Origin of the sequence: Streptomyces montanus (assembly GCF_005786655.1) — a bacterium.
GTDB lineage: Bacteria > Actinomycetota > Actinomycetes > Streptomycetales > Streptomycetaceae > Streptomyces > Streptomyces sporangiiformans.
On record NZ_VBZC01000017.1, the window covers coordinates 55,698 to 108,663 of the forward strand.

Annotated in this window: 74 protein-coding genes, 1 tRNA gene and 1 pseudogene (2 of these 76 only partly in view); 16 read left to right on the top strand and 60 right to left on the bottom strand. The window is 67.7% G+C overall.

Translation table 11 applies throughout. The annotated features are described in order from the left end of the window. From FE633_RS17310 to FE633_RS17440, 29 genes are all read right to left on the bottom strand, one after another. Positions 1–276 carry the 5' portion of a hypothetical protein gene (locus tag FE633_RS17310; RefSeq protein WP_138046064.1) on the bottom strand. Its footprint begins 240 nt before the window's first position, so the window shows 276 of its 516 coding nt (coding positions 1–276); it begins with the start codon at positions 274–276; the stop codon falls past the left edge of the window. Positions 277–596: 320 nt separating this feature from the next. Then, positions 597–1,184, bottom strand: a complete 588-nt coding sequence (locus FE633_RS17315) for a hypothetical protein (protein ID WP_138046065.1) — start codon at positions 1,182–1,184, stop codon at positions 597–599. Positions 1,185–1,269: 85 nt separating this feature from the next. After that, positions 1,270–1,488, bottom strand: a complete 219-nt coding sequence (locus FE633_RS17320) for a DUF3039 domain-containing protein (protein WP_212747230.1) — start codon at positions 1,486–1,488, stop codon at positions 1,270–1,272. Between the two features lie 67 nt (positions 1,489–1,555). Continuing rightward, positions 1,556–2,710 carry a hypothetical protein gene (locus FE633_RS17325; protein ID WP_138046066.1) on the bottom strand — a complete coding sequence of 385 codons (1,155 nt, stop codon included), beginning with the start codon at positions 2,708–2,710 and terminating at the stop codon, positions 1,556–1,558. 126 nt (positions 2,711–2,836) lie between these two features. Further along, positions 2,837–3,592: a hypothetical protein gene (locus FE633_RS17330; protein ID WP_138046067.1), complete on the bottom strand. Its 756-nt coding sequence runs from the start codon at positions 3,590–3,592 to the stop codon at positions 2,837–2,839. Positions 3,593–3,728: 136 nt separating this feature from the next. Then, on the bottom strand, positions 3,729–3,956 hold the full coding sequence (locus tag FE633_RS17335; protein WP_138046068.1) for a hypothetical protein: 228 nt from the start codon (positions 3,954–3,956) through the stop codon (positions 3,729–3,731). Positions 3,957–4,085: 129 nt separating this feature from the next. After that, positions 4,086–4,358 (bottom strand): hypothetical protein, encoded by a 273-nt coding sequence (locus FE633_RS17340; protein WP_138046069.1) that lies wholly within the window; start codon positions 4,356–4,358, stop codon positions 4,086–4,088. 167 nt (positions 4,359–4,525) lie between these two features. Further along, on the bottom strand, positions 4,526–5,014 hold the full coding sequence (locus tag FE633_RS17345; RefSeq protein WP_138046070.1) for a hypothetical protein: 489 nt from the start codon (positions 5,012–5,014) through the stop codon (positions 4,526–4,528). Between the two features lie 12 nt (positions 5,015–5,026). Continuing rightward, positions 5,027–5,152: a hypothetical protein gene (locus FE633_RS49250; protein WP_281291207.1), complete on the bottom strand. Its 126-nt coding sequence runs from the start codon at positions 5,150–5,152 to the stop codon at positions 5,027–5,029. Between the two features lie 352 nt (positions 5,153–5,504). Then, on the bottom strand, positions 5,505–6,029 hold the full coding sequence (locus FE633_RS17350) for a hypothetical protein (protein WP_138046071.1): 525 nt from the start codon (positions 6,027–6,029) through the stop codon (positions 5,505–5,507). Positions 6,030–6,084: 55 nt separating this feature from the next. After that, positions 6,085–6,342, bottom strand: a complete 258-nt coding sequence (locus FE633_RS17355) for a hypothetical protein (protein WP_138046072.1) — start codon at positions 6,340–6,342, stop codon at positions 6,085–6,087. A gap of 149 nt (positions 6,343–6,491) precedes the next feature. Continuing rightward, positions 6,492–6,755, bottom strand: coding sequence for a hypothetical protein (locus tag FE633_RS17360; RefSeq protein WP_138046073.1), 264 nt, complete (start codon positions 6,753–6,755; stop codon positions 6,492–6,494). A 38-nt stretch (positions 6,756–6,793) separates the two neighbouring features. After that, the gene (locus FE633_RS17365) at positions 6,794–7,198 is read right to left on the bottom strand and encodes a hypothetical protein (RefSeq protein ID WP_212747231.1); all 405 of its coding nucleotides are present in this window, start codon (positions 7,196–7,198) and stop codon (positions 6,794–6,796) included. 5 nt (positions 7,199–7,203) lie between these two features. Further along, positions 7,204–7,422 (bottom strand): AAA family ATPase, encoded by a 219-nt coding sequence (locus tag FE633_RS17370; protein WP_212747232.1) that lies wholly within the window; start codon positions 7,420–7,422, stop codon positions 7,204–7,206. A gap of 21 nt (positions 7,423–7,443) precedes the next feature. Beyond that, complete coding sequence (locus tag FE633_RS17375; RefSeq protein ID WP_138046075.1) at positions 7,444–7,881, bottom strand: hypothetical protein; 438 nt, start codon at positions 7,879–7,881, stop codon at positions 7,444–7,446. 84 nt (positions 7,882–7,965) lie between these two features. Then, complete coding sequence (locus tag FE633_RS17380; RefSeq protein ID WP_138046076.1) at positions 7,966–8,523, bottom strand: hypothetical protein; 558 nt, start codon at positions 8,521–8,523, stop codon at positions 7,966–7,968. Positions 8,524–9,502: 979 nt separating this feature from the next. Next, on the bottom strand, positions 9,503–9,745 hold the full coding sequence (locus tag FE633_RS17385) for a hypothetical protein (protein ID WP_138046077.1): 243 nt from the start codon (positions 9,743–9,745) through the stop codon (positions 9,503–9,505). Between the two features lie 353 nt (positions 9,746–10,098). Continuing rightward, entirely contained in the window at positions 10,099–10,284 is a 186-nt protein-coding gene (locus FE633_RS17390; RefSeq protein ID WP_138046078.1) for a hypothetical protein, read from the bottom strand. 382 nt (positions 10,285–10,666) lie between these two features. After that, complete coding sequence (locus FE633_RS47265; RefSeq protein ID WP_171059993.1) at positions 10,667–10,807, bottom strand: hypothetical protein; 141 nt, start codon at positions 10,805–10,807, stop codon at positions 10,667–10,669. Next, positions 10,804–11,046: a hypothetical protein gene (locus tag FE633_RS17395; RefSeq protein WP_138046079.1), complete on the bottom strand. Its 243-nt coding sequence runs from the start codon at positions 11,044–11,046 to the stop codon at positions 10,804–10,806. Before FE633_RS17395 ends, FE633_RS47265 begins: the two co-directional genes overlap by 4 nt. After that, the gene (locus FE633_RS17400; RefSeq protein WP_138046080.1) at positions 11,043–11,459 is read right to left on the bottom strand and encodes a hypothetical protein; all 417 of its coding nucleotides are present in this window, start codon (positions 11,457–11,459) and stop codon (positions 11,043–11,045) included. Before FE633_RS17400 ends, FE633_RS17395 begins: the two co-directional genes overlap by 4 nt. Before the next feature lie 300 nt (positions 11,460–11,759). Beyond that, complete coding sequence (locus FE633_RS17410) at positions 11,760–12,263, bottom strand: single-stranded DNA-binding protein (RefSeq protein ID WP_138046082.1); 504 nt, start codon at positions 12,261–12,263, stop codon at positions 11,760–11,762. A 441-nt stretch (positions 12,264–12,704) separates the two neighbouring features. Beyond that, the gene (locus FE633_RS17415) at positions 12,705–13,019 is read right to left on the bottom strand and encodes a hypothetical protein (protein WP_138046083.1); all 315 of its coding nucleotides are present in this window, start codon (positions 13,017–13,019) and stop codon (positions 12,705–12,707) included. Between the two features lie 142 nt (positions 13,020–13,161). After that, on the bottom strand, positions 13,162–13,419 hold the full coding sequence (locus tag FE633_RS17420; protein ID WP_138046084.1) for a hypothetical protein: 258 nt from the start codon (positions 13,417–13,419) through the stop codon (positions 13,162–13,164). A 115-nt stretch (positions 13,420–13,534) separates the two neighbouring features. After that, positions 13,535–14,461, bottom strand: a complete 927-nt coding sequence (locus tag FE633_RS17425; protein ID WP_138046085.1) for a hypothetical protein — start codon at positions 14,459–14,461, stop codon at positions 13,535–13,537. A 14-nt stretch (positions 14,462–14,475) separates the two neighbouring features. Further along, a complete protein-coding gene (locus FE633_RS17430; protein WP_342791188.1) occupies positions 14,476–14,964 on the bottom strand; it encodes a transposase in 489 nt (162 codons plus the stop codon). Between the two features lie 248 nt (positions 14,965–15,212). Beyond that, complete coding sequence (locus FE633_RS47270; protein ID WP_171059994.1) at positions 15,213–15,377, bottom strand: hypothetical protein; 165 nt, start codon at positions 15,375–15,377, stop codon at positions 15,213–15,215. Further along, positions 15,374–15,934 carry a hypothetical protein gene (locus FE633_RS17435; RefSeq protein WP_138046086.1) on the bottom strand — a complete coding sequence of 187 codons (561 nt, stop codon included), beginning with the start codon at positions 15,932–15,934 and terminating at the stop codon, positions 15,374–15,376. The genes FE633_RS47270 and FE633_RS17435 overlap by 4 nt, the downstream gene beginning before the upstream one ends. Before the next feature lie 2 nt (positions 15,935–15,936). Beyond that, positions 15,937–16,239 (bottom strand): hypothetical protein, encoded by a 303-nt coding sequence (locus FE633_RS17440; protein WP_138046087.1) that lies wholly within the window; start codon positions 16,237–16,239, stop codon positions 15,937–15,939. A gap of 140 nt (positions 16,240–16,379) precedes the next feature. Here FE633_RS17440 and FE633_RS17445 point away from each other — a divergent pair, with 140 nt between their 5' ends. After that, positions 16,380–16,604, top strand: coding sequence for a hypothetical protein (locus tag FE633_RS17445; protein WP_138046088.1), 225 nt, complete (start codon positions 16,380–16,382; stop codon positions 16,602–16,604). A gap of 295 nt (positions 16,605–16,899) precedes the next feature. On the opposite strand, the gene FE633_RS17450 is transcribed toward FE633_RS17445, so the two are convergent. The 3 genes from FE633_RS17450 to FE633_RS17455 are packed head-to-tail and all read right to left on the bottom strand — an operon-like array spanning position 16,900 to position 17,652. Then, complete coding sequence (locus FE633_RS17450) at positions 16,900–17,208, bottom strand: hypothetical protein (RefSeq protein WP_138046089.1); 309 nt, start codon at positions 17,206–17,208, stop codon at positions 16,900–16,902. Next, positions 17,205–17,363: a hypothetical protein gene (locus FE633_RS47275; RefSeq protein WP_171059995.1), complete on the bottom strand. Its 159-nt coding sequence runs from the start codon at positions 17,361–17,363 to the stop codon at positions 17,205–17,207. The genes FE633_RS17450 and FE633_RS47275 overlap by 4 nt, the downstream gene beginning before the upstream one ends. Positions 17,364–17,373: 10 nt before the next feature. Further along, on the bottom strand, positions 17,374–17,652 hold the full coding sequence (locus FE633_RS17455; RefSeq protein ID WP_138046090.1) for a hypothetical protein: 279 nt from the start codon (positions 17,650–17,652) through the stop codon (positions 17,374–17,376). A gap of 228 nt (positions 17,653–17,880) precedes the next feature. Here FE633_RS17455 and FE633_RS17460 point away from each other — a divergent pair, with 228 nt between their 5' ends. The 3 genes from FE633_RS17460 to FE633_RS17470 are packed head-to-tail and all read left to right on the top strand — an operon-like array spanning position 17,881 to position 19,322. Next, the gene (locus FE633_RS17460) at positions 17,881–18,204 is read left to right on the top strand and encodes a hypothetical protein (RefSeq protein WP_138046091.1); all 324 of its coding nucleotides are present in this window, start codon (positions 17,881–17,883) and stop codon (positions 18,202–18,204) included. Between the two features lie 9 nt (positions 18,205–18,213). After that, on the top strand, positions 18,214–19,122 hold the full coding sequence (locus tag FE633_RS17465) for a hypothetical protein (RefSeq protein ID WP_138046092.1): 909 nt from the start codon (positions 18,214–18,216) through the stop codon (positions 19,120–19,122). Then, a complete protein-coding gene (locus FE633_RS17470; protein ID WP_138046093.1) occupies positions 19,119–19,322 on the top strand; it encodes a hypothetical protein in 204 nt (67 codons plus the stop codon). Before FE633_RS17465 ends, FE633_RS17470 begins: the two co-directional genes overlap by 4 nt. 80 nt (positions 19,323–19,402) lie before the next feature. Here FE633_RS17470 and FE633_RS17475 read toward each other — a convergent pair whose 3' ends face one another. From FE633_RS17475 to FE633_RS17500, 6 genes are read right to left on the bottom strand one after another with little or no spacing between them, the layout of a single operon-like run. Next, complete coding sequence (locus FE633_RS17475) at positions 19,403–20,257, bottom strand: hypothetical protein (protein WP_138046094.1); 855 nt, start codon at positions 20,255–20,257, stop codon at positions 19,403–19,405. Continuing rightward, a complete protein-coding gene (locus FE633_RS17480; protein WP_138046095.1) occupies positions 20,244–20,597 on the bottom strand; it encodes a hypothetical protein in 354 nt (117 codons plus the stop codon). Before FE633_RS17480 ends, FE633_RS17475 begins: the two co-directional genes overlap by 14 nt. 46 nt (positions 20,598–20,643) lie before the next feature. Further along, entirely contained in the window at positions 20,644–21,651 is a 1,008-nt protein-coding gene (locus FE633_RS17485; RefSeq protein ID WP_138046096.1) for an NAD(P)H-dependent glycerol-3-phosphate dehydrogenase, read from the bottom strand. Further along, complete coding sequence (locus tag FE633_RS17490; protein WP_246113672.1) at positions 21,648–22,532, bottom strand: class I SAM-dependent methyltransferase; 885 nt, start codon at positions 22,530–22,532, stop codon at positions 21,648–21,650. The genes FE633_RS17485 and FE633_RS17490 overlap by 4 nt, the downstream gene beginning before the upstream one ends. After that, complete coding sequence (locus tag FE633_RS17495; protein WP_246113673.1) at positions 22,529–23,677, bottom strand: YcaO-like family protein; 1,149 nt, start codon at positions 23,675–23,677, stop codon at positions 22,529–22,531. Before FE633_RS17495 ends, FE633_RS17490 begins: the two co-directional genes overlap by 4 nt. Further along, complete coding sequence (locus FE633_RS17500; protein ID WP_138046097.1) at positions 23,667–24,923, bottom strand: TfuA-like protein; 1,257 nt, start codon at positions 24,921–24,923, stop codon at positions 23,667–23,669. Before FE633_RS17500 ends, FE633_RS17495 begins: the two co-directional genes overlap by 11 nt. 374 nt (positions 24,924–25,297) lie before the next feature. Here FE633_RS17500 and FE633_RS17505 point away from each other — a divergent pair, with 374 nt between their 5' ends. Further along, entirely contained in the window at positions 25,298–26,638 is a 1,341-nt protein-coding gene (locus FE633_RS17505) for an NsdA family TPR-like regulatory protein (protein ID WP_246113674.1), read from the top strand. 185 nt (positions 26,639–26,823) lie between these two features. Here the strand turns inward: FE633_RS17505 and FE633_RS48425 are convergent. The 21 genes and pseudogenes from FE633_RS48425 to FE633_RS17600 form a co-directional block, all read right to left on the bottom strand. Continuing rightward, positions 26,824–27,493: pseudogene (locus FE633_RS48425) on the bottom strand (DUF6420 family protein). Positions 27,494–27,505: 12 nt separating this feature from the next. Next, positions 27,506–28,711, bottom strand: a complete 1,206-nt coding sequence (locus tag FE633_RS17515; protein ID WP_138046099.1) for a hypothetical protein — start codon at positions 28,709–28,711, stop codon at positions 27,506–27,508. 9 nt (positions 28,712–28,720) lie between these two features. Continuing rightward, positions 28,721–29,845, bottom strand: a complete 1,125-nt coding sequence (locus tag FE633_RS17520; RefSeq protein ID WP_138046100.1) for a hypothetical protein — start codon at positions 29,843–29,845, stop codon at positions 28,721–28,723. 112 nt (positions 29,846–29,957) lie between these two features. After that, a complete protein-coding gene (locus FE633_RS17525; RefSeq protein ID WP_138046101.1) occupies positions 29,958–30,167 on the bottom strand; it encodes a hypothetical protein in 210 nt (69 codons plus the stop codon). Positions 30,168–30,302: 135 nt separating this feature from the next. Then, positions 30,303–31,040, bottom strand: a complete 738-nt coding sequence (locus FE633_RS17530) for a hypothetical protein (protein ID WP_138046102.1) — start codon at positions 31,038–31,040, stop codon at positions 30,303–30,305. Between the two features lie 37 nt (positions 31,041–31,077). Then, the gene (locus FE633_RS47285) at positions 31,078–31,245 is read right to left on the bottom strand and encodes a hypothetical protein (RefSeq protein WP_171059997.1); all 168 of its coding nucleotides are present in this window, start codon (positions 31,243–31,245) and stop codon (positions 31,078–31,080) included. Positions 31,246–32,289: 1,044 nt separating this feature from the next. Next, positions 32,290–32,550: a hypothetical protein gene (locus tag FE633_RS17535; protein ID WP_138046103.1), complete on the bottom strand. Its 261-nt coding sequence runs from the start codon at positions 32,548–32,550 to the stop codon at positions 32,290–32,292. Between the two features lie 306 nt (positions 32,551–32,856). After that, entirely contained in the window at positions 32,857–34,413 is a 1,557-nt protein-coding gene (locus FE633_RS47780; RefSeq protein WP_212747233.1) for a hypothetical protein, read from the bottom strand. Next, positions 34,410–35,090 carry a hypothetical protein gene (locus tag FE633_RS17545; RefSeq protein WP_138046104.1) on the bottom strand — a complete coding sequence of 227 codons (681 nt, stop codon included), beginning with the start codon at positions 35,088–35,090 and terminating at the stop codon, positions 34,410–34,412. Before FE633_RS17545 ends, FE633_RS47780 begins: the two co-directional genes overlap by 4 nt. Further along, positions 35,087–35,362, bottom strand: a complete 276-nt coding sequence (locus FE633_RS17550) for a hypothetical protein (protein WP_138046105.1) — start codon at positions 35,360–35,362, stop codon at positions 35,087–35,089. The genes FE633_RS17545 and FE633_RS17550 overlap by 4 nt, the downstream gene beginning before the upstream one ends. Beyond that, complete coding sequence (locus FE633_RS17555) at positions 35,359–35,787, bottom strand: hypothetical protein (protein ID WP_138046106.1); 429 nt, start codon at positions 35,785–35,787, stop codon at positions 35,359–35,361. Before FE633_RS17555 ends, FE633_RS17550 begins: the two co-directional genes overlap by 4 nt. Further along, complete coding sequence (locus FE633_RS17560) at positions 35,784–36,449, bottom strand: hypothetical protein (RefSeq protein ID WP_138046107.1); 666 nt, start codon at positions 36,447–36,449, stop codon at positions 35,784–35,786. The genes FE633_RS17555 and FE633_RS17560 overlap by 4 nt, the downstream gene beginning before the upstream one ends. Next, complete coding sequence (locus tag FE633_RS17565; RefSeq protein ID WP_138046108.1) at positions 36,430–36,789, bottom strand: hypothetical protein; 360 nt, start codon at positions 36,787–36,789, stop codon at positions 36,430–36,432. The genes FE633_RS17560 and FE633_RS17565 overlap by 20 nt, the downstream gene beginning before the upstream one ends. 35 nt (positions 36,790–36,824) lie before the next feature. Continuing rightward, positions 36,825–36,896, bottom strand: a tRNA-OTHER gene (locus FE633_RS47290). 521 nt (positions 36,897–37,417) lie between these two features. Beyond that, a complete protein-coding gene (locus FE633_RS17575; RefSeq protein ID WP_138046110.1) occupies positions 37,418–38,107 on the bottom strand; it encodes a hypothetical protein in 690 nt (229 codons plus the stop codon). A 2-nt stretch (positions 38,108–38,109) separates the two neighbouring features. Beyond that, on the bottom strand, positions 38,110–38,553 hold the full coding sequence (locus FE633_RS17580; protein ID WP_138046111.1) for a hypothetical protein: 444 nt from the start codon (positions 38,551–38,553) through the stop codon (positions 38,110–38,112). 304 nt (positions 38,554–38,857) lie between these two features. After that, on the bottom strand, positions 38,858–39,109 hold the full coding sequence (locus tag FE633_RS17585; protein ID WP_171059998.1) for a hypothetical protein: 252 nt from the start codon (positions 39,107–39,109) through the stop codon (positions 38,858–38,860). Positions 39,110–39,411: 302 nt separating this feature from the next. Beyond that, the gene (locus tag FE633_RS47295) at positions 39,412–39,582 is read right to left on the bottom strand and encodes a hypothetical protein (RefSeq protein WP_171059999.1); all 171 of its coding nucleotides are present in this window, start codon (positions 39,580–39,582) and stop codon (positions 39,412–39,414) included. Next, the gene (locus FE633_RS17590) at positions 39,542–39,943 is read right to left on the bottom strand and encodes a hypothetical protein (RefSeq protein WP_138046113.1); all 402 of its coding nucleotides are present in this window, start codon (positions 39,941–39,943) and stop codon (positions 39,542–39,544) included. The genes FE633_RS47295 and FE633_RS17590 overlap by 41 nt, the downstream gene beginning before the upstream one ends. 1,022 nt (positions 39,944–40,965) lie before the next feature. Then, positions 40,966–41,415 carry a homing endonuclease associated repeat-containing protein gene (locus FE633_RS17595; protein ID WP_138046114.1) on the bottom strand — a complete coding sequence of 150 codons (450 nt, stop codon included), beginning with the start codon at positions 41,413–41,415 and terminating at the stop codon, positions 40,966–40,968. A gap of 38 nt (positions 41,416–41,453) precedes the next feature. Beyond that, on the bottom strand, positions 41,454–41,732 hold the full coding sequence (locus tag FE633_RS17600) for a hypothetical protein (protein ID WP_138046115.1): 279 nt from the start codon (positions 41,730–41,732) through the stop codon (positions 41,454–41,456). 444 nt (positions 41,733–42,176) lie between these two features. Here FE633_RS17600 and FE633_RS17605 point away from each other — a divergent pair, with 444 nt between their 5' ends. The 7 genes from FE633_RS17605 to FE633_RS17635 all read left to right on the top strand — a co-directional run bounded on the left by FE633_RS17605 (position 42,177) and on the right by FE633_RS17635 (position 48,597). Continuing rightward, positions 42,177–42,878, top strand: a complete 702-nt coding sequence (locus tag FE633_RS17605) for a hypothetical protein (RefSeq protein ID WP_246113675.1) — start codon at positions 42,177–42,179, stop codon at positions 42,876–42,878. Positions 42,879–43,171: 293 nt separating this feature from the next. Next, positions 43,172–43,579, top strand: coding sequence for a hypothetical protein (locus FE633_RS17610; RefSeq protein WP_138046116.1), 408 nt, complete (start codon positions 43,172–43,174; stop codon positions 43,577–43,579). Then, complete coding sequence (locus tag FE633_RS17615) at positions 43,576–44,748, top strand: hypothetical protein (RefSeq protein WP_138046117.1); 1,173 nt, start codon at positions 43,576–43,578, stop codon at positions 44,746–44,748. The genes FE633_RS17610 and FE633_RS17615 overlap by 4 nt, the downstream gene beginning before the upstream one ends. Before the next feature lie 125 nt (positions 44,749–44,873). Further along, a complete protein-coding gene (locus tag FE633_RS17620) occupies positions 44,874–45,215 on the top strand; it encodes a hypothetical protein (protein ID WP_138046118.1) in 342 nt (113 codons plus the stop codon). A gap of 107 nt (positions 45,216–45,322) precedes the next feature. After that, a complete protein-coding gene (locus FE633_RS17625) occupies positions 45,323–47,698 on the top strand; it encodes a DNA topoisomerase (RefSeq protein ID WP_138046119.1) in 2,376 nt (791 codons plus the stop codon). A 98-nt stretch (positions 47,699–47,796) separates the two neighbouring features. Beyond that, the gene (locus FE633_RS47300) at positions 47,797–47,943 is read left to right on the top strand and encodes a hypothetical protein (RefSeq protein WP_171060000.1); all 147 of its coding nucleotides are present in this window, start codon (positions 47,797–47,799) and stop codon (positions 47,941–47,943) included. Between the two features lie 450 nt (positions 47,944–48,393). Further along, positions 48,394–48,597: a hypothetical protein gene (locus tag FE633_RS17635; protein WP_138046121.1), complete on the top strand. Its 204-nt coding sequence runs from the start codon at positions 48,394–48,396 to the stop codon at positions 48,595–48,597. A gap of 87 nt (positions 48,598–48,684) precedes the next feature. Here FE633_RS17635 and FE633_RS48430 read toward each other — a convergent pair whose 3' ends face one another. Then, positions 48,685–48,783: a DUF397 domain-containing protein gene (locus tag FE633_RS48430; protein ID WP_246113676.1), complete on the bottom strand. Its 99-nt coding sequence runs from the start codon at positions 48,781–48,783 to the stop codon at positions 48,685–48,687. 17 nt (positions 48,784–48,800) lie between these two features. Between FE633_RS48430 and FE633_RS17645 the strand changes: the two genes are divergently transcribed. From FE633_RS17645 to FE633_RS17660, 4 genes are all read left to right on the top strand, one after another. Then, positions 48,801–49,118, top strand: a complete 318-nt coding sequence (locus FE633_RS17645) for a hypothetical protein (RefSeq protein ID WP_171059983.1) — start codon at positions 48,801–48,803, stop codon at positions 49,116–49,118. 223 nt (positions 49,119–49,341) lie between these two features. After that, positions 49,342–50,241: a hypothetical protein gene (locus FE633_RS17650; protein ID WP_138046124.1), complete on the top strand. Its 900-nt coding sequence runs from the start codon at positions 49,342–49,344 to the stop codon at positions 50,239–50,241. A 55-nt stretch (positions 50,242–50,296) separates the two neighbouring features. After that, complete coding sequence (locus FE633_RS17655; RefSeq protein WP_246113677.1) at positions 50,297–52,591, top strand: hypothetical protein; 2,295 nt, start codon at positions 50,297–50,299, stop codon at positions 52,589–52,591. 44 nt (positions 52,592–52,635) lie between these two features. Next, on the top strand, positions 52,636–52,966 hold the start of the coding sequence (locus FE633_RS17660) for a hypothetical protein (RefSeq protein ID WP_246113678.1). The gene runs 3,062 nt beyond the window's last position; 331 of the gene's 3,393 nt are visible here — the first part of the coding sequence; its start codon is at positions 52,636–52,638; its stop codon lies beyond the right edge, outside the window.

A 52,966-nucleotide genomic window follows, 5' to 3' on the forward strand; every position in this document is an offset into this window, starting at 1 on the left:
CGGGGTGGGGTTGTCTGCGGCTGCAAGGTCTTCTGTACGGCGCTCCAGCTCGGCGCGGAGGCGGCGGACCTCGGCTACGAGTGGCTGCGTCGCGGCGTGCATGGCGACGAAGTACACGCCGAGCCGGTCGTCCCACAGATCGGCGAGCAGGTTGCCGTGTGAGCCGCGAAGCTCCGCACGGGAGTCGTCGACGGTCCACGGTCCGGCGGGGATGTTCTTCGCAAAGGTCTCCAGCTCGTCGAGCTGCTGGCCGGTGAGCGGGGTCGGGCTGGTCATGGTTCCTCCAGTGGATGCGGGCCAGGACGGTGTGGCCGTGGCTGTAACCGAGGGTCAGACGGCGGGCAGGGCGGTCACTCGCTCCAGCCGATGAGGCGGAAGTCGACGCCCTCGTCCTCCATCTCGTGCTTGGAGGAGCACACTTCGGACGCCCAGACGAGGCGGAGGATCGCGTCTCCATGCGGCGACGGGCTGGTCTGGTACTCGCCCCAGATCTGGCTGTAGCTGTCGAGAAGGATCGAGTCGTGCTTGTCGGTGGGACGGTCGGCGAGCGGGGCGGGGGGACCGGCCGCCAGTGGAAGGGGCGGCAGGTCGCGGGTTCAGCGGGTCTCGGCGGCGAGGTCGGCCACGCGCCGCTGGTAGGCGCCCCAGACGCTTGCGGTGTCCAGGCTGGGGCCGGTGGTGTAGCCGGTGGGGGAGGATGCGTGCGCCCACGTGCCGTGTGCGGTGACGACTTCCCGGTATTCGGTGCGGCTGGCCGGGTGGGATGCAATGGTGACCCACTGCGCGCCGGTCAGGGACGGATAGGCCGCCAGGTGGGCGGCGACGGCCGATGCTATGGCGTCGGCGGCGGCGGCCGGGTCGGTGATGTCGGCGGGCGCCTCGGTGAAGTCGCAGTGCACGTGACGGGTGTTGAAATCGTCGGTGATCACAGCACTGACGCCGAACAGTCCGGCCAGGGGCACGTCATAGCCGGACACGGAGCGGGGGCCGGTGTGGGAGTGCGCCTCGATCCACACGCCCGGCTGGCCCGGCGCGGTGGTCACCAGGGAGGCGCCGGGCAGGGAACGCCAGGGCTTGACCACGCGGAAGGTGACGCCGTGCGCGGTCAGCGCGGCCTTGAGGATCGCGCCGGTACGCTCGGCGGCGGGGGCTGTCTTGCTCAGGTCGTGGGGCCAGGAAGTCATGGTGTACCTCTCACATCGCTGCGGTGTGGGTGGGGCTGAGTGCGTGCGGCCCGGTTCGACCGGGCAACCGGGCGGCGCGGGTGGATCAGAAGAGAGGTGCGTCCTGGTCCGTGCGGAGGGGCGGGGACCAGACCGGCGCTGATCGCCATACGGCAGACCGGGTACTTTCCGGGTTCTTCGACGGGGTCCGCTTCTTGCCGCAGAGGGCGAAGACGGGCTCGCCCGTCATGGAGGAGCGGACGATGTCCTCCTTGCTGACGTAGTGGCTCAGGCGGTCGTGGTCACCAGCGCCGTCGTCCTTCACCCGCTCCTCGTTCTCGACGATCGAGTCGAAGAGGACGTCGGTGTCCGTGTTGGTGCCGCGCTGCGTCTCAGTAGCGCTTGCCGGCCGTCGCGCGGGCCTGCGCTTCGGCGTCGCGGGCAGGGATGGTGGCGAGGAGTTCGCCGGGGCTCGCGGCCCTGGCGAGGGACTTGGTACGGGCCGGGTCGGCGTACAGGGTCCACACGTCGCCGCCCATCCGGGGCCGGTAGGAGAGCTGCCAGAACCGGCGGTTGGCGTAGCAGATCTGCCAGGAACGCGGGCCGGACGGGTGTGCGCTCACACCGGCCGGAAGGTCCGGCAGTTCCGGCACGGGACCGTACGCGCGGTCTATGTAGGCGAGGTGTTCGGCCGTCGCCGTGATGGCGACGCGCACCGTGTGCGGCCACCGGTGCCCCTCGGGCAGCATCGGCGCCCACTCCTTCCACTGCGCCTCGCTGCTCGCGCTGCCGGTGTACGGCGCCCAGGCCGCGCCGCGCGCGTAGTTGAAGCCGAGCCGCATCAGGTGCCACCCGGCGGCGATCTTCAACCCCTCCGTGTTCGCGCCGTCGGTGATGGCGTCCAGGTAGATCCCGGCGGGGTCATTCTCCCGACCGGCCGCGCCCCGCTCCGTGAGCGGGATCATGTGGCGTTCGGTCGTGCTGCCCTCGGCGGTCATCAGCCGCAGCGTCGCGCCCCCACCGGCGAGCGGGTACGTCATCCGAATTTCCGCGACGGTCGGCAGGCCGGCGAGTTGACCCGCACGCATCCGCTCTAGCCGCTCGGTCATGGTGGCCGACACCTGGGAACGCTCGCCGCCCTCGGCGGCCGTACGCCCCGCGGCACCCCGCGCACGGGTGCCCTGGTCGCAAGTTGCCGGCGCGTCCGTCTCGGGCGCGGCAGCGGCCTTCTCCCGCTCGTGGGCAACCGCGCCGACCGCCAGCGCGAGCGCGCCCTTACGGGTGGTGCTGTGGCTGCCGACCTGCCGCCGCTCGCCACCGACTTCGCGCACCATCCAAACCAACTCTGCGTTCCTGGTCACCTGGTACGCCGCATAGGTGCGCTGCAGGAACCGGCGGCCGTTGAGCGTCTCGCCGGGAAGGTTGAACAGCCAGCCGTCTACGCCGTATTCGGTGCCCTCCGGCGCACGGCCGTTGGTCGGGGTGTACCGGCGATAGGAGCGGGTGACGATCTCCCGAACGATGCTGCGGGCCGTGGTGGTGGACATGGTTTGGGGTTCCTTCCCGAGTGCTGCCGTGGTCTCCGCGCGCCGGTCGGCGTGCGGTCAGTGCCCCTGCCCCGCCTCGAACGGGGAGGGACCGGCCAAAGGCCCGGATCCGGGGGCGTCGTGGGGTTAGAACGGAGGGCAGCAGAGGTGATCGGCGCACACGTGCGCGGCGGCCTCGGCCTCTTCGGCGGCGCGCTTGCGCTCGTACTCGGCCGCGCGCTTCTCGGCTCGCGCCACACACGGCGCGTTGTCGCACGTGGTGTGCCCCTTCAGGGAGTCGAAGGAGTCGTCGAAGACCTCGATCAGCCCGTAGTCCTCGCACCAGCCGCACAGCGGCTCCGGGGCGTGCAGGCTCTCGCCGTCCACGCACTCGATCCAGTTGGACGAGTCGTACCAGGCGCCTTGCCCGTCGTCCTCGATCCACTCGATACCGCGTCCGCAGTGCACACAGACCCGCTCCGGCTCGGGCAGCGTCAGCCCGAAGTGTTCGGCGACCGCGGCAGCACACTGCCCGGCCTGCATGCCCGCGCTCGCCGTGGGCTTGTGCTCGTCGCCGAACCCGTTGTAGACGAACTGGGTTCCCTCGTCGTCGGTGACCGTGGCGGCCACGGCCCGCAGTGCGACCGCGGGCAGGTCGTAGTGATCGGCGAACTGGCGACCCTCCGGGGTGCGGGCGGATGGGTCGGCCACACAGTGGATCCACACCCGCGCACGCCCCGGCACGCTGCACACCAGGTACTCCGTGGGCAGCCCGCGCCAGGGCTGGTCCACGTGGTGCACGATCCCGAGTGCTTCGAGCGCGTCACGGAGCATGGCGCCGGTGTGGCAGTCGTACGCGGAGTGCGTCTTGGTGAGGCTGGGGCGTGCGGTGAGCGTGGACATGCGGGTTTCTCCTCGGGTTGGTTCGGGTTCCGTGGCTGTGGACGTCCCGCCCACGTGCTGGGCGCCGTAGGGGGTTGGAGTGTCAGGCGCCCTGGCCGGTCAGGCCGCGCGCGGTGCGGTAGGCGGGGATCAGGTCTCAGGTGGAGCCGAGCCGGTACCACCAGAAGAGTTCGTCACGGTCGCGGCCGGTCGTGGTCTTGCGGGTGCCGCCATCGGTGTAGTGGTCGGCGATAACCAGGGCGGCGGCGGTGTGCTCGGCGTGGGACAAGCCGGGGCCGGTCACGTGCCGTTCGGCGGCGATGCGGTCCAGGCGAGCAAGGATTTCGGGGGCGGGGGTGATCTCGGGGGCGGCGTGCTGTCCCATGTCGGGGAGTTCCTCTCGCGTATGGAGGGCGGGGTTTGTGCTGAGTGCGACCGGCCCGATTCGAAAGGGGGCTGTCTGGGGATTCAGGGCTGCGGGGGGGGTGATCAGATGCCGTCGAGCCGTAGCAGGTCACGCAGTACGGCCGGGCCGTCGTCCCCCGCCGGTCGGCGCCGCGCCGGACGCCGTGCGGGAGTCTTGGAGCCCTGCGGCGAACGCGGGTCGGGACGCTGCGGCGTCCTGCGTCGCCTGCGTGCGCGCCGTGGAGGCCGTCTCCTGCGCCTGGGTGGCTTCAGCCTCGATCGGCGCGGCCTCGATGACTCCGCGCGAGCCATGGCCGATCCCGTAGGCGCCCGGCGCGGAAGCCTCGACGGCCGTTCCCGTGATCTCCTCCATGGCGGCCACACGCGCTGCCTTGCCACCGCACGGGTCCTCATACCCTGAAGATCAGACCGGATCAGCTCCGCTGATCAGGCAGAAGAAGAGAGACCCCCGCCCGGCGAGCATGATGCTCAGCCGACGGGGGCTCCGCGGAATTCACCTGCCGACGCCCAGAGGTGAGCCCCAGTCGGCTACGGCTGGATGCTGCCGTCCGGCACGAGGATCGTGATCCGGTCCTGGCACAGCTGCTGGCCGTCGTTCGGGAAGAGGCTACTCAAGCTTCCTGCGTCCGTGCCTTCCTGGTCGGGCCCGATCTTCAGCCGACTCCTGTCGTGCGGGTCGCCGGTGTAGCTCGGCTGCGATGCATCGATGGGCTCGACCGTGCAGCGCAGCCGCTCGACGCGCGGCGTCTGGTCTGCTTCATGTGGATGGATGACTCGGACCGTGATGTCGTTGGTGAACGTCGAGTGGCGACACAGGAACGACGGCTGAGCTCTGCACTCCTCCTCTATCGACACGCTTCTGGGCACGACGACGTCGTGGTCTTCGATGGTCGTGTAGTCGTAGGTGCCCGTGTACGGAGTCTCCGCCTCGGGGGTCGCCTTGTAGTAGGAGCCGTCAGTGCGCTTGACGAGATTCTGCACGGGATCCGGGACGTAGACGATCTTCGTGTTCGCCATGGCAGCGCGCTCCTAGGCATCTTGCTCCTTGATGTGGTTGAGCCCGAGGAACACGCCTGCGACCAGGGCGGCAACTAACGCGATCGAGATCGCCCAGTCACGCAGGCGTTGGTATTGGCGTAAGTGGGTGTTGTACATGGTGCTGGGTCTCTCTCATTCTGGGCGTGGTCAGGTGGTTTCGACGTCGCTGCGCGCGCGCAGCCGTTTGGCGAAGAAGCCGGCCTGGACGGTGAAGTAGCCCTGATGCAGCTTGTAGAGCTCAGGGCAGACGGGCCCGGAGGCCCAGGCCTGGATCCCTTTCGGGAAGAGGGCTCTGCCCTCTCAGGCGAGGTGCCAGGCTTGGCAGTAGTAGACGAGCTTCTGGAGCGTCATCGCGGTCATCGCTGGCCGGTCGGGCTCGGCCGCGGCGTGCTACTGCAGGATGTACTCGGCGACGTCGAAGACGGATGTCTGAGACTGAGCGATGGTTCCAACCTTCATTCCGCTTCGATCACCACCAGTGCCGGAACAGGTAGTCGCCGCGCGGCAGTTCGCCACGGCGGATCAGATCGGCCAGGACCAACCGCAGCGACGGCGAGAAGGCGCGATCAGCGAAGAACCGGTCCTCGAACACGGCGTTCTCAAGGTCTTGCGTCGCCGGCGGGTTCGCCTCGACGGTGGCTGGTGTGTTTTCGTCGGCGACGCGGATGCTCAGCCAGTAGTTCAGCTCCGTCATACCGGTCTTGAAGGCGCTCTCGCCGGTGCGGGAGTCCCAGCCCAGGTAGATCTTGGCGTCGTCGAGGTCGCCGAGTGCCTGCAGGTAGTCCCCGTCGGAGGAGAGCTCGTAGAGCTTCACGCTGTCATTGCCGATGTGCTCGTCGTCCCGCTGGCATCCGCGCAGCGAGCTGTACGGCTTGTCGTAGACGCGCTCGGCGATGGCCTCGATCGCGATGTATCCGTTCTCGGCGGTCACAAGATCAGCGTGCGGTTCCAGCATGTAGACGCTGCGGGGCGTGTATTCGGGTGCATCGGGCATGACGGGGCCTCCTATGTGTGGTTCGGTGATGGTTGCGGGGACGAGCCAGTGCGGCTCAGTGCTCGCCTCGCAGGAGGTCCGCCAAGGCCTGAGCATGGGCGTTCTTCGCTTGTTCGACGGCGGCCTGCTCCTGGAGGGAGTGGATCTTCTCCCCCGCCTGGATGCGCTTGTCGACGGCGTCCATGGCGAGAATGACGGCAGCGAGTTCGAGCCGGGCGTCCGCCACGCGGCGCTTCAGTTCGGGGTGCCGCTCGGACATCACGCCCAACCGGTGGACGGCGTCGAGCTTCTGCTCTTCACTGACGGTGGACATAGCGGAACTCGCTTTCTGCTGGGTGGTGTTGAGGGGAGCAGCGTCAGGGAACAGAGCGCAGCGCCACGAGAACGAGGAGCCCCCGCAAGGTGTGATCCCTGCGGGGGCTGATGGGGCGGGTGCGCTGCGGGGACTGATGTGTTCGGGCTTCAGCCGACGCGGAACTCCTTCACCGTCCCCCAGTGGCCGCAGCCGCCCCGGCGCTCGAAGCACTGGATCGGGTTGTCGTCGCCGAATCCGTCGTCGTCGGGGATGGCGCGGCCCGGGAAGTGATCGTTCTCGGGCTGCCGGCAGCCCATGAAAGCGATCCCGTCGTCGTGCATGACGACGTTCATCGTGATCTGGACGACGAAGGCCTCCTCGCTGAAGCATTCCGGGCAGCGGATGCCTTTCAGGTTCTCGGTGTTGGCCATACTTGCTCCTAGATGCGTGGCGGTGACGGAGCGACGGCTCAGGACTGCGCCAGGGTCCCAGCGAGGTCGACCTTCCGGCCTCGGGCGATCTCGGCGGCCGGGACGTCGATGCGGAAGCCGCCGACCGGGTAGCTCGGGTGGTCGGAGAACACCACGGCACACATCCAGGAGCCGGAGTGGCGCTTGCGCGGCAGCGGCTCCTCCTCGACGCCCTCAGGCAGAGCGTCCTTCCGGAACTCGATCGGCACCACGACGACGCGGTAGGGCCGGTCAGTGCGCGGTGGCTCCCACGGCAGCTCGACGAGCAGGTCCTTGGGCCACTCTTCGATGGTCACGGGCAGGGTGGACAGGTAGTGGTTCGTCGAGCCTTCGGGGGCATGGGCTAGCCGAGCCCGCTCCTGTTCTTCGGTCTCGATGAAGCCGATGCGGCTGAGGAAACTCATGGTGGTCAGCGCTCCTGGGTCAGTGTCTTGGTCCGGAAAGTCGGCATGGGTTCGAAGAAGGCGAGCTTGTCGAGCTCGCAGCGCACGCCGTACGGAGTCCTGGATGGCGAGGGCGGTGCGTTCGTGCGCAGGTCGTCGAGGTCGACGCGGCGGATGCGGCCGCCGGCGTCGGCGGCGAGCTTGCGCGCGAGGGTGCTCTTGCCGGAAGCCGGGAGGCCGGTCATAACGTGGACGGTGACCATGGGTCAGCGCTCCTGGATGTGGTCGATGAGACGCAGGGAGTCGTAGGCCCGGAGGGCGGCTGTGCGGTGGGCCTGCTGCCAGACGGACCCGATGGGCGTCGCGACGTGATCCTCGGCGGTGGTCAGCCGGTCGAGGACCTCGGCCCGCACCGTGCGGGCGGCCTGGAGGATCTGCTCGTCGGACACGCCGGAGAGGTCGGGGTTCTGTCTCCACGGCGCGGCGTCCGAGTCTCGGACGATCTGGGGGATGCGTCCCCAGACCGCCCAGTGCGTTTCGGAGGCGATGATGGCGCCGAGATTGACCTCCCACTCGGCCGACTCGTCGAAGTTGCTGAGCGTGGAAGCGGCTTCGGTGCGTGCCTGGCGGTAGGCCCGGGCGCACTCGGTGACAGCGGTGCGGATGTAGGCCGCGACGGAGGCGGCGGTGATCGTCTGGGGCACGAGGGGACTCCTTGGCGGGTGTTGGAGGGCGCCGGGGCGTGGCACCTGCCTGCCGCGCCCCGGCGCGGGCGTCATCAGGGCTGGTCAGCCCTCGTCGTCGCTCTTGTAGGGGGAGGCGTCGCCGCGGGGCGAATCTGCTTCCACGCAAGGGCGGTGACGTCCCGGCCGTCGTACATCTGGAACAGCGCTGGCCTGTACGGGGAGTTGACCGCGTGCAGGGCGAAGGCCTTCCGGTCGGCCAGGTGCGCGAGCTGCTGGTAGGCGTCGGTGGCCTGGGCGATCCAGTCGGCGACCTGCGCGCATCCTCTCGGCGACCCGGTGGGCCCAGTCGCGGAACTCGTCGGGTACCTGGTCGAAGAGGGCCGCGGGGTCGTTGCCTGCGGCGAGGACCTCCCAGATGGTGCGCTCGTTGGTCCCGGTGAACAGGGCGTGGATCTTCAGGTAGTCGGCGAGCTTCACCTTGGCCCGCAGCCCGGAGGGGAAGCGGATGATGTAGCTCTCGGCCGCGGTCCCGCCCACGCTGTCGCCGTCCACCGTGGTGTTCGCGCCGGCGAGCTTCTCCAGCACCTCCACCGAGTCGGACAGCCTCCAGGGGGAAGGGGGGAAGAAGCCGCTGGTCAGCGAGTCTCGCTGTAGCCGCATTCGGAGCACGTGTGCGTGACCTTCTCGGCCTTCTTGCCGGCGCGAATGCCGTGGGCGTTCGACTCCATGTCGATAGCGCAGTTCGGGCAGTTCATGGCTCGGCTCCTGACGTGACGAGGATGTTCTTCAACGCCAGATCCGGATCAGCTCCGCTGATCCCTTGTGCTCACTGCCTTCACGAGACGAGCAAGGCGAGCCACGAAGAAGAAAAAACACAGCACCCCGGCGCAGCTGCTGCCCGAAGGCAGAGCGCGCACCGGGGTGCTGGGGAAGCCGGAGCCGCGGAGATCTCCAGGGACGCGCCGCAGGGATCAGCTGCAGCGCTCAGGAATCGAACCTGTTCCGCGGTCGGTCTGCACGGTGTGCCCACTGGCGTACGCCGAGGATCAGTCGGCGCACTGCGGATTCGAACCGCTTCGTGCAGAAGTCTGTGGCGGGCCTACTGGGCCAACCGCCGTGCGGCTGCCCGGAATTCCTCGAAGGTGACGGGCTGCGCCGTCTGGCGGCCAGAGCCGAATGCGCCGGCCCAGCGGCTCAGATAGCCCTTGCACAGCTCCTGGTCGCCCAGGCGGTCTTCTTCGCTGTAGAGCGGCAGTCAAGATGCAGATGTCGCGGGCGTAGACGGGAGTTGAGCGTCCCACGGGCTCGTGCCGTGTCGTGGTTCGTGGGCGGCGGCACCTTGCCGATGAACGGGACCAGGGGACGAGAGCCTGCGGTGTGAGCGGGTGGGCCTAGGATGCGCGTCGGTACGGTGTCGGTAGCCGGGCTCGGGCTGATGCGCTTGCGCCGCTGGGGTGTTGAGGACCGGGGTGCAACACGAGCTGCCCCTTTCCATCAGGCCCCCGGCCCGCGAGCAGTTGGCGGGGCCAGGGGCCGGAAGGTGTAGTCAGCGGCCTCGGTCAGTCAGGGGTTGTGGACGGGCGGGGGACCCCGTGGCCAGCATGTGGAAGAAGCCGACTGCGAGCAGCCGGACGTGCCTTCATGCGCCGACCGAGGCCACGACCTTCCAGAACTCCCTCCACTTCTTCTCCTCGGCCCGCTGGTACGCGTCCCTCTGGGCGGTGGTGATCGGCGCCCAGAGGGCCGTGTGGTGAGCGTCCTTGGCTGAGCTGGTCGTCGTGATTCCGGTGATGACCCCCGTATCGGGGTCTTGGGTGACGGACGTGTAGACCCAGTCCTCGCCGTAGTCGGTGTAGGTCATCTGGTCAATGCGGTCGCGCACGGCTCTGCCCGTGTAGACGCACGTCCGGCTCTCGCGACCGTTGATGAACACGAGCCGCTCGGCGTAGTGCCCGTCGTCGTCGATGACGGGGGTTGAAGTGCTCGCTCGGCCGTACGTTCACTGTCGGGGTTCCTGTCGCGTCGTGGTTGGCTGGTCGGAGTCGCCGTGAGGGTGAGTGGGTTCGCCGAACAACACGAGCGCCTCGTGCGCTGACGGTTGGCCATCCCGCCAGGCCGGAGCCTGACGGGATCGAGGTTGCGGACGCCACGGCGGCCCGGAGGGCCCTGGCCCGCCGGAGGCTGCGCTGCCAGGTGCTCCTACTTCGTAGCGGGGAGATCGCGGGCGCTGGCGACCTACAGGCAGGCCGCGGGCAGGTCAGTGAATGCGTCGAAGTTCGTAAGCTGGACTCCGTGTTCCCTGACGACGGCCATGAGGTCGTCGAGCAGGTAGTAGGCGGCGGTCGTCTGCACCGGGCTGACCTGGACGGAGGCGGCGACCGCCTCGATCCGGCCGTGCGTGTAGTTGCGCTCGTCGCTCATCTCGGCGACTCCTACTAGGGGTTGGGGAAGCCGTGGGAGCGCAGGACGTACTCCGGGTAAACGTGCCAGCCGGTGTCCTCGCCACGGCGCCTCGCGGTGCACGACCTTGCCCATTACTCAGCCCTCCCGTTCCGTTGAGCCCATCGGATGAGGCGGGCCGTGGCTGCCTGTCGCCTCAGATCACTCTCGAAAGGTGGCGGGAGGAGTCCCCCTTCACCCTCCGCATCCAGGACAGCGGCCAGGATGTTCAGTGCGCCCTGGAAGCGCGCTTCGGAGACCTTCCGTACCTCGGCACCCTCGTGTGGGTTTCCTAGATGAAGAGAGAGGCCGAAGTCGCGGTCCCGCTGTTGCCTTGCCGTCCAGGCCGCCTCATAGGCGGCCGTCACGATGACCTTGGCCTCGCCGCCCACTCGCTAACCCCTTCCGCCTGCCACTGCTCGGCCAGCATCCTGTAGTACGCATCGACTTCGTCCTGGGACAAGAAGGTGTGCCCGTCGATCTGGACCGCGAAGGTGTCGCTCATGGCGCCTGCCCTTCCATCAGGTGCCGTACGTGGTCCTCCGCGTACGAGCGGTAGTCCACCGTTTCGTGCGGGTGTTCCGCCTCCACCGTGATGTAGCCGAACCGGACCGTAGCGAAGTTGCCACCTGCCACGTAGGTCCAGCCGATCACTTCGCCGCCGTCCAGAACTTCCCGGAACAGGCGCGGGTTCCCGTGACGTCGCCCCGCCCTGGTCTTGGCTTCATCCGGTGAAATCTTCACGTTTCCCTCCTGTGTGCGTCCAGGTAATCCAGGTCTGTCGCGATGAGTTCGGTGCACGTCGGGATGCCGATCCCGAACCTGTTCGACTGGGTGGCGGTCTTGGCGTATCCGAACACTTCGGCAAGATCCCTTTCCAGCTGCACAAGAACTGCCGTCAAGGACGTCATTTCCAGGCGCCCCGAGGTGATCGTCGGATGCATCACCGGATAAATGTGAACTTCACCCAGCGCATCGTGGATACCCTTCGCCCACAGCTTGACCTCGGCATTCGAGCGGCCGTTCTTCGTGTTCGCCCGGAACATCTTGATGACCTCACGGGCGACCGGCTCAAGCTCATCGAGGCGCACCGTTACGTTGGTGCGTGCCTCGATCCTGCGGGTCTGCTCTTCGGAGAGTTCAACCTTTTGCGTCATGAGGTTCCTCTTCTCTGTTATAGATTTCCTCACAGGAAAAGACCCCGAAGGGTCCTGAAAACACTCCCCGGACAGATGCCGTCGGTCACTCCGGCGAGCTGATCTCGTCCACCGTCAGGTTCATGCCGAGGATCGCCATGTTCAGCGCTGAGATCACCTCGCGGGCGACACTGTGCGTGACCGGATCAACTGCGCTGATCCCCTTCGTGGTGACATGGAGGCTCAGCGAAAACGAAGATCCCCGGTGACGGAGCGGGGCAGGCTCCATCACCGGGGATCGCTGTATTCGGTTCTCGGTATTCAGTTGTGGCTTGTGGCGGCTTGACTCCCGAACGGCAACTGCTCGTCCACTGCGCTGGCGTGCGCGACGGCCGGGGCGGCAGCCGCGACGGGAGCAGCCTGGGCCTGCAGGTTCTGGTTCTGGGCCTCGGCCTTGGTGACGCGCTCGGCCAGGCGGGCCTGGGTGGTGGCGCGGGACTCCAGGAAGGAGATGTTCTGGATCTCGAGCTTGACCTCGAAGACCTCGGCACCGTTCTTGGTGTAGCGGTTCAGGCGGGGCTCATAGCTGAGGCCCACCAGGTCACCCTTGTGCACGTGGGCGAACGGCCCGGTGCCCTGCGTCTCGGCACGTACGAAGGCCTCGAAGGGCAGCGCGTCGGAGATGCGGTTGCCCTGACGGTCGGTGTATCCGCGGTCGACGAAGGCGGTGAGCATGACCTTCTTGGAGCCGTCCTTGTTCTCGAAGACCTTCGGGTCGTTCGCCAGGCGGCCGATGACGGATGCGGTGCTGTTCGGGTTCGACATGGTGGATTCTCCTTGAATACAGCGCAGCGCCCGGATCGACGTCGTCGTCCGCGCGCAGTTGGGTGGGTTGTTGAGATGTTCAGTTGTCTGTCATGCCACCATCCGGATCAGCTTCGCTGATCAGATGATGTCCTCTTCCAATGCTTCTTCCGAATCAGCTGTGCTGATCGAATGCCTTGTCACTCCGAGTCCCGAATCGGCTTCGCCGATCAGACTCGCGCTCTTCGCTGAGTTATCGGCCACTCCCCCGACCAGACTCCCGACGTGATGCCCGGATGTCTCGTAGCTCGGCCTCCGCCTGGTCTGCTCTGGCGGTATCGCCCCTCTTGCAGGCCAGCCGATAGGAGTGCTCGAGATCGGCGATCCTGCCTCGGCGGACGACCGCCAGGGTGAACCAGAACAGCACCAGGACCAGACCGGCCGCGATGAGGATCCCGACGCTCACAGCGTCACCTGCACTTCGTAGACCGTCGAGCAGTACGGCACGCCGGTGAGTGCGTGCACGGGCGTCACCAGACCTGCCTGCGCCAGGCGAGCCGTCAGGCCCGAGTGCTCGGACCAGTCCTTGATGAAGACGTTCCCGGGCCCGGGCGTGAGACCGTAGCCCTGCAGGCTGATCGAGATGGGCTCAGGACCCTCGTCGAGTTCGAGTTCCAGCACACGGTTCTCGTCGTCGTGCACGAGCGCGCCGGTCAGCTCGATGCAGCCGAAGCCGACGGTGACGTCGTGCTTCACGGTGGTCGTGGACTCAGCCATAGTGGTCTCTCTCTTCTCATGATGTGGATTGTGGACGCCGATGGGCGCGATCAGCTGATGCCTCCTCCGCTTTCGCATGCTCCGTGGGCCTGAAGCACGAGCGATAAGGCGGGGGGGGCGGCAGGCTGGTGGCGGTTCGCGGTTACGGCTGGTCCCCCTGGAGTACGGCGCGCAGCCGGGCGGCCAGGTCGGTGTCCTGACCCTCCAGCAGCGCCAGGGCCCGCTCGATGCGCTGCTCGGTCGTCAGGCGCCAGCGGCGCTCAGACTCAGCACGATCGTGCAGCTCCTGGATCGCGGTGTTGAGCTGCCGGTTAGTGCGGGTGCGGATGATGCGGAAGCGTCCGATGGGGTGAGCGACTGCGGCGGCGCCGGCATTGAGCCCGTAGCGGCAGGAAGACAACCGACCTCATGGGCTCCGGCACAGCGGTGGGATTCGAACCCACGAAGCGATCGCGCCCGTGGGCGAGGGGGATGCCTCTGCAGATCTACTTCCGGATCGACTGCGTCGATCCAGATCAGTCACCGACCGGAACCCGTTCGCGATACAGCTCGCTGATCCGGGCAACGGCTTCAGCTGGAGGCTCATAGACCGGCGGCAGCTCGCTGACTGCGATGTCGAGGTATCGGGCATCCGGCAACGGTTCAGGTCGGAGCATCGCTGCTCCGTCGGCAGTTCTCAGGTAGAGCTCGATCGCGCGCTCGATACGCCTGTTGCGGGTCAGCACTCTGCTGATGCTGTTGGCCTCGTCGAGGTCCAGGTCGAGGGTCACCGCCCGGTTGAGTGCCCGGCGCATGCGGTGCTCGATGGTGCAGTGCGCGTTCAGATCGATGGTGGTGTCCTTGCATCCGAGCAGCACCGCGTCGAAGACGCCCTCGATGCTGTCCGGGAGCTGCCAGCCGGGGAGATGCCCTAAGGTGCCGTCCGTCTCGCGGTCGTCGGCGCCGAGCAGACGGTTCCAGTCGTCGCGCCGGCGCTTCCACTCCTTGACACGGATCTCATCCGGTCGGTCGGCCTGATTCTGGTAGTGGTAGTCGACGAACAGGGGCCGGCCGTCGGCTTCGAGAGTCATGAGCGCGTCGGTGTACGCGCGGTTCCCGGCGAAGGGGTACGCCAGCCGGCGCGTGCCGTAGTCGTCGTCGACCTGGCCGAAGACGATGCTGAAACGCAGCGGGTCGTGGAACGTCATGCGGTCATCGAGCCCGGCCTGCTCGTCGAGCCAGAGCTTCCGGGCCCGGTAGACGGTGTAGCTGTGCAGGGGGCCGCCCATGTCGCGTTCGCGCACCTCGGTGTCATCGACGACGCGGGCGACGTTCCTGGCGATGACAGGCACAGCCAGCTCGCGGAAGACCTCACGCATGCGCTTGGAGATCACGCGGGTGAGTTCGAAGAGGTCGGGCGCGTGCGCGGTCAGCCGCAGCCCGTCATACAGCTTGGTGCTCATCGGATTTTCCGTTCTCAGGATGCTCCTAGAGCTGTCAAGCAGCTGGAGCGAGGTCGTTTTGAGTGATGTGCGTGGCCGGTGTGCTGGCCAGGGCGCGGTAGACCTCGCGGGCGACGAATCGCTTGAGGCAGCTCATGATGTCCTTCTTGGACAGCCCTTCCTTGGTGCGGCGTTCGACGTAGGCGCGGGTGCGTTCGTCGAAGCGCATCCGGACCAGCACGATGGTGCAGCGCGTTGTTCGCGGCCCGGTCACCGCCGCGGTTGAGGCGGTGGCGGTGGGTACGGCCGGAGGAGGCCGGGATCGGAGCGACACCGGCGAGGTGCGCAAACGCCCTCTCGGACCGCATGCGTTCGGGGTTGTCCCCGGCCGAGGTCAGCAGCTGGCCGGCGGTCTCGGGGCTGACGCCAAACAGCTCCAGCAGCGTGGGCGCCGCCTGCTTGACCAGCGGGCCGATCTCGGCGTCCAGGGCCTGGTGGCGGCGGGCGGTCCACAGCACCCTCACCGCCTCGCCACGCCGTCCCGGCTCTTCGGTGTGCCGGTGGCCAGCCGGACAGCAGGGCCGTCGCGGCGGCGTAGGCGTCGATCGGGTCGGACTTGCCCCTCATCCGCCGCGTCTTGCGGTCCGGACGGTCCATGTCCCCGACGGTGACACCGGCGGCAGCCAGCACCCGGTCGAGCCCGGCACCGTAGGCGCCGAAGTCCCCCGTCCACATCGGCCGGGGGGTGACGGAAGCAGGCGGATGATCTCGATCAGGTGCGGATCGCGCCCATCGGGTCCGGCGCCTGCACCCGCAGGCGCACCGGCTCGCCTGGCACCGGCGGGATCGATTCGACGGTCAGGATGTCTCTGCACTGCGTGCCGGCCTGCGCGTTCAGGTCCTTGTGGATCAGCGTGCGCAGCTCGATCGGGTTCATCGCCGGACCTCCTTGAGGCTCGGGGTGCCGTTGAACTTCGCGACCCACGCCCCGGGCGGTCCGGTCAGGCGGGCCGTTGCGGTTCCGTCCGGGCTCGGCGCCCAGCCAGCCATCGCCGTCCGGCGCGCGTCCTCCTCGTCCAGCGCACGGACGGTGGTGGTGATCGGAGCCGTGATCGTGACCGTGAACGTCTTGAGCGGCGGCGCCGTCCTGCGCCACTTACGGTACTGAGCAACGGCGTGCTGGTAGTGCACCAGCTCCCGCACGTACTGCTCGATGCGTACGAACCCGCGGGCCGCGTCGTGGCCGGTGGTGTCGATGTCGCTGAACCGCACCCACTCTTCGGTACCGACCCCGCAGGGACCCGAACGCTCGTACAGGGTGTCCAGCGGGGCGCCTGCGGCCTTCGCCTTCGCGCACCGATCCTTGATGTACTCGGCGTGGGACCCGATCTCTACGGCCCAGGCGACCATGTGCAGGTAGCCGTGATGCTCGGCGGGATCGGTGACGTGGTTGATGGCGCCACCGTAGGGCGGGTTGAACTTCGGCTCCTGCACGGTCAGCTCTCCTTGATCGCGGTGTCGGGGGTGGTGGTCGGAATGTAGAGACGGCGCCTGTCGACCCGGCACTTCGAGGAGAAGCCGGTCAGGTGCGCGACGCGGTTCGGGTACAGCGGCTCGACGTCTTCGTTTTGGACGCAGGCCCAGTCGTTGGTCTCGTTCGCGGCGGTGTCGGCCTTCGCATAGTCGTCGAAGGTCACGCCCATATGCTGTCTGGCCCTGGCCTCCAGCTTCGGGGTGACCGCGACGGCGGCGACGAAGTTAGCCAGGTTCTCGTGCTCGACGAGGGTGTAGCGGCGCATGGTCAGGTCTCCTTAGAGGTATTCAGGAGGTGGGGCGGCCGAAGAACCCGGCGCTGATGAGGTCCGTGTTGTGTTTGACCATCAGGTAGGAAGGCGGCCTGGGCTCGGTTCATCACCTCGATCTCGTCGGCCAGTGCGCCGTGGATGGTCTCGACGGCGACGTTGTCGTTGCTGCCCTCGTTGTCGAAGTCCTCGAAGGCGAGGTATGCGGTGTCGGTGCCGGCGTGGAAGAGGTCGAGCCAGACGTCGATCTGCCCGCCGTGCCGCGGATCGGCGAGCAGATCTTGTGGTGCGACTGGGTGACCGGTGAGGACGGCGAGGAGTACGAGCGGCAGCGGGAGTACCGCGTGCGCATGGTCGATTAGACCTGTTCCCCCAGCTCGCAGGGGGAGCCGTTCTTCCTGCAGAGGCTGGACTACCTGCCCGACGCATAGCGTGGCGAATGGAGCCGCAGCCCGTCGACAGACGTGCGGGTTGCGGGTCGGTGTGCAGGGTGACGGTCGTGACGGTTGCGAGATTGATGTTGGTCGTCAGGCGGCGAGCGGCAGCGCAGCCGAGGCTGTTCGTGGTGACCGTCGCGCCGGTTTCCGGGTGAGACGACGGGTCATCAGCGTGATGTACGCCCAGGTGAGCCGCTGAGTTGTTGCGGCGTCCTTGGGTCTACTGTTCTTCGTGACAGAGCCCGTTGCCGATCAGGTACGTTTTGTCGGCAGCGAGCTGCCGGATCTTCTCGATATGGCTGGAGCTGGTCCTGGCCCGTGCTGCGGCTGCGTCCGTGATGATCCTCATTGCGGACTGCCACTCTTCTGCGCTGCCTTCTGCCTGGTGCGCCTGCTGTAGTCGTCCGATCAGGCGGTAGGACCGCACGAGATCCTGGGCCAAGTCGCTCGGTGCGGGAAGCGGCATGTGGTGGAGGCTGCTCCACGGCGTGGTGAGCAGCGCGGTCGAGCTGACAACGGCGATCTTCATTGGTCAGGGGTTCCTCTTGAAGATGAAGAGAACCCGGCAACGGCGGCGGCTAGTTCGTCGCCTCTCTGCTCCCGGGCGTCGATGTCGTCGAGGCCTCTCTCCTCCGCACTCTGGTAGGCGTCTTGCCAGACCTTCTCGTCGTATAGCTCATTCATCGTGGCCCGTTCAGTTGAAGCGGGTGAGGGATGCGTAAAACTTCTCGGCCTCGACCCGAACGTTGTGGGCGAGCTGCCTGTCGAACTGGGCGTCCGTCAGCTTCTTCGTACCGTCGGCTGCGGCCACGCTGACGTTCTCGCGGGCTTCCTCAGGCCTTGTGAACCGCTGCTCGTCGGCGTCAGCGTCCCAGCGGAAGCACCGTACGGCGTCCTCCCACATCCGGATGCGGACCCTCACCTTCTCGATGTTCCGCGCGGTGATCTTCTCGATGCCGACGATCCGCAGCATCTTCGATAGGTGCTCTTACACGTCGCTCACCGGTGCCCCTCCTGCTCGATGATCGCGGCCAGCGTCAGCTCGGCCCACTGCTTCTTGACGTGCGTCTCGTCGTAGGAGCAAAAAGAGCACCGGTCTGTTCCTTAAAGTTCAGCACTTCTACGGATACGGCCGTGCGCAGTCCCGACCCGCGCCTGGAGGATGAGCTGTTTCCGGCCGCCTGACGGCTAGCTTTCAGGCATGGACGAGAACGACGAGCAGCTCCTCGACTTCGACAAGACAGAGATCGATTGGCGCCCTGAAAGGGCAGCCGAGGCGCTTACTGGCCCGTATGCGGACATCTATCGCAACCATCTGGCAGTCGCCCGGTGGGCCGACGGTTATGCCGAGCGGTACCAGGCGAGCAACGTGGCCGCCGCGTCCCCCGAGCACAGGGACGGGTTCGTGGAGGGAGTTCTGTGGATGGCCGCCTTCCTGCGGCAGGGTTACCTGCTCCCTGACGGTCAGCTGCTGCAACAGGACCAGCCGGGACTCCCGGACCGGGACAGCACGCCCGATTCGTAGAGTGACGAGATGGACTCCCAGACTCAGGCCCCGGACCCCTACACGATCCTGCACGGCTGGCTCGCCGGTTCGTACGTCCGGCCCGACGGCCAGCAGGTCATCGGGCGCGTCTGGGACGAGGACACCAAGTACCGTTACGGCCTCTACCTCGCCGGGATCGACGCCCCGCCCGGCTGGAAGCAGGACTGGTTCACCTACATCGGCGATTTCGTCTGGCACTTCGAGCCCCTGCACATCCAGGACTGGGCCGCACGCCTCACCGCCTTCGACCGCACCCCGCTCGCCCCTGCCTCACGTGCCCGCGCCGTCTCCGCCGTCCGCTCGTACTACGCCCACTGCGAGGACGACCTCGGCGCCGCCCGCTGGAACCTGCCGCCCCGGCGCGTGCTCGCCGGTCCCACCCCGCCGGCCGCGCGCGAGACCCTCACCCGCTTCCAGACCGATGCCCTGCGCACCGCCGCCGACCGCTGCCGCGGCCCCCACCCTGAACGCGCCCGCCTCGCCGTCTACATGACCCTCGCAGGCCTGCGCCCGGGACAGTGCATCGCGGCCGTCCTGCAGTACCTCCAGCGCGACAACCAGGCCGCTCCCGCCTGGAGACTGCCGGTGAAGAACAACAGCTCCTCCGCCGTCGGCCCCCTCACCCCCATTCCCCGGCCGCTGGTCTGGGCGCTCGACGAGTACCTGCCGGTGCGCACCCACAAGGCCCCCCACTCCAGCGAGAGCGAAGGCCCGCTGCTGGTCTCCCGCACGGGCCGGGGCCTCGACCACGTCACCTTCACCCGGCTGCTGCGCGAGGTCGCCGCCACTCACCCCGACCTCGAAGAGATCGCACCCACCCTGCACCCCGACCTCGTCGCCCACTCCCCCAGCCCCTTCGCCGACGAGAGCAACGCAGCCAGCGGGGAGGGGCGATGACGCTGTACCGGTCGATCCTCCAGTTCGTGGAGGACGGCCCGGGCGTCTCCGGCGAATGGAAGGACAACCCCGCCGCCGTTGTCCAGTTCGTCGCCGACGAGTACGACGGGACGCGCCGGATCATCCGCAAGTGGGTCGTCGACCGGGAGCGTCACCGAGGAGGGCGATCCGTTGTAGAACCCGCCCAGGCGGTTGCGTAGGGCCAGGCAGAAGCCTTGGAAACAGCTGGCACGGCCCTCCTGCAAGCCGCCCCGCGGGGGCAGTGATCCCTACGCCAGGGTCAGCCGGCGAAGGCGAGGTAGGAGCTGACCGTGAGGCCGGAGAACGTCAGAAGCTGGCGCGGCTTGAGGAGGGTGAACGCCGCGTGCAGGGTGATGCCGGCCGCGACGGCGTACGGCGTGGTCTGCGGGATCAGCAGCACGATGGGCAGCACGATCTCGGCGGCGATGACGGTGACGGCGACCAAGCGCCACAGGCGGATGTCACGGGGGGTGAGGTTGCCTGTGTGTCGTAGGACGATGCCGGGGATGTAGTTCTGGCGGCGATAGGGGAGCTGGTCCTTCAGCTGGGTGTAGGCGTGCATCCACTGAGCGAGGTAGAGGCCGGTGCAGAACTGGGCGGAGCGGATCTTCTGGAAGGCACTGTTCCAGTAGAGGTCGGCGGTGACGAGCGCGAGGAGGATCTGGGCCCAGGTGTTGGCCGTGCTGGGATGGTGCTCGATGGTCAGGCCGTGGCCGAGATCTCCGGCGACCACCAGGCACGCGCCGGTCAGGAGGGTGAAGCGCACGGCGGCGGGGCTCTTGAGGTAGAGGAGTTCCATCGCGGCCCCGGCCAGCACGAGCAGCAGCGTGAGGCGCGGGGCGATCCCTGCGGCCAGGACGACGGCGGCGGCCGTGCGGACGATCAGGGCGGGCCTGTAGACGCCGACGAGCAGACGGCTGCGGCGCTGGCCGAAGCGCTGTTTGGCGAGGCGCAGGCTGAGCGATCCGGGTGCGAAGCGGCTCCAGCCTCCCTGCCCGAAGGAGAGGGCGAACCGCAGGGCCAGGACGCTGCCGTAGGCGATGCGGAACAGCTGGAGCCGTCCGGGATCGGTCGGGCTGCGGAAGCCGGACGCGAGGGCGTCAAAGAACCACACGGCCGTCCCTCACCTCGATGGGCTGCTCGCCCTTGACGGACAGGACCCGGCCGTCCCCCTCGATCCGGTCGTAGCGGCCGGTGCGCATCAGGTGGTCGATGACCGTCTGGAGCTGGGGCGGGGGCAGCAGGAACGTCCCTGGTGAGAGGAACGCGTACGGATTGATGGACTCGGTCCGGTCGCCCTTGGTACCAGTGAGCGTGACGATCACGAACGTGGCCCGGGAGAACAGCGGGTAGCGCATCCAGCGGCCGGGCCTGCGGGTGAAGCCGGTGGCCATCCACGCCACGACGGCTGCGGTGACGGCGAGTTGGGCAGCGGACAGTACGTCTGCGGGCATGACTGGGAAAACCTCCGGGCGGGAGGGACAGGGTGGTGGCGGGCCGCTACTCGGGCTTGGGGGGCCGCTGCATCAGTGCGGCGGCGGCCTCGCCGAGCGTGGCCTTGCCGTGCAGGACGGCGGTGACCACGGTCGTGATCGGCATGTCGACGCCGTGGGCGCGGGCAAGGTCGAGGATTGCCTCAGCGCTCTTGACGCCCTCGGTGGTCTGCCTGGTCGCGTTGGCGGCCTCGGCGAGGCTCAGGCCGTTGCCGAGGTGGGTGCCGAAGGTGCGGTTGCGGGAGAGCGGTGAGGAGCAGGTGGCCACGAGGTCGCCCATGCCGGACAGCCCGGCGAGGGTGGTGGGCTGCGCGCCCATCGCGGTGGCCAGCCGCATGCTCTCCGCGAGTCCCCTGGTCATGATCAGGGCGGTGGCGTTGTGGCCCAGGCCCATGCCGGTGGCGATGCCGACGGCGAGCGCGATGACGTTCTTCAGGGCGCCGCCCATCTCGCAGCCGATCACGTCGGTGGAGGTGTAGGGCCGGAAGTAGGGGGTGTGGCAGGCCGTCTGGAAACGCTGAGCGGCGTCTTCGTCGGAGCAGGCGATGGTGGCGGCCGCGGGCTGCCGGGCCATGATCTCCCGGGCCAGGTTCGGGCCGGAGAGCACCACGACCCGCTCGGCGGGCACGCCGGTCACCTCGCGGATGATCTCGCTGGCCCGCAGGTGGGTGTGTGTCTCGATGCCCTTCATCAGCGAGACGATCACCGTCTGGGACTGAAGGTGCGGCGTCCACGTCGCCAGGCACTGGCGCAGGGACTGCGCGGGCACGGACAGCACGAGGAAGTCCGCGCCGTCCAGCGCGGCGGCCGGGTCGGTCGTGGCGGTGAGCGAGGCGGGCAGCTCGATGTCCGGGAAGTAGTCCGGGTTGCGGTGGCCACCGGTGATCGCTGCGGCGATCTCGGCGCGGCGGGCGTGCAGGACGGTGCTGGTGCCGGCGTCGGCGAGGATCGTCGCCGCGGCGGTGCCCCAGGAACCGGCGGAGAACACCGCCGCTCGGGCGGGGTGCTGGCTCACTGCTCGGTCCTCTCGTCCATTGCGCGGCCGCCGTTCTGGTGGCCGGGCCCGGTCATCGTATCGGCGCCGGGCCGTGGTGAACGGTCTTCGGCGGGGCGGCGCAGCGTCAGCAGGACCGCGCGCCGTCCAGGCAGCAGGGGAAGGCTGCGGTGGGCCGTGGCCAGCATGTTCTGTGCCTCGGTGTCGCCGAGCTCGCGGACGAGGGTGTCCGCGTGGCGGATCCACAGCCGGAACACCCGCTCCCAGGTGGCGGGTTCGTCCGGGCGTTCGTCGACGTGTTCCAGGACGAGTCCGGCGGCCCGGGCGTGTTCCTCATAGTCCGGGGCGGCATCCCTGCGCAGGGCCCGGGTGAGGGCGAGCCGTCCTCCAGGCGCCAGGACGCGGCCGAACTCGCGCAGTGCGGCCGTCCGGTCGGTGGCGAAGCCGAGGGCGTCCACGCACACCACCGCGTGGGCGCAGCCGTCGGGCAGGCCGGTGGCCTCCAGCGCAGCGACGCGGAAGGCGGCGCGCTCGGCGGGGACGAAGGCGGTGGCCCGGGCGGTCGCGTGCTGGACGGCGGCCGCCGAGAGGTCGAGGCCCGCAAGGTGGACGGACAGCGCGCGGGCCAGCCAGAGGCCGACCCCGCCGGTGCCGCAGCCCGCGTCGACCAGGAGCTGGCCGGGTGCCAGCTGAAGGCGGGTGACGAGCAGTTCCAGCAGGGGCCAGTCCGCCGAGCTGTGCGCGGCGACCTCGTGCGGGTAGCGCTCGCCCATCGCTTCGGCGTACAGGCGGGCGACGACCGGGGCCTGGGAGCGCGCGGTGTGGAAGGTGTCGAACGCGGCCGCCACCGTCTCGGGCGACGGGGCGGCGGCCGCGGTGGCGGGGAGGGGGTGGTGTGTCATCGGGGCATCGACCTTGTGATGCGTGAGCGGGTGCCGGGAGCCACGACCTGCACGGCGTGGACGGGGCCCGCGGGCTCGGACAGGTCCAGGGCCACGGGTTCGTGGCGGGTGACGTGCTGGATGCGCCGCGCGGTGGCGGCGACCTGGTCGGCGAAGGTGCCGCCGACGGTGTTGTAGTGGGCGGTGGCTTGATGCCAGTCGGCAAGGCGGGTGCGCTGTGCGGGGCGGAAGGCCGGGACCTGGTCCGCGGAGGCGGGCTCGCTGCGCAGGTCGTCCCGCGTCCCGGAGATCACGGTGAGGCGGGACTGCACGGCCTCGGTCAGCGCCCTGGTGAGCGCGATGGCGGGGCTGGTGTGGCAGCCGCCGCCGGCGAACACGGCGGGCAGGTCCTCCGACCACAGGTAGGCCAGGGCGACCGGCAGCCGGTACGGGCCCTCGACCAGGGCGATCTCCAGCGCCATCTGCGCCGCCGTCAGGCGTTCGATGACCTCCCGAGCGTACGAGTCACCGACGCTGTCGGGGGCGATGTAGGTCCGCCGACGCCCGCCCGCCTGCCCGTCGCGGTACAGGACGTCCCGTTCTACGACTTCGAACAGGCCGTGCAGCAGCGCCTCGTCGCGGGTCGTCCCGCAGGCCAGGCCGGTGCTGGTGGCCCGCAGCAGATCCGGGCTCCACTCCGGCCTCTGCACCCGCCGGCGCACCACGTCGACCGGCACCAAGACCTTGTCCCCGCCGACCAGCCCGCTGCCCGCCGTCCACTCCCACACCATCCGCTCCAGCACGCCCGCGTCGTAGCGGCCGGTGAGCGGCAGCGCGGCGAGCGGGCAGTGCGGGCCGATCTCCCGGGCGGTGTCGTGTGCGGCGACGGGCAGCGGCTGTTCCACGTGCCACAGCTCGATCGCCTCCATGACCGCCGAGATCTTCGCGAGCAGGTCGGTGGCGCCCTTGCCCTGGGACGTGCTCAGGGTGCGCGAGGCGGGGCGGATCGCTGTCCACACCGGCAGCCCGATGCAGTCCAGGCCCGTCAGGTCGGCGACCCGGGTGATCCCGTACCTCCCCAGCCGTCCGGCCAGCGTCTCCCAGGTCTCTTCGGGGGTGCGGGCGCGCACCGTCCCTGGCAGTTCCACCAAGTCGTCAGCCGTCACCGCCGATCGCCTCCTTGCCGGTCTCGGTCGTCTCTCTGGCTTCGGCGAGGTATCCGGGCACCAGCGGCTTGACTGCCTCGATGGCGTACGCCGCGCTGATCAGGCCGCGGGCGGAGGCGTGCGCGCCGAGCGTCCTCTCCCGGCAGCGCCACACCTGGAGCAGGAGCCGGCGGGCGACGTCGTCGGAGACCGCGGCCCCGGACCGCTCGCTGCGGTAGGTGGCCAGCGCGTCGGCGTACCGGGCGACCGCCACGCGGTCCTCGGCGCTCTCCCCGGCCAGCAGCAGGGCAACGGTCGCCTCGTCGCGCAGGTCGAGTGCCGGGTGGAACACCTGGTGCGCGGGCAGTGCGCCGCCACAGGCCCGCTCAAGCCGCTCGGACAGCGCCAGGCCCTCACCGCCGCGGGCTGGATGCCGGGAGCGGTGGGCGAGGACATCAGCCCATCGCTCCCGGAAGTCTTCGTCGAACACCTGCTGGTAGACGACACGGGCTCCTGTGGACAGCTCCACCCCGTCGACCGTGGACCGGGCGAAGTGGTTGGACCAAGCCCAGAAGTAGCCCGAGTCCCAGGTCACCGGCGCCGGCGGGGCGCCGGTCAGCATCCTGCCGCCGAGGGCAGTGCGGACAGCGGCCAGCGCATCGAGTCGCTTGAGGTCGCCGAAGTACGGGTCGGCCGCGCGCTGTTCGGCCAGCCACCCGGCGAACTCTTCTTCCGCCTGCCCCTGGCAGACGGCTCGCACGGCGGCAGTGGTGCGCTGCGGGTAGTACACGGCGCGCAGCGCGGCCAGCAGCCGCTCGGCCCGTTCCTCGTCCAGGACCCCGGCGGCCCGGGCCAGTCCCAGGGTGTGCCGCAGGTTCACCAGGGGCCAGGTCAGCGCCTGCCGTTGGCCATCCGGGAGCTGGCCGACCGCCACTTCGTCGTCACCGGTGATGTCTCCGTCGGCGTAGGCCAGGTAGACGGCGCCGACCCCGACCATTCCGAAGTCGTCCAGCTCGGCGGCCCGCAGGGCGCCGATGCTGGCCGCACCGATCACCTGTACGCCCCGGCCCATCGCGGCCAGGACCTCTTTGTGCCGCAGCGCCGGGGCCTGGTGGTACACCCCGTCGATGATTACGGCGGTGTCGCCGTCGCGGACGGCGGCGTCGAACAGGTCGCCGTGCTGGATCGGCGGGTGGACCCGTACTCCCGGCGCCGACAGCAGCGGCTCGCAGGACGGCAGTGTCGGCCCGACGTAGATGTGGTGCAAGGCTCCTCCACACGGTCAGACGGGAGGGGTGTTCCTCCCCGGCCCGGTGGGACGCGGGGAGGAACACCCTGGGGAATGCGATGGATCAGGGAACGTACGGGTCGTCGTTTCTCGACGTCCTCGGCGACGACCACGATCTCGGTGAGCTCCGTGGTCTCCTCCACCGCGGCGGTGGCGGCCGCAGCAGCGGCAGCGGACTTGGACATGGCTCCTCCTCAGGGAACGGTTCTTCGGCCGCCCGGACCGGCAACGGCCTGCGTACGTCCGTCAGTGAACCCGGGCTCGCCGAAGCCGGTAAGCCCCGCCCCGGGGGCCCCACCGTGGGGGTATCGTCTGGTGATGCTTCGTCACTCTGCGGGAGCCAAGGGGGACTCGTGGTGGATGACTTACGGCCGTCACCGGCCCAGGTGCCGCCCCATCTGCTGCACGACCCGAAGTTCGTCCAGGCCGCCCGCGACCACGACTTCACGACGCTCTTCGCCATGGCCCACAGTCACGGGGTCAGCTACTACCGGATCGGCGAGGCTGCCGGCATCAAGGCCGACCGGGTGTCCCTGATCGCACGGGGCAAAGCGAGCTTGACCGCGCTTGACACAATCGTCCGGGTTGCGGACGCACTTCGGATTCCGGGTGCCCATCTCGGGCTCGCTGAGCGACCCTGGGAGGACAGCACCCCCAAGCCCCACCTGGAGTCCGACGATGACAGAGACGACCCCATGAACCGCCGTCAGCTGCTGCGCGGCGCGCTCGCTGCCGGTCTCACCGGGACGGCACTCACCACCTTGGCCGACACCCGCCAGTCGCTGGACCTCGCGCTCGCCGCCGACACCGAACCGGCCGACCTGTCCGACCTGGAGACGGCCGCCGAGACGTACGGGTACGGCTACCATGGACAGCCCCCCACCCAGGTCCTCGCCGACCTCGTCACCGACTTCGGCGAGCTGCGCCCCCTCCTGAGTACCCCTCAGCCCATCGCCACCCGCGCCCGGGTGTGCCGGACCGCCGGGCAGATGGCCGGCATAACGGCGATCGTGCTGATGGACCTCGGCGCCCGCAGGCACGCACGGTCGTGGTTCGCCACCGCCGCCACGGCGGCCCGGGAATCCGGCGACAAGCAGCTGCTCGCCTGGATCTGGGCGCGCGAGGCGATGGTCCCCCTCAACTACGGCGCCCCACAGGCCGCCGCCCGGCTCGCCGAGCAGGCCCGACAGGTCGCAGGGGACCGACCGACCGCCGCGGCGACCCTTGCGGCCGCCGTCGCCGCCCGCTCCTACGCCCTTTCCCACCGGGACGAGCAGGCCCGCGAAGCGCTCACGGCAGCCGACGCGTTCATGGAGCGGCTGCCCGCCGGCGCACGGACCGACACCTGGTTCACCCACGGCGAGCAGAAGCACCACGTGCACCTCAGTCACGCGCTGACCGCGCTCGGCGACACCGCGCGGGCCCACGAGAGCCAGATCCGAGCGCTGGAGCTGTCCGCCCCGACCAGCACCATGACCCGCTCCCTGCTCCAGATCGACGCAGCCGCCTGCCTCCGCCACGACGGCGACCCCGAGCAGGCATGCCAAAGGACGATCGCCGTGATGGACGACCTCCCTCACGCCTACCGCACCGGACTCGTCCACCGCCGTGCACTGGACCTGTACCGCTCGATCGCCGCACAGCACCACCGCGAGCCCGCCGTACGTCAGCTCCGGGACGTACTCGCGGCCTGATGGCGAGACGTTCGGGGGCCTTCTCCTTCCTCACGGGCCAACTCGCCCCAGAATTGCACCCCTTAAAAGGTGATTCATGGGTGCAGGACTACCGACCGGTCGCACATATGAGCCCGGGCGGAGCGGTGGATCGCTACGCTGGTCGCAGGTGCGGCGCTCCCCCCGTGGCGCCGCACCGACCCGCTCTAGCCGTCGGCGGCCTGATCCCTCTCGCCCTCCCGGCGAACAGACCCGGCCAGCGCTTCGACCTCCTGCAAGAGCCGGTCCGTGGGAGTGAAATCCCCCAGCTCGACCGCGAGCGCGGCGCGCACGAACGCGGTGAGCGTGATGCCCTCGGTGATCACCTCAAAGAGGCGCAGCGCACTGTCCTTGTACTCGGGGTGGTGATGGCACCCTGCATACGCAGTGAGCGTTGGCGGCCCGGGCAAGCCGCTTGTAGGCGGCGTTCTTCTCGTCGGTGAACTGAGCGGGACAGCCCATGTGGTCCAGCGTGATCCGGATGTGAGCGCGCATTTCAGCCGAGCGAATATTGTGCCGCCCGCCGCCGGGCGTGACGTAGCGGCCGGGCGTCACCGGGGCGTACGGATGGATCAGCGGCAGATCCTGATCCACCACGTGCAGGGGGGCAGTCCGCCGTACTCGATGGGTAGGGGCCTGCGATGCCGTTGTGCTCGATTGCCAGGAAATGCGAGTGGGCGACGGCGCGGCGATACGTCGCGGCGAATCCGGTGCGTCTTCGCTCTGTACGTACGCGGGACGGCTCGATGGTCGAGGTCCCTGAGCTGGCCCCGGCGGACGTGCGGACGATGCCGCTGCCAGCGGGCAACCGTTGTTAGTCGGTGCTGCAACGTCCATAGAAGCAGTGATTCAGTCCCCTGTCCGGGCAACGCTAACGATCAGCGCCATGTCGTCGGCGTCTCGCCATTCGCCGATCACTCGCCACCCAGCATCGCTCAGAAGCCGCTCAGCCTCGCGCCTGCCGTCCTCAGGGTCTCCGCCTTTGGCGGCGATCGTGGTGCGCTCGCTGAACGCAGCAGGCGTGTCATAGTCGGGCGACCATGCCCGCTCGTCCCCCGGGTGCTCGCCGGTCAGCTTGTCCTGCCATACCGAAACATCCATGTGTGGCTGAGAGAGGTGACCGGTGCCGTAGGTCATCCAGGCACTGAAGTGTGGGCGGCTCGACCATTCGGCCTCACGCTCGTTCTCCAGGTCCCAACGCTTGAACAGCTCGCCGAGCTGAGCGTAGATATGACGGGCCTGCGCCTCGCTCAGAGTGAGTGTGCCGCCCCGGAGACTGCCGTCTTCGGTGGGGGCAATCGGTGCGTAGTACTCAATGCCTGCGCGGTACCGGGTGATGTCGCCGATGATCAGCTCATGGCGACCGTGCAACGACTGCTCCACCGGCAGCAGATGGTTGAGGTCGGCCTTGTAGTAGGGCGGAAGCTTGCGGACGTCGACGATGTCGCGTTCCGACTTAAGGTTCCCCTTTCCGGACGGCGTGAAGTCGGCCAAGAGCCGCTCGTAGAAGCTGCTGCCGGTGAAGTCCTTGAGCACGGCCCACATGCCTGCCTCCGGGCTCTCCGTCTCGCCGATCACCTCGTTGTCGATCCGGACGTCGAACTGCCTGTCCTCGTGGTGCTGGAGGTAGCCGATGCCGCTGCCCACGCCCCAGGTGTTGCAGTCGACCAGGAAGTCCCCGCTGCCCCGCATGGGCATGAGGGAAACGAGGACGCCGGGGTGAGGAATGAGAGAGGGCCGCACCCGGTAGGACTCTTCCGTGTCGGGCTGCTCGTCCATGCGGGAGGCGGTCTTGCCGGCCGGCCGGCTGCCGAAGGACTGCGCCGGCGGGGCGAACCGGTAGAGGGCGCCGGCCGCGTCGTCGCTGTCCTTGAATCCGGGCATGGCGACGTGGCCCCGGGTACCCCAGTCGGCAACCCATCCGGCCCCGGCGGTCTCGTAGACGATGCCGAGGTAGCGCCAGGTCTCGCGGGCGGCGCCGGGGGCGCCTTCGTGCACCGCGAAACGGGTGCCGTCCTGGTTGAGGGCCTCGTAGTGGAAGTGCGGTTCGGACACGGCTGTCTCCTATTCGTAGATGCGGGTCTGGAAAGTGATGTCGGCAATGGCACCGAAGGTGTCGCACACGGCGTCGGTCACCTCGGCCAGCGGGTCACCGGGGCGTGTCAGGCCGGTCAGGCGCAGCACGGCTCTGATCTGCCCCTCGGCGGCGTGGAGAATGACGTCCTGACGGCCGGGGGTCCAGGTGATGAAGTACGTGTTCTCGTACTTGTTCTCCAGGCCATGGATGTGGAAGACGACCTGCTTGTAGGTGGTCTCGTACTGGGTGTTGATCCGGTCGGGCCGGAGGCGGCCCCGGTTCTCCAGCTTCTCGGCCCAGATGTAGGTGCCGTCCTGGGAGTGCCGCAGCCCGTACTCGCGGTCGCGGAAGGTGAACGTGGCGGCCAGGCAGGGATGGTTCGCGATCAGACGCCAGTCCTCGATGCCCATGCCGAGATCGAGGGTCGTGTACCTCCACCAGAGGCCGGCCAGCTCGTCGAGCGTGAGTGTTTGGTACGCGGCGCGGTTGGTCAGCACGTCGCTGTTCACTGACTCGGGCCGGGCACAGCAGCCATGCAGCCTCTTCTGCCGCCCCTGCCGGAAGTACTCCACCGTTCCCAGTAGAAGGCAGTCGTGGCAGGCCGCCTCGTGGAACGGGTGGTCGACCAGTCGATGTCCCCCGGCGATGTCCTTGAACTCGGGCGTCGGGATGTAGATGCGCAGCGGCACGATGCGGGCCTCCCGCTCCGCGCGGGCCTGGGCGGCCTTGTGCTCCTCCTGTTCCCTGGCGGCCTCGTACGCGGCCCTCCACTGCGGGAACCGCTCGTCGGCCGCGATCCGGGCGCGCAGGTCCTGCGGTTTGCCCAGGTTGGCGATGCTGCGGGCAGAGGGCACCTTCATGCGGGTCGGCTCGCTGTCGCGCGTCCAGGGCTCACCCAGGCGCGTCAGGTCCGTGTCCCAGCCGCCGCGCGGGGCGACGGCCGCCACGGCCTCGTTCATGGTCGCGCCGCGCTTCCCCGTGACGACCATGAACGAACCGCCGCGCTGCGAAATCGGCCCGGCGTACTTCCCGCACAGCGTCTCCAGCCTGCTGTAGGAGACGTGCCGGACACTCGGGTCGTGGTGCGCGCTGGCTGCGTAGACGATGTACATCGGAAGGTTGCTCCTTGCCTGCGGGCGGAAAGGTGGGGGAAGCGGCCCGCCTCCTGCGCGTCGTCCGGCCGCTCGGGATCCGCATGCGGCCGGGCGGTGACGGTTTCCTCGGTCACCCCAGTTCCCGCAGCAGCCCCAGTACCTTGTGCCGGTACTCATGACGGACCCGCTCGGTGGCGAGGGACAGGCTCACGTCCGCGGTCACGGGCTGTACGGCGATGACGCCGCGGAGCATCTTGATGGCGTTGATCAGCTGTTCGGCATCGTCCTCACGAAGGTTCTCGTCGAGGGCGACGACGTATCCGGCGTGGCGTTGGGTCACGGTGGTCCTTTCCTGCGGTCGGTCGGATGGGTGCCGGGAAGCGCTACAGGAGCGGGCAGTTGAAGAGGGGCACCGCCTGTCCGGCCGAGAGGAACGCTATGAACTAGGCGTCCTCCGGCACGAACAGGCAGCGGGTCAGGCGGTGACGTGGGTGACGGTGTGGTGGACCAGATGCACCCGCAGCACCTGGCCGTCGGCGGGTTTGTCGAGCGCGGCCAGCGCGTTCAGCGCCTCCACCAGCTCGAAATCCGCCGGGGGTTCGTCCTGTCGCCGGGGCTTGATGGGGGTGGCGGGAGTCGCCCGGTAGCGCAGGTCCGGGGTGTCCTCGCCCGCCGACAGCGCGGCGATGACGGGATGCCAGGTGATGCGGTCGCCGTGCATGGGCCTGAAGTAGGCGCACACGACCGGTTCGCCCGGTGCGGGCCGCTCCTCGGCGACCAGCGTCCTGACCCGCTCGATGATGCGGTCCGCCCACACCTGCCGGGCGGTTCGGGTACTCGCCTCGGCGAGTGCCTGAAGTGCTGTGCCGTCCAGCAGCCGCAGTGCCCCGGCCATCAGTGGGGCGGCGGGGTCGGCGAGCTGGGCGGCGAGCGCCCGCTCCGTGAGCCGCCCGCCCCCCTCCCCCTGCTGCTCCTGCTGCGGCTGGGAGGTGGAGCGGGCGCCGGAGCCGGACCAACGGCCGGTCAGGTGACGTGAGTTGACGATCGTCAAGGTCATGTGCGGGGGAAGGGCACGGTCGAAGTGGGCCAGCACGCTCATCGCGTCGCCCGGCTCGACGGGCAGCGTGGGCAGAGTGAGCGCGGCCAGATCGGCGGCCGCCCGAGCCGGAACGTATCCGGCGTCGGCGCGGACCGTGACGGCCAGATAGCCCACCCTCCACCGCTGGTCGGGGTCTTCCTGGCAGCGGGTATCAGCGGTCCACCGTCCAGTGCTCCACCTCGTGCCCCAGCATCTCGCGCCGCCACAGACGGCCGACGTCCAGCAGCCGCACCGGCACCGGCGCGGCGGCACGCGAGCGCTGGCAGACACACACCGCGCCACGCCCCACAGCCTTGAGAGCCTTCTTGTCCACTGTCAAACGCCTCGTTCCTGCAACACGCCCCGAGCAATGAACACCGGGGGCTAGTGGGTAAAAGGGGAATTGGGGGCAGGGGCGCGGTCACCGACACCACACACGCACGGGCGGCACCCCTACAGCCGGAAGGGCGGGGCTCGACGGCATCACCCGCCCCTCCGGCACACCCCGAAAACTACGGCCCCCACACCACCCCACACGGGCCCGTGACCAGCAAGAACACCGGTGCGCACGGCGGGGCGACGTGCAGGGCGACGGGTGAACCGGCCCCACCCCCGAGATCCGGGCCCGACCAGGAATCCGGACCGGGCCGGGGGCGCGGGGACACGGACCGAGGCCGGTCAGCGGACTACAGCAGCGGCTGTGCCCGCAGTTGGTCGGCCGGATAGGCGGCGTCTGTGGGAAACGGCCAAATAGCCAAAAGGCGTGAGGCTAACCTGCAGACCACGAGCTCTACCTGCAAGTCTGGCCCTGTAGGCCCGAGTTAGTCGTCCAAGGCGAAGGGGCACTTGACATGCCAACCATTTCCGCTGTCCGGAGAGTCGCTGCGTCTGCTGATGCGCGTGGCCTCCTGGAGCGAGTCGAGCGCGCCACGCCTGGCGTCGCAGACGACGGTCGCGTCCACGTTCACTACCGACCGGCGCTTGGAGCCGACGCTATGCCCTTGAAGCGGAAGGGTGGAGCGTCACTCGCGACATTGGCATCGGCGGCACTTTGGGCGCCTATCTGGTGACCGGGCAGTGATGGATGTCTGCGTCGGGGCCCTCAAGGCCACTGAATAGCGCAGCGTTGGAACACGTGCATTTCACCAGAGGATGGAGGGCGACGGCGGAGGCGGAGGGCCGCTCGGCCACCGTGTTCGCGCCCCGGTGTCCCGCGGAGGGGAAGGGTGGCTGGGCCTGTCTGCCCGGCCACCCCTCTACGGCGCGAACAACGCTACGGACGGCGGATGGGCTGGCGGTGAGGTGGGGTGCTGCGGCTTGGAGGGGTGCGGGCCCGCGGGCCGCCCCGGGCGGGGTTGGTGGCCGGTGTGTCTCGGCGGGGTGGTCAGGTGGCGGCGGCGTCGGCGATCAGCCGATTGATCCGGGCCTGCGCGCCTCGCTCGGTCTTGTAGGTGCCCACTCTGGGGCCGTACTGGTAGATGTCCCAGCGGACGGGGCGGCCGTCCTGTGACCACTGGTGCACGGCGATGCCGTGGGACAGACGGATGGCCTTCTTCGTGCACGGACGCGGGGTGAGGTAGGCGGGAAAGTCGGCCGGGTCCGGCTCGGGCAGCGGTGGGGCGATGGCGGGCGTGTCGAGGTTCACGGGTGTGCTCCTTTTCTCGGGGTCGGGGGTGCCCGGGTAGCAGGCGGGCACCCGCAGATGAGGGTTGGCGGGGTGCCGGACAGCGGTGCGGCGAGGGGGAGTTGGGTGGCCGCTGCCCGGCAGGGAGAAAACTACGGACATCGCCAGGTGCGGGGTGGGACGGTGACCTGCGTCAATGCCTTCGGGTGTGCGGGATGGGCTGGGTGCTGGGCCTCCGTGCGCCCCGGCGTGGCGCACGTGCTCGTCGTGCATGAGCAAGCCAACGGCCCGGCCCCCGCCGGTCGGCGGGGGCTGGTGGTGCGCGGTTCAGCACAGGCCCATGCTGGCCTCGATCGCGTCGCCCTCCTCCTGCTGGTCCTGCCAGCAGGGCTCGCATGGGTCGGTCTCGGAGCACTCCGAGCGGGGCTGGCCGTTGGCGCACAGCTCCCCGGGGCAGCGGCGTGGCACGGGGACGTTGGGGTGGCCGCTGCCCGGCTCGCGGCAGGCTGCGGGCGAGGGGGCGGTGCAGCCCTCGGTGCAGGCAGTGTCCGGGAGTTCGGTGAGGAGCGCGCGGACGGCGTTGGTGCCCTCGGCGTGCTGCGGCTTGCCGTCGTTGCCGGGGATCACCTCGGCGCGCAGCACCTTCCCGCTGGTCCTGCCGATCTGGATGCTGCCGAACGCGCCGTGCGGACCAACCGTGTTCAGGGCCAGGCGGCGGGTGTTGCCGCGTGGTGTGCTCCAGGCGGGCCGCAGGCCCTTGGACCGGGCGAGGTTGATGATGCCGAGGGTGTAGGCGGTCAGTCCGGTCATATCGAGCGGCGCCTCGGCCTGAGCGGGTTCGGCGCGCGCGAGTTCCTCGGCGGGGTAGTCGCACGCGGTGCCGTGCTCGGGCTCACGGACGCGGAAGCAGCCGGAGCGGGCGGGACGAATGATCACGCCGAAGAACTCATTCGGCTTGCCCGCGTTCACAATCACCTGGTCGCCGCTGTCGAAAGTGCGGGCGACCAGCAGGCGCACGCCGTCCTCGTACACGAGGGTGACCGTGCCGCCGTCGGCGGTAGCCTCGGCGCCCGAGATGATCGCGGCGCTCACCAGGGTCACCGCGCGCTCCCGCTCGACGATCGCGCGAGAGATGTACTTCCCCTCCTGCTTGGTCACCAGGTAGTTGCCCTCTTCGGCAACCAACTCCTCGGCGTGGGCGGGCGCATCCTGTTGAGCCGGGAATGGTTGCCCCTCGGTGGGCTCGGCGCGTCCCCTGGGGTACACCCACAGCGAGTAGCCTCCGTCGCCGCTGATGCGCACCGGGTGGCCCTTGCTCTTGAGGAACGCGCCGATTTTCGGCAGCTCCCCTTGCAGTTCCTTCACCCGGTAATCGGTGCCGCGCCACGAGATGCGAACGCGTCGGTTGCGCTGCTCTCCGGACGCGTTGAAGCCGTCGTTGCGCGCGGTGCTATCCCAGTTGAGATCGGCCCGGGTAAATCCGGCGCGCGTCAGCTTTGCGGACACGGTCGCGGCCGTGATGCCGGTACGCCGCTTCGCCCGCTGCGCCTCGATCTTGACCTGGCGCACGCACCAGATTTCGGTGCAAGGTCCGTTAACCGGCCTTAGGTGAGGACCGCGGTCCCTGCCCTTCGTGCTCGGGCAATCTTCAACCGTGCCCGGCCGGTACCACCACGCGGACATGAGCGGCTCGACGGGCTTCGAGTCAAGCAAGTCGATCTGCCGGTGAATCCAACCGAGCACGTTCATCGGCTCGCCTGGACGCTCCATCATGTCGCCGCGCGCCGTCACGGGCTCGGAGTCGCCGATGGTGAAGGTGCACGGGCCGTACTTCATCGACGATTTCTTGATGGTGATCTTCCGCCCGCTGTACTCGGTCTTCATGCGGTAGTCCGACCGGGGTGCGGGTTGCGGGTCCAGGTGCGGCCCCAGCGCTCGTCGGAGTCGTTGTAGCGGCCCTCGTAACGCAGGTCGAAGCGGTCGCCAGCCACGCTCAGGCGCACCGGGCCGGCCGCCCCGATCGCGGCCTCGTACGTCTTGTGCAGCGCGGAGCCGGTCTTGCACTGCTCCGAGTCACGGAATGCCTCGTGGACCGAGTAGGCGGCCCGCATGAGCTTCAGCAGGTCGTACTTCGCCTCCACGGCTGGCAGCATGTAGGTGCCGCTCCGAATGTCACCGGTCAGTCCGGGACGCACCCACAGCGACGACATGTCCGCCACACCGACGAGTGGCACACGGTTCGCCCAGTGCCGGTCGACCGCCTCACCGGCCCGCTGCTCGAAAATGCCGTCCCAGCACTGCGCGGCCTCCTTTGACAGCCGCACGTACTCACGCACCGCGTGCAGCGCCCGGGACGCCTCGTGCTCCGCCTTCCAGGCGTACTGGTTGGCGTACCACCACTCGCCGTTCTCATCGAACCCGTCGTGCATGCTCTGGCCGCGAAACATCCGCCCGGCAAGCCAGTTGCCGTCGCGTTCACCGAGGAAGACCCCGTCGAATTCGCCGAGCCACTGGGTGCGCTTCTGGTGGACGATCGTCCACCCCTGCGCTTCGGTTCTCATTGGCTTTCCTCTCGGACATCGGAGTCGAAGTCGTTGCGGCCCTTCTCCAGCAGGGCACTCGGGTCGGCCCCGATCAGGCGGGCCAGGTGCATCAGGGCGCACACCAGGTCGCCTCCGGTCTCCATCAGGACGTCGTTCGTCGTGTCGCTGGCTGGTTTGCCGAAGTAGTTCTGGCTGCTGCGTTCATCGAACGCTCTGAGCGCTTCGTGCGCCCACTCCGCGCGGGTCTCGTTCTGCTCCCGGGCGGTCATGTCGTGAAACGGGACGTTCATCTACTTCCCTTCTTACTGTCCGACTGATCAGTTTGTGTCGAGTCTGCATTCCCCGGCACAAGTAGCGGGGTCGGTTCCTGGCCGATCAAGTAGGCCGTCACCTGGAGTGCCGGCCGCCGCCGGAAGCCGCGTACGCACGGAAGGCAAGCGGGCCCGTGGAAGTACTCGCGGGTCTGCGTGTCCCGGTCGCGGAGGGAGTAGAACATCGTGTGCGTGGCCACGCCCCGGCACTGCTCCTCGGGCGGGTCGCTCGGGTCGTGGATGACCGTTGCGCACCGCGGGGCGTCCGGGCCGGGCTTCTCCAGGCAGCAGTTGAAATCGCAGACCGGGTAACCCTTGCCTTCCAACTCCCGGATGGAGTCGGTGTCGTAGCCGTTGTGACGCATCATGTAGGCGTCCCACGAGTCGCCCGTGTCGTAGTTCATACGGTCTCCTTGGTGAGCGTCGGCTTGCGGTATTTGGCGCTGTTGCTGTCCAGCTCGCTCCTGCCGCACGGCTCGCACATCGGCTCCCGTCGGGTTGGTTCACCCACCATCCGGAATCCCGCCTGGTAGTACGGGTTGGCGGTTTCCAGGACGTGTGTGGCCCAGGCATTGCAGTGGATCGCCGAGCACTTCGGCGCGGTCAGCTCCAGCACCCGGTCTATGGCGTGCTCGATGCAGATCCGCATCGGGGAGAGCCCGCCAGTTTCCTGGCAGATCAGGAAGCCGGTCGCGTAGCCGACGCTGTAGTCCTGGTCGATGTGCTCGGGGCTGATCACGCGGTAGATGCCGCTGAGGAACCGGAACAGAGTGCCGGTTCCAATGCCGCACGCGTACGTCCAGCAGTCGACGGCGTAGTAGGCCACCGCCGCATCCGGGATGCCCCACGGCGATCGGTAGGTGCCCTCGATGCCGGGGCCCGCGACCAGATTCGAGACGTCGCCCAGGAGCTGGCCAGCCTCGTCCACGACTTCCACGACGTACGGGAACCTCCGGCCCGCGAGGATTTCTGTTGCGTCCTCGGTGTCGAAGTCCCACCACGAGTAGGCGTCCGGCTCGTCGGGATGCTGAATGCGGACCCTGATTTCAGGAAGCGACTGGCGCACCCTGCTCCTCCATCTCAGTCTGCTGGGTCGGGGAGTCGTAGCTGTCAGCCGGGTTCGGGTAGCGGTCGCGCTCGGCCTCACACCATGCGATGCGGCCCTCCCACGCGCCGACGTGCCGCAGGCACGCGAGGTAGTTGTTGAGCGACGTCCAGTTGTGATCATTGCGGCAGCTCGCCCAGTAGTCCGACCACAGGCGCGACAGCTCCGGGCACTTCGTGGTGACCGAGTCGGTTGCGAAATGGATCGTGCCGCCGGGGAAGTAGACGTAAATCTTGCAGCCGCAGGGCAGTACGTAAGTTCCGGTTTCCGTACCGAGCTTGTTGGACTTGGTTTCAGGCATGCTTGAACTCCTCACATGAGTAAGGGAATTGGGGTTGGTGCCCGGCGCGGGAATTGAACCCGCAAATGCGTAAGGGAGGACGCATCCGATGCCTGCACCGGCCGGGCCCGCCTTTCAGTCGTCGACCAGAACGCCGTAGACGTTGTCGGTGAGGCTGCCGCTCTGGTCCTTGACATAGGTCTCGTACGCCTCCTGGCACGCGGCTTGGCGACGTTCTCTGCTTCGCCGGCCGCTCGCTCCAGTTCCTCGCGTTCGGCGCGCGGGCTGTCGCCCTCCGCCTTGAGCTGCTTCCACGCTTCGAGCGCCGACCGCAGCTCCCCGCACTTGACCTTGAGGATGTTGCGATTCTCCTCGGAGATCACCCGGTCACCGGCGACCGCGAGAGCCGTCATGTGCGGGCGATCGGTCTGTATGCCGGGCTTGGCGTGCCAGGCGTCCGGGAGTCGGCCGCCCTCGCGGGCCGCCTGGTCGATCGCACCGAAGTGCTCCAGGAATCCGCTCTGAACCGGCGTCAGCTTCACGCCTCGGCCTTGAGTGCTGCGGAGCGCTGCCAGCATGTCGGTCAGCACGTTGTGCGATCCGTTGGCGTCGTACGGCTCGGAGACTGCGGGCATGGATGTTTTCCCTCTCATGTCGTGGGCTTGGCCTCACGGAACTTGATCTGCCCCTTGACCTGGACCTCGTGGCCGTGCGGCGCATCGGCCGGCACGTGGTTGCCGCAGGTGGTGCAGGTGAACGTGTGCTTCTCCCAGGGCTGTTCGCAGTAGAAGCAGGGGTCGTTGTCGTACTGCGGCGTGGGCATCAGCACGATGCGCTGCGGGTTGCCCTCGGCGTGCACGGTGGCGTAGTCATGCGGGAACATCGCGGCGGCCTGGCGGACGTTGTCCTCCGTGATGAACTCCGGGTGCGACAGGCCCCACTCGCGCAACTTCCTGGCGATCTCTCGGGCCAGGGCCTGCGGCAGCTCGTAGTCGTCGCGGACCCAGCGGGTCAGACCGGCCTCGGTCGGCGACTTCTCCCCGAGCTTCATCCACTTCCCGCACCGGTCGCACTTCTCGTCTTCGATCTCGCCGCGCTCTCCGTCCGGCAGCTCGGTCAGCTCCGTGCGGGCCTGCTGGCTGGTGATCGTCTTCGGGAAGTCGCTGGAGTCGTAGGAACGCTCGTCGCTGTAGTCGACTCCGACCCGCTCGGCGGCCCGTCGGATGGCCTCGTCCTGCTCACTGCTGCGGGCGACCTTGATGCCGTTCGCTCGCATCCGTCCGACCGTGCAGGAGGGGCAGAGGTTGTCGTGTGCATACGTGTAGCCGACGACTGCCATGTTCAGCCCTCCTGCTTCTCGGTGCTGAACTTGATCCACGAGCCCTGGAAGGCGCCGAACTCCGCGCTGTCCTTGAGGCGCATCGATCCGCGCGTCCCGGCGACGAGCCAGCCCACGTGCCGGATGCCGTGCCCTTCGGTCGCCTCGACCAGGCGGTGGTAGCCGATCAGGTCGCCGAGCTTGATCAACTGGGCTTCCTTCAGCAGCAGGGCCTCATCGACCGGCGGGAAGACGTCCCGTTCCAGGTGCTCCCAGATGAGCCTGGTCAGGTCGCCCATATGCTCGTACGAGGGCTGCGGCGTCCGGAACCCGCACGCGCACATACCGGCGTAGCCCTCGTAAGACGGCAGCCGCTCGAACCGGTGGATGCCTGGCTCCGCACCATCCGTGATCATCTGCGCCTTCGTCTCGCGGTCCCATCGCGCACCGGGAAGGTCGTCATCCATGCCCAGCTCGGTAATCTTCGGCATTGAATTACGCCCCGTCCTGTTCCTGAATTCCGTTCTTTCCCTTGCACGCGGGACACTCGCAGAAATGCACCTTGTGCAGTTCGCTCGGCTTGAACGCATGAGTGATCGGCTCACCGATCGGCCGAACCTCCCTGCTGAACGCCGAATACCTGACATACGTCTCCGGCTCGTTGTCCGACTCGGTCTCCTTGTTCGCCACGTTCATTCCTCCCCACTGATGGGCGTGCGTGTTCCATCGACGTGCACAACAAATGCCTGACTGAAATTGCGCCCCTCGTACTCACGGACCTTCATTCGGAACTGAGGCTCGCCCTTTTGCTGACGCGCTCGCATCTTCGACCTCGATCACCTCGACGCCCGGCACCTGGGCGTAGATGTCCTCGACCGTCCGCAGCAGGGACCGGGCGTCTTGCTCCTTCACATCACCGGCGTCCAGGTCGAGGAGCATGTCGTCGATCACGATGCGCGCGTACGTCAGCTGCTCCCGGACCGTCGGCTCACCCTCCGAGCGCTCGGTGGGCCGCTCGACCATGCGCGTCGCCCGCGACAGCACGGACTTGACGACGTCCCGAGCAATGCGCTGCTTACGCCGCTGGCCGGGATGCCGGATCGCTCTGCCCGTAGACGTACGGCTTGGTCAGATTCACCGGGGCCAGGTGCGACTCGTGACGGGTCGGCGACTGGCCGCGCGCCATGGTCCCTTGCCGACCCTCGACTGTGATGATCCGATTCCGTCGGGAATTGGTCATGGGTGCGGATTCCTTCCTCTTCGATGATGGACGGCAGCCCCAGGCGTGGGAGTTGAGGGCGGTCAGATGAATGGAGTGCTGATCTTCAGAGACCGTGTTTCTCGTGGTCGTAGGGCTCGTCCGGCCGGTGGACCGCGATGTGCACGATGGGTGTGGACCCGTCGGTCTCCGGGCGCTGCGCGGCCGGTGCCGGCGTCCGGGTCTGGGTGCTGATCTCACGGGCGATCCAGAGGATGCAGGCGACGATGGCCAACACGATGAAGAGGAGCGCCAAGCTCTGTAATGGCGTCAGGGGGTACATGGGGAAGGTCCTTTCGGTGAGTGGAGCGTGGAGCCGCCGACTCGCAGAGCTCGGCGAGGGTGTGGCCGCAGGAGAGGTAGGTGACCTCGTACAGCGGGCCCTGGCCCCAGCCCGGGTCCCAGTCCTCGGGCGGCAGGGCGGGTTCGACGATGCATGTGACGATGTCGCGGGGCAGGCCCGGCTCGCTGGTCTCGTCGTAGGAGCAGAAGGGACACCACTCCAGCTCGGGCAACTGCGCGGTGACTGTACGGGCTATCTCGGCCGACGCGGCGTCGGTCAGGAGGAGGTCAGTGATCGGTGCGGCGATGACGGTCATGGGGTCCTCGGCTCGGTCGTGGTGGGATTTGCGCAGGGCTGGACAGCGCACAGCGCAAAGAGAGGGGTTTTCAAAGTTGAGTAGTGCGGGGGTGTCCGCGGACTCGGCGGGTGGTGACACAGCGTGTCCGTAGTTGTTGGTTCTCGGCGTTGCGGAAGCCTTGCATTTTGAGTTCCCGGTCACTCCGGGTGATGCGTACCGGTCGGGGGGGGGCGGGACGGATTCCGCGGTTCTTGTGACGCAGGTACTTCCACCGCCGCCAACGCCAGCCGCATGTCGTCCGCGGTTACTTCGGCGGCTCAAACGTCCGCTACACTTTCGAATAGAACCCTTTGATCCAGGGCTGTTGGTTAGCGCGGCGCTTCGAACCGCAGCGTCAATGTGGACGCTCGACCGCCGGTGTATGCATGGTCAGCCTTGTACTTGGTGATGGCGGTACCCTCAATAGTGAAATCGTCACCAGTGGCCATGTGTACCGGCTCGGCGCTCCCTTGGTCGGATTCATCCTCACTTCGGATACACCGACTTCGGCAATGCTCAGTTGCCCCCGGAACTCGTTGGCCTCGTGACTGGTCCAGTGCACGGTCCAGCCCGATTGGACAAGCGCGATCAGTTCCCGGAGCCTTTCCATGTTTCCGGGGAAGATAACGTTTGCACCAGAGACCCTGGCGGATGTCTCCTTTACTCCGGGTTCAGCAAACAGCGGGCGATAGGCCACACGACGATCCGGAAATTCCACCCCAGGCGGAATCTGATCGGCGTTCGGTCCCGGTTCGGCATCCCCGAACGGAACCAGAATCGGGGGAGCCGAGACACGCTCCACCTCGTAGTGGCCAGCGTGCTTGTGACCATCCCTGTGGCGGACCCTGGCGAGCCCATACACGGTCTCACCCTTCACATGGACTCGTACGCGGAGACCCGTGAGAGGCCGCTTTCGGTTGACATAACAGTTCCCCTTTCCAGACCCTTGCGGTTCAGCGCCGCATTCGGGGATCGAACGGTGTCGCAGATGCCGATGGATTTCAGCCGCAAGCCAGCTCTGTCGCCCGCGACCAACTGCCCATCCGGAAGCGGATGGTGGTGGCCGGCGGGACATCACCCTTCAGGTCCGCCGGATCCGTGCGCCAGGCCTCGTAGGCCGCTAGCGTCGTGGATCCCGTCTCCCTCCGGCACTGCCGGATCGCGGCAATGAGCTGCTTCTGGGTCCACTTCGTCGTCGCAGTCTGGAGCTGCTGGGGCTGTTCGATCACGGCGAGACCCGCGAGCTCCAGCGCACGGTTCCAGCTGCCGAAGCGGCGCTCGTAAAGCGGAGCTGATGGATCGGTGCCCCTGCGGCGCTGTTCGAAGGTGCGACGTCCCAGGGTGTTCTCTCCCTGCGCCAGGTGGATGAGCACGTGCAGGAGCTGCTGGTTGGTGTAGACGACCGGCCCGGACTTCATGGGCGCAGGGACGTGCACAGCAGACAGAGTCATGGTCGGTCCTACCTCTCGTTCTGAAAGCCGGATGCGCGTCAGAGCGTCTGCACTTGCACGAGCTGCCGGTCGCGGGCGATGGACGCGAACATCTCGTTGAAGGTCCTGGGGAACTCGCCGCAGCAGGTCGAGTCGTCCATCTCGACGGCGAGGTCCGGCCGTCCCTTGAGCCAGGCCGCGGCCTGCTTGTCGACGTAGGCCGGGCTCTCACCCTTGAAGACGATCGGGTGCCAGGTCTTCTGGTCACTGCTCACGAGCAGCGTGAGCGTCAGCAGATCGACGTCGGTGGTGGCCCGAGCAGAAGCAAGAGCAGTCATGACGAGCAGTCCTTCGTAGGAGGAGACGAGAAGCCCACGAACAGCCGCCCTAGAAGGGGCCACCCGTAGCCGACACGCGCACGACGTGTCACAGAGCCCTCCGGATCAACTCCGTTGATCCCCAAGCGCCAAACAGACCCGCAGGCACCCTGCGCGCCCGAGCCCCGCTCGGCGCGCCCTCTGCACCCCCTTACCTCGCGGCATTCCGACTCATCGCAGACTGCCATTCGATAAGCATTTGGATAAGATACCCTCGAAGGCCAGTCGATTCAATCGGACTGGTCAGCGACAGGAGAGGCGAGGTGAGAAGCGATGAAGACCTGGAGGACGAGGAAGGCTGCACCCGCGGCCGCAGCACTCGCTGTGGCCGCGGGCGTTCTGCTCGCCGGATGCTCCAGTGGCGACGGCAGCACAACCCAGGCGCCGTCTGCGCCGAGTCCGACCATGAGCACCGTCAAGGTCACCGATATGGCCCTCGGCGAGGCGCTGGACAAGCTCGCCTTCCAGGGCACTGAGAGTTCCAGAAAGGACGGCGGGGCCTGCCTAGCCAGCGCAGCGCGGAGGGCGGGAATGCCGGAGGAGGCGCTGGCCTACATCGTCAAGGCCGACAGCGACGACATGGGTGCAGCCATCGACGGACTGAACAAGGTGAGCGAGGGCGACGCTGCGCTCCTGGCCTCGAGGTCGCTGCGCGAGGACTTCGACGCGTGCATCGACAAGGCTGTACTCCCGAACGGCAGCAGCCCCAAGACTCAGAGCTACGTGCCGCCGAAGGCAGCCGCGAAGCCTGTAGCTGGCAAGCCGAACCTGAAGCCGGCCTACCAGGTCCGCGCGGATCAGCCGGTCAACTCGTCTATTGAGCTCACCAAGGGCCTGGTCTCCATGTTCTCCTCCTACGCCCGGGACGAGAGTCAGAAGAAGACCTACGCGGCGGCCGGCCAGTGCCTGTCGACCTTGGTGTACAACGAGGGCTTCAGCCAGGAGGCGCTGCACTTCTTCGCCGGCGGCGCACCCCTCGGCACCGGGTCGATCGTCGAACACCTGCCGAACGACAAGGACAAGGCGATCTGGCAGTCGCCGAGGTTCACCCAGGGGCTCGTCGACTGCACGACGAATGCGACGCCGACTCCCATGCCCGGCCCCTGAGCGGGAGTCCATCAGGCAGACGAAGGGCCCGGTGCGATGTGTCGCACCGGGCCTTTTCTCTTCTCGCCGTCACGCGAAGGTGGGCGTGGTCCGCAGCAGGCGGCCCCGCCCGAGAGGAAAGGAATCGAGCAGGGCCACCTGCTGCGGCGATGCGCCGCCAGGGGGGACTGACTGGGCGCGGCTGCGACTCTACTGGTATTCGAGCGGAAGCACAAAGAGTGCAGATGGCTTATCGAGTAGTGTTGATAAGATGGCCTCATAGATCAGTAAAATAAGGCAAGGAGAAGCCGCGCATGACCGTCACACAGGAGTTGCAGAAGACGACGCAGCCCGTGCGCGGCACGAAGAAGAAGCCGCCGGGCGCGACGCAGAACAGCAGTAGTGGGCGCCAGGGCATGTTCGTCCGGCTGGATCCGGACGACAAGCAGCGCGCGGAGTACTGGGCTGACAAGCGCGGGTTCTCCTCGGTGAACGAGTACGTGGCCGAGGCGGTGGTCGAGAAGATCCGGCGCGAGAACCTCGACTACGACCTGCCGACCCTGGAGATCGCGCGGCTCAACGAGCTTGTCGACCAGGTCGCGGCGCTGGCGAAGAACTCGGCGAACCTCGAACGCGTCGTCACCACAGGCTTCGACTCCCTCATCGGGCTCACCCGCGGCGACAACTACCTCCTGGATGACGAGGACGGTGAGCTCGGATGAGCCGGGACTTCGCAGAAATGCTGGAAGCGGCCACACCCACCGCCGAGGTGATGGAGGTGGACACGTCCTTCCTCGACGCCTACCGGCGCGGCGGGAGCGAGGAGCTCAAGCGCGTCCAGGCCCAGGCGGCACAGCCTGAGCCTGAGGTGGCAACGCCCGAGCCGGAGGCACAGCTTGATGAGGCCGGCGACGTCGATCCTCAACCCGAGGTTGAAGGTCCGCAGGCCGATCCCGACGTGGACGCCGAAGCAGATCGCCTGGACCTGGAGCCGGACTACGAGCCCGACGCCGGCGACTCCGAGCGGGCCGGCGGATCCAACCAGCGTGGCGGTGGTGACGGCGGTGGACAGGGAGGAACTGCCGGGGTGCTCCCCGGCGGTGCGCCGGCGAGCCCTGCGACTGATGCTGTTCCGGCTCCCGGGGCACAGCCAGACGTCAAGGACGCTGCCGCAGCGGAAGTCACTTCTCACGACGTCGTCGCCACACCGGATGAACCCGAGCATGTAACGCCCGGCTCGCTCCAGCTCACCGACCAACAGGACGCCGTACAGAGCGCGGCCTCGAAGGGGGGCTCGGGCAGCACAGCCGAGACCGCCACGCTCCCCCAGTCGGGCTTTCGGCTCGCCGGCGTGCAGAGCCAGCCGCACATCAAGGCGCTGCCCGAGAGCATCATGAACGCGCTGCGGGAGCAGCTGCGAGCAGCCGCGGTCCGTGAGCTGGGCGTGAGCGACAGCGCCGCGCGCGAGTTCAGCCAGCGGCTGAGCCAGGGCACGCTGGTGACGGCGTTCCTGCTGGCGCAACTCGACCTGCACCTTGATGCCGATCCTGCCACCGAGCGCGCCGTCGAGCTGTTCCGCTCCCGCGACCCGCTGCTGGGCAGCGTGGTGGCACGCCTGGCGAACATCGAGGCCGCTGAACGCGAGCGGGACGGGTTGCTGCGCAAGCTGCGCGACGAGCTGGGCGAGGTGCGCCAGACCAGCGCGGTAGTCGAGCAGGCGCTGGCGTACTCCATCGCCGACCGCACGGAGAACTTCCTGCGGGGCTCGCACAACCTTCATGACGCGCCCATCACGCACAAGGAGGCGATCTACTTCCGGGACAAGGCCCGTGAGGCGACCAGGAAGCAGCTGAGGCTCGAGCGCGAGCGGGAAGGACGGCCGATTCGCTAACCACGACAAGCAAGGAGAAGTTCTTCCCCGCCCGGCAGCGCTGCAAGACGTGCGGAAAGGGCCTGGGCCTCCGCGCCCAGGACCCGGTGTACCTCGGCCTGTACTGCACTCCACGGTGTGCGGGTATGGCCGCGCGCGCCTCGCGGCCCGAGGACGCGCCGCGCGGATGCCGGACGCAGCGCGAAGGGAGGTGGGCCTTCAAGCGCCGCTACCGGAGTGAGCAGGAGATCCCCGCGAAGCTCGGGGAAGACGCGTCGACGAGCTGGTACTGGTGCGAAGAGAGCTGTGGCGCGATCCATGTCGGCCACACGCGCATGGGCGAGTGGGAGAATCGGCGTGGCGATGCCGACTCGGTAATAGCGCTCGACAGACGACGACCCCGAGAAGCACAGCTTCTCGGGGTCTTCGCTTTTTCGACGAGCGGTGATTGCCCGAACAGCGTGCTGGCGCCGGCCTTCTCTGCATGATCCTCGCGCCATTCATAGCCTTTTCGGACCCCTTTTGACTCCCATTCAACCGCCCTTTTCGAGTAGACTCGCACTCGCTTCTGAGTCAATGAGGATAAGGAGTCGACATGGTCGCGATCGTGGTCGCGGAGAAGCCGAGCGCGGCGAGGAACATGGCCAGCGCCCTCGGTGGGACGAAGGGCAGCTACAAGGGCACGGCCTACGAGGTGGCGAGCCTGAGGGGTCATCTCTATGAGTTCGCCCAGCCGCACGCGATGGTGGACTCCTCGCTCGCGGATGCCTATCAGAGGTGGGACCTGGGCAATCTGCCGTGGAACCTGCAGGATCTTTCGTGGAAGCGCGAGCCGCAGAAGAACGTCGCGGACGTCATCAAGGCTCTGCGTGCGGCGTGCGGCCGCGGTGCCGAGATCGTCATCGCCACGGACCTGGATCCGTCCGGCGAGGGCGACCTGCTCTTCTGGGAGGCGATCGACGAACTCGGCTTCCACGGCAAGCGGTTCAGCCGCATGGAGTTCACCGACGAGTCGAAGGCGTCGATCCAGAAGGCCTTCGAGCAGCGCCGGCCGGTGAAGTCCATGCAGGACGAGGGCGATTACCGCAAGGCGATGTACCGCTCGCAGTGGGACTTCCTCTCGATGCAGTTCACCCGTATCGCCACGGCGATGGGCCGCCAGTCCGGCCAGGACCTCGTGCTGCGCCAGGGCCGGCTGAAGTCGGCGATGGTCTCTCTCGTCGGCGACCAGCAGAAGGCCTACGACGCGTACGTCAAGAAGCCGTTCTTCCAGAACCGCTTCCGCGACGAGAACGACGTCATGTACACGAACCCCGACGAGCCGCGGTTCGACCAGAAGGGCCAGGTGCCGCAGCAGTACGGCCCCTCCCCTGTCGTCCTGGACAGCAAGGCGGGCAAGAAGACCGCGCCGCCGAAGCTGCTCGACCTGGCGTCCCTGTCCTCGGTGCTCGTCGGCAAGGGTGTGAAGGCGAACCTGACGCTCTCGACCTACCAGAAGATGTACGAGGACCAGGTCGTCTCGTACCCGCGCACCGAGGACAAGACGATCACGCCGGAGCAGTTCAAGGACCTCGCCCCGCTGGTCGACAAGATCGCCGCCGTGGTCGGCGTCGACGCTGGCCTTCTGACGCACCGCCAGCCCCGGTCCACACACGTGAAGCCCCAGGGCGCGCACGGTGCGAACCGTCCGGGACCGAAGGTGCCTTCTTCGCTGGACGAGGTCGAGCACAAGTACGGCAAGGCCGGACGGCTCATCTACGAGATGCTCGCGAAGAACTACCTGGCCATGCTCGCCGAGGACTACCTCTACGAGCAGCAGAAGGGCCACGTGGAGAAGTACCCGGACTTCGTCGGCATCGCCAACGTGCCCAAGAGCCCCGGCTGGCGGGCCGTGTTCGATCCGGACGCCGGCGACCACAGTGCCGAAGGCGACGAGAACGAGTCCGGCAAGGGCCTGGGCCAGACCGCGGAGCCGTTCATCTTCGAGGGCTCGAACAAGCGCCCCGAGCATCCGACGATGAAGTGGCTGATGAAGCAGCTGGAGAAGCGCGACGTGGGCACGGGCGCGACCCGCACCTCGACGTACTCGGAGGTCACCAACGACAAGGCGAAGTACCCGCTGCTGACGGAGAAAGGCCGGAAACTCAGGCTGGCGCAGGCCGGCGAGATGAGCTGGCGGCTCCTGCCGGGCACGCGCATCGGCGACCTCGGGCTCACTGAGAAGGTCTACGCCGACATGCGCGACATCGCCGCCGGGACGGCGACGGCCGAGGAGCGCCTGGCCGTCGTCGCCGACTGGGTGCGCGAGGACATCGCCACGATGACAAAGAACGCCGCGTCCATGCGCGCCGAGCTGGGCCTGAAGAAGGAGGTCGTCGCCGCCCGCGCCGAGGGCGTGTGGCAGGCCGCTCCGGGCGGCCCGAAGAAGATCGCCTTCAAGAAGATCTGGTCGGGCCACGAGCTCAGCGACGACGAGGTGGCGAAGCTGCTGGCGGGCGAGACGATCTCGTTCGAGGCCACAAACAATGCGGGCAAGCCCTACACGGCCACCGGAGCGCTCGGCGTCGGCGACTACAAGGGCCGCAAGTTCGTCGGGTTCCAGCTGGAGGTGCCGGACAAGCCGACGAAGTGGTCCGGCCGGACGTTCACGCCGGCGGAGGTCACGGCGCTCTTGACGGGCCAGTCGCTGGAGATCGACGACTTCGTCAGCGCGCGGACCAGCAAGACCTTCGGCTGCAAGGTCAGCTGGGACGCGAAGGCGAAGAAAATCGTCCCCGATTTTGGCTCTGGCGACGAGCCGCCGCGGTCCTGGTGCCAGGTGACTTTTACCGATGCGCAAAGGCGTGACCTGGCGGCCGGCAAGACCATCCAGGGCAAGGGCTTCGTCTCGGCCAAGGGTAAGACGTTCGATGCCGCCGTCTCCTGGAAGGAAGAGGGCGGTAAGAAGAAGATCGTGCCGTCGTTCAGCTGACGCCCGAACGAGCACTGACGAGCAGCAGCGGGTCCCGGACCTCGGGGCCCGCTGCAGCCTTTTCACGACAGCGACAACAGAAGGATGTGATGAGGACGATGAACGACATCGTGCAGATGGGAGATCAGGTGGGCCTGATCGGCGATGTCCATGGCGACGCCCGGTTCCTGCACGACGCAGTGGTGACGCCGACGTCGAGAGGCTGCACCTCGTTGGTGCAGCTGGGTGACTTCGGGATGATTTGACGCGTCACGCGTAGCGAGATCCGGGCTCTGGGGCTTTGAACGAGCAGCTGGTCCTGCTGGGAGAAGAAGTGCGAAATGCACCATGGCCGAGAGGGTGTGACCTGGGAAGATGTCCAGGACAGGGTGGATCAAGACCTGAAGATCATCATGGAAGCCAAGGGAGACCAGTCCAACGCCACCCGGTGGGCTCCGATGATCGCTGCCAACATCCTTCAGTACGCGTGGCAGAACGGACACGAGGACCGCGGTGTCATCCCGGACGTGAGAGTCTCTTTCCGGGCCAAGGGAAGGGCGGGGAACGAGTAGTGATCACCACACTAGAGCTGAGCATCATGCTGGCAATCTTGGTTCCCACCGCAGTGTTCGTCGGCTGGTACGCCTTTGGGTACCTCCGGCTGCTCCGTAGCATGAAGCGGCGCATGAGCCCTGTTAGCAAGGGAGTAGAGCAAGATGACGCTTGACCATGACACGTACACCACCCTGGAGTACCTGGAAGGGGTGGATGATGCGGAGTTGGTGAAGGTCCACAAGCGATCCGCCTCCCTCCTCCGGTACCTCATGGCGGCTGGGTACGTTGAGAATGCCGGGCCTGGACGCATGAAGATCGCGAAGCTTGGCCGTGAGGCTCTGAAGGAGCACCGGCAGCAGAGCTAGGCAAGACAAAGCCCCCTGTCGGAAGACAGGGGGCTCTTCTATGACATCGAGCGGCGGGCCCGTGCCGTAGAAGCCGAGAAGATCTTACTAGGCGAGGTTGCCCTTCTTCACCGCGGAGACGAAGTTGCCCCAAGCCGTGTCGTCGAAGACGACCGCGGGGCCGGCAGGCCTCTTCCAGTCACGCACGGGCAAGCCCTGATGTGGTGCTCGCTCACGAGGCGCTGGCGGTCTCGGGGTTGGTCCAGCGGCTCGGCGACGGTCGTGGCTGGCACCCCGACGATCCGGCGTACGCGCGCGAGGCACAGCGGGTGCACACCGCGCGGGTGCTTTCGGCGCTCGATCCGGCCAAGGAGACGCTGTGCGTCGCCGGTCACTACCACTTCCGGCACTCGGAGCAGGCAGTGCTCGATGGGATGCCGGTCCATCAGGAGATCCTCGACCGGGACGGCTCAGCCGATGCGCTGGCCGTGCTCGACCTGGACGACGACGTCCCGCGCTTCGAGGCGGTAGCGATGGGCTGAGCACCTCTGCTCCCGCGGCGCGACTGATCTGTCAGCCGCTCAGACGGCGCCCGATGGCTCGGACTGGCGAGTCCGAGCCATCGGGCGCCGCCATTCAAGCCCCTTTCATTCTCGATTCGAATGACCTATCTAAGATAGGATGTCATCTGCACACCTCATACATGAGGGCTTTTCAATAGACCGAGCAATGGCCATTGCGATCGCAGGGGGAGATGAGAGATTCATGGCGAAACTGTCCTATAAGGTGCCGAGTTCGCTGAACAGGAGCTTCCTCGACCACGAGATCACGCTGAGCAAGGGAGGTTGGGCGGCCAAGCCCTCCCCGATCAAGCAGCTGCTCTTCTTCGGCGGGGGCATCCTCGCCCTGCTGTGGTTCAGCACGTCGACGTTCGTGGCTAGCTCGGGACCGGTGGCCATCACGTTCTTCGTCCTCTGGGGGCTGGCGGCGATCGCCTACTTCGGCGGGCTGATGAAGACGAAAGAGCTGCGCATCATGCGCGTGCCGGCCTTCCTGGCTTACCTGCCGCCGAAGGCCCGTCACGTCTTTACTCGCCGCAGCTCGAACCCCACGGACTTCTACTCGATCGTCGGCATCGACGGGATCGACGAGGACGGGCTGATCCGCTTCTCCGACGGCGGTGAAGGCCGGGTCTACCTGGTCGTCGGCTCGGCGAGCTATCTGCTCTTCGACGAGGACCGGGGCGGGATCCTCGACCGGGTCGACTCCTTCTGGCGCAAGGTCGAGACGGCCTGCGAGCACAGCTTCATCACGACGAAGGAGCCGCAGCGGGTCTACCACCAGGTGGCGAACCTGGAGCGGCGCAACCAGGCCCTGCAGGCCCGCGATCCCGATCTGATTGAGCTGCAGAACGAGCAATACGACATTCTCGCGCAGCACGTGGGCGGGAAGTTCACCTCGATCCACCAGTACCTGCTGCTCAAGGGCAAGAACGCCGACGCACTGCGCAAGGGGCACCAGGTCCTCCAGGCCGAGGTCGGCGGCTCGACTCTGATGATCAAGGAAGCCACGATGCTCGACCGCGAGGAGGCCCTGCCGATGCTCCGGGTCTTCTACCAGGGCATCGACGACGAACTGCTCAATCTCGAGGCGTCGCTGAACTGACCAGCGCCAGGCCGGCCACCACGACGAGGAACGAACGAAGGACACCATGGCGCTGATGACGAAAGTCCGGGCACAGCTCGGCATTCCGGGAAAGAAGCCTGACGAGACGAATGAGACCGCGGAGCTTGTGGTCGATGATCCGCGCGCGGACGGTGCTGCTCAGGCTGAGGGCGTGCAGGATGCTGCGCCGGTGGACGGCGCAGCCGATGAGGCCGCCGAGCCGAAGAAGAACTGGTGGCAGCGCCGCCGGGAGGTGAAGCACCTCCAGGGCACGTTCGACGCCTACCCTCACCTGCTCGCGCTGAAGCCGAAGGAGAAGTACCTCTTCCGTTCCGACTACTTCGAGGTCGACGGCTCGGTCGCCTGCATCCTGGCGTACTTCCACGACGACGCCGCGCACGACAACTTCGCCGCCTTCTGGGGTATCGACCGGATCCCGGACGGCCTGGACGAACGGGTCACCGCCGTCGTGCTTGAGCAGGTCAAGCGGATGGATGAGAAGTGGATCGACTCGTACACCAAGCAGTCGGAGAAGCTGGACCGGCTGGATGCGAACGAGCAGGAGGAGACGGGCACGACCTCCTCCAAGCGCAAGGCCGCGAAGATCTCCGGTGACCTCGGGATCACGATCGGCGAGATCCAGGACGGTGCGAGCTACCTCTCGGTGCACAACCGGCTCTTCCTCAAGGCCCCCGATCTGGCGACCCTGGACGACACGATCGACCGGGTCATGCGTCTGTACATCGACCGATTCGGCACGCTGAAGGCTGCGCCCTACGCCGGCGAGCAGCGCCAGGAGCTCTCGGGCCTGTGGAAGAACAACGAGAAGAAGAAGGGCAAGGGCTTCCACTTCACTTCGACCGAGCTGGCCGGCTCGTACTCGCTGGTGACCAATGGCCTCAACGACCGAGGCGGCGAGTACGTCGGCTACATGGTCGGCGACGTCAACAACAGCGCCGTGCTCATGGACGTCAACGCCTACGACCACCACGCGATCGTCGCCGACGCCACGCTCAGCGAGTGCCTCGACCGCCAGCGGGTGGCCAACATGTGGTGCTCGAAGATCTCTCAGGCGGCGCTGCTGAACAACGGCCAGGTCGTCCACCTCATCCTCGACGGAGCGAACCTCGACAAGCTCGGCCCGAAGTTCGAGCGGCTCACCTCGCGCGTGGATCTGAATCAGGGCGACGTGAACATGTTCGAGATGTTCGGCGAGGAGGAGGACGAGCTGACGGTCTTCTCCGCCCAGATGGAGAAGCTCAAGCTGATGTTCGAGCAGCTCTACGAGACCAGCGACGGAGCGATCGGCTCGATCATCCGCAGCGCCCTCGAAGACACCGCGACCGACTTCTACATCGAGCAGGGCATGTGGCGGCACAACGCCAAGGAGCAGCGTCACCGCCTGCGCGTGGTGAACATCCCGCACACCCAGGTGCCGCGTCTTCAGATGTTCGTCTCCTACTTGGCAACCGCGCACAAGGCGCTGCTGAACTCCAGCAAGACCGACCCGGACCAGCTGCGCGCCTACAACGTGCTCAGGGGCATCGCCAACGCGATGCTGAGCACCAACGGCGACCTGTTCAACAACCACACGGCCTCGGCCGTGGACGGGGTCCGGGATTCGCGGCGCGTGGTCTACGACTTCTCGCGGCTCATGCGCCGCGGCAAGGGCGTGGCAATGGCGCAGCTGGTGAACATCGTCGGCTTCGCCGTTGGCAAGCTGGGGCTCGGCGACACGGTGATCATCCACGGCACCGAGCACATCGACGACCGGGTGAAGAAGTACATCAAGGACCAGTTCGACCATATGCACGAGCGCGGCGGCCGGGTGGTCTACAGCTACAACGACGTCGACACGGTGCTGGCCGACAGCGACTTCAACAAGTTCGACGCCGCGGACTACACACTCTTCGGCCCGATGCGCGACGGCACGGTGGCGGAATACCAGAAGCAGCTGCACCAGCGGATTCCGCCGGATCTCGCCCAGCTCATCACGACCAAGGGCGAGAACCTTACGTACCTGCGCCGGGGCGTCTCCAACGTGGTCTTCCACCTGGACCTGGCACTGGGGATCAACCCCTACCGCGAGGCCCAGCGCAGGCAGGTCCGCCTGGAGGCGGCCAGGGCCGAAGAGGCGGCGCGGATGGACGCGATCATGCACGACAAGCCGGCACCGGGCGCGAACCTCACCAGCATCCGGAAGCACAGCGAGGGCGGCGACGGTGAGGCTGACGCGGGCCAGAGCGACGGGGGCAAGCGCCGCGACGGCAAGAAGAGCCTGCAGCAGCCCGAGGACGGCGCAAGGCGGCCAGCGAGGAAGCCCAAGCCGAAGAAGCTGGTCAAGGCATGAACGAGGTCAGCACTGATACGAAGGCGAGGAGTAGAGGAGAGCCGATGAACGGGACCATCACGGCGGTGGCGCGGCTGCGTGCCTGGGCCGGCCACGGCGGTGGCGGAGCCCGCCAGGGCAGGCTCGCGCGCGGGCTCGCCCTCGTGCTCCTGGCCGCGCTGTTCGTGCCGGTCGTCATGATGGCGACCTCTTCGCCGGCGTCCGCGGACGACCAGAAGGAGCGCGACAACTACAGCCTCTACCAGCTGGCTTCGAATGCGAGCTCGTACTTCAGCGAGAAGAATTCGCCGTCGAACGACAAGGGCATGCACGAGAACTGGAAGCCGGTCACGAGCAGTCCTGCTTCAGGTGGTTCCATGCTCGGCTACGCCGACT

Excerpts from the sequence above, each read along its gene's own strand:
- FE633_RS17315 (WP_138046065.1), bottom strand. The coding sequence starts at position 1,184 with ATGACTTCCTGGCCCCACGACCTGAGCAAGACAGCCCCCGCCGCCGAG.
- FE633_RS17480 (WP_138046095.1), bottom strand. The coding sequence starts at position 20,597 with ATGCCCGCAGACGTACTGTCCGCTGCCCAACTCGCCGTCACCGCAGCC.
- FE633_RS47780 (WP_212747233.1), bottom strand. The coding sequence starts at position 34,413 with ATGAAGACCGAGTACAGCGGGCGGAAGATCACCATCAAGAAATCGTCG.
- FE633_RS17425 (WP_138046085.1), bottom strand. The coding sequence starts at position 14,461 with ATGAGCACCAAGCTGTATGACGGGCTGCGGCTGACCGCGCACGCGCCC.
- FE633_RS17465 (WP_138046092.1), top strand. The coding sequence starts at position 18,214 with ATGGACTCCCAGACTCAGGCCCCGGACCCCTACACGATCCTGCACGGC.
- FE633_RS17555 (WP_138046106.1), bottom strand. The coding sequence starts at position 35,787 with ATGAACTACGACACGGGCGACTCGTGGGACGCCTACATGATGCGTCAC.
- FE633_RS17615 (WP_138046117.1), top strand. The coding sequence starts at position 43,576 with ATGAGCCGGGACTTCGCAGAAATGCTGGAAGCGGCCACACCCACCGCC.
- FE633_RS17410 (WP_138046082.1), bottom strand. The coding sequence starts at position 12,263 with ATGTCGAACCCGAACAGCACCGCATCCGTCATCGGCCGCCTGGCGAAC.
- FE633_RS47275 (WP_171059995.1), bottom strand. The coding sequence starts at position 17,363 with ATGAATGAGCTATACGACGAGAAGGTCTGGCAAGACGCCTACCAGAGT.
- FE633_RS17370 (WP_212747232.1), bottom strand. The coding sequence starts at position 7,422 with ATGACCGGCCTCCCGGCTTCCGGCAAGAGCACCCTCGCGCGCAAGCTC.
- FE633_RS47265 (WP_171059993.1), bottom strand. The coding sequence starts at position 10,807 with ATGAGCGACACCTTCGCGGTCCAGATCGACGGGCACACCTTCTTGTCC.
- FE633_RS17390 (WP_138046078.1), bottom strand. The coding sequence starts at position 10,284 with ATGAGCGACGAGCGCAACTACACGCACGGCCGGATCGAGGCGGTCGCC.
- FE633_RS17380 (WP_138046076.1), bottom strand. The coding sequence starts at position 8,523 with ATGCGGCTACAGCGAGACTCGCTGACCAGCGGCTTCTTCCCCCCTTCC.
- FE633_RS17490 (WP_246113672.1), bottom strand. The coding sequence starts at position 22,532 with ATGACACACCACCCCCTCCCCGCCACCGCGGCCGCCGCCCCGTCGCCC.
- FE633_RS49250 (WP_281291207.1), bottom strand. The coding sequence starts at position 5,152 with ATGTACAACACCCACTTACGCCAATACCAACGCCTGCGTGACTGGGCG.
- FE633_RS17335 (WP_138046068.1), bottom strand. The coding sequence starts at position 3,956 with ATGGGACAGCACGCCGCCCCCGAGATCACCCCCGCCCCCGAAATCCTT.
- FE633_RS17635 (WP_138046121.1), top strand. The coding sequence starts at position 48,394 with ATGACGCTTGACCATGACACGTACACCACCCTGGAGTACCTGGAAGGG.
- FE633_RS17355 (WP_138046072.1), bottom strand. The coding sequence starts at position 6,342 with ATGTCCACCGTCAGTGAAGAGCAGAAGCTCGACGCCGTCCACCGGTTG.
- FE633_RS17565 (WP_138046108.1), bottom strand. The coding sequence starts at position 36,789 with ATGCCTGAAACCAAGTCCAACAAGCTCGGTACGGAAACCGGAACTTAC.
- FE633_RS17590 (WP_138046113.1), bottom strand. The coding sequence starts at position 39,943 with ATGACCGTCATCGCCGCACCGATCACTGACCTCCTCCTGACCGACGCC.
- FE633_RS17650 (WP_138046124.1), top strand. The coding sequence starts at position 49,342 with ATGGCGAAACTGTCCTATAAGGTGCCGAGTTCGCTGAACAGGAGCTTC.
- FE633_RS17620 (WP_138046118.1), top strand. The coding sequence starts at position 44,874 with ATGGCCGCGCGCGCCTCGCGGCCCGAGGACGCGCCGCGCGGATGCCGG.
- FE633_RS17600 (WP_138046115.1), bottom strand. The coding sequence starts at position 41,732 with ATGACTGCTCTTGCTTCTGCTCGGGCCACCACCGACGTCGATCTGCTG.
- FE633_RS17625 (WP_138046119.1), top strand. The coding sequence starts at position 45,323 with ATGGTCGCGATCGTGGTCGCGGAGAAGCCGAGCGCGGCGAGGAACATG.
- FE633_RS17330 (WP_138046067.1), bottom strand. The coding sequence starts at position 3,592 with ATGTCCACGCTCACCGCACGCCCCAGCCTCACCAAGACGCACTCCGCG.
- FE633_RS17450 (WP_138046089.1), bottom strand. The coding sequence starts at position 17,208 with ATGAAGATCGCCGTTGTCAGCTCGACCGCGCTGCTCACCACGCCGTGG.
- FE633_RS17520 (WP_138046100.1), bottom strand. The coding sequence starts at position 29,845 with ATGTACATCGTCTACGCAGCCAGCGCGCACCACGACCCGAGTGTCCGG.
- FE633_RS47300 (WP_171060000.1), top strand. The coding sequence starts at position 47,797 with ATGAACGACATCGTGCAGATGGGAGATCAGGTGGGCCTGATCGGCGAT.
- FE633_RS17655 (WP_246113677.1), top strand. The coding sequence starts at position 50,297 with ATGACGAAAGTCCGGGCACAGCTCGGCATTCCGGGAAAGAAGCCTGAC.
- FE633_RS17365 (WP_212747231.1), bottom strand. The coding sequence starts at position 7,198 with ATGAGTTTCCTCAGCCGCATCGGCTTCATCGAGACCGAAGAACAGGAG.
- FE633_RS17460 (WP_138046091.1), top strand. The coding sequence starts at position 17,881 with ATGGACGAGAACGACGAGCAGCTCCTCGACTTCGACAAGACAGAGATC.
- FE633_RS17400 (WP_138046080.1), bottom strand. The coding sequence starts at position 11,459 with ATGACGCAAAAGGTTGAACTCTCCGAAGAGCAGACCCGCAGGATCGAG.
- FE633_RS17575 (WP_138046110.1), bottom strand. The coding sequence starts at position 38,107 with ATGGCAGTCGTCGGCTACACGTATGCACACGACAACCTCTGCCCCTCC.
- FE633_RS17470 (WP_138046093.1), top strand. The coding sequence starts at position 19,119 with ATGACGCTGTACCGGTCGATCCTCCAGTTCGTGGAGGACGGCCCGGGC.
- FE633_RS17440 (WP_138046087.1), bottom strand. The coding sequence starts at position 16,239 with ATGCGCCGCTACACCCTCGTCGAGCACGAGAACCTGGCTAACTTCGTC.
- FE633_RS17595 (WP_138046114.1), bottom strand. The coding sequence starts at position 41,415 with ATGACTCTGTCTGCTGTGCACGTCCCTGCGCCCATGAAGTCCGGGCCG.
- FE633_RS17350 (WP_138046071.1), bottom strand. The coding sequence starts at position 6,029 with ATGCCCGATGCACCCGAATACACGCCCCGCAGCGTCTACATGCTGGAA.
- FE633_RS17585 (WP_171059998.1), bottom strand. The coding sequence starts at position 39,109 with ATGGTCGAGCGGCCCACCGAGCGCTCGGAGGGTGAGCCGACGGTCCGG.
- FE633_RS17580 (WP_138046111.1), bottom strand. The coding sequence starts at position 38,553 with ATGGATGACGACCTTCCCGGTGCGCGATGGGACCGCGAGACGAAGGCG.
- FE633_RS17415 (WP_138046083.1), bottom strand. The coding sequence starts at position 13,019 with ATGGCTGAGTCCACGACCACCGTGAAGCACGACGTCACCGTCGGCTTC.
- FE633_RS47270 (WP_171059994.1), bottom strand. The coding sequence starts at position 15,377 with ATGAACCCGATCGAGCTGCGCACGCTGATCCACAAGGACCTGAACGCG.
- FE633_RS17605 (WP_246113675.1), top strand. The coding sequence starts at position 42,177 with ATGAGCACCGTCAAGGTCACCGATATGGCCCTCGGCGAGGCGCTGGAC.
- FE633_RS17550 (WP_138046105.1), bottom strand. The coding sequence starts at position 35,362 with ATGAACGTCCCGTTTCACGACATGACCGCCCGGGAGCAGAACGAGACC.
- FE633_RS17545 (WP_138046104.1), bottom strand. The coding sequence starts at position 35,090 with ATGAGAACCGAAGCGCAGGGGTGGACGATCGTCCACCAGAAGCGCACC.
- FE633_RS17345 (WP_138046070.1), bottom strand. The coding sequence starts at position 5,014 with ATGGCGAACACGAAGATCGTCTACGTCCCGGATCCCGTGCAGAATCTC.
- FE633_RS17325 (WP_138046066.1), bottom strand. The coding sequence starts at position 2,710 with ATGTCCACCACCACGGCCCGCAGCATCGTTCGGGAGATCGTCACCCGC.
- FE633_RS17360 (WP_138046073.1), bottom strand. The coding sequence starts at position 6,755 with ATGGCCAACACCGAGAACCTGAAAGGCATCCGCTGCCCGGAATGCTTC.
- FE633_RS17455 (WP_138046090.1), bottom strand. The coding sequence starts at position 17,652 with ATGCTGCGGATCGTCGGCATCGAGAAGATCACCGCGCGGAACATCGAG.
- FE633_RS17610 (WP_138046116.1), top strand. The coding sequence starts at position 43,172 with ATGACCGTCACACAGGAGTTGCAGAAGACGACGCAGCCCGTGCGCGGC.